The 55,959-nt window shown below is 69.2% G+C and carries 56 protein-coding genes, 1 tRNA gene and 1 riboswitch (2 of these 58 cut by a window edge); of the genes, 14 read left to right on the top strand and 43 right to left on the bottom strand.

All coding sequences use genetic code 11. The features are described 5' to 3' along the window. Together E0H50_RS43525 and E0H50_RS27575 are read right to left on the bottom strand one after the other, a co-directional pair. Positions 1-203: the start of a hypothetical protein gene (locus E0H50_RS43525; RefSeq protein ID WP_202868348.1), read on the bottom strand. It extends 433 nt beyond the left edge of the window; only the first 203 of its 636 coding nucleotides appear in the window; its start codon is at positions 201-203; its stop codon lies off the left edge, out of view. Positions 204-498: 295 nt separating this feature from the next. Next, positions 499-798 (bottom strand): RNA polymerase sigma factor, encoded by a 300-nt coding sequence (locus E0H50_RS27575; protein WP_238151254.1) that lies wholly within the window; start codon positions 796-798, stop codon positions 499-501. Between the two features lie 114 nt (positions 799-912). Between E0H50_RS27575 and E0H50_RS27570 the strand changes: the two genes are divergently transcribed. Continuing rightward, a complete protein-coding gene (locus E0H50_RS27570) occupies positions 913-2,424 on the top strand; it encodes a TldD/PmbA family protein (RefSeq protein WP_238151253.1) in 1,512 nt (503 codons plus the stop codon). Continuing rightward, positions 2,421-3,827, top strand: a complete 1,407-nt coding sequence (locus E0H50_RS27565) for a metallopeptidase TldD-related protein (RefSeq protein ID WP_131293418.1) — start codon at positions 2,421-2,423, stop codon at positions 3,825-3,827. The genes E0H50_RS27570 and E0H50_RS27565 overlap by 4 nt, the downstream gene beginning before the upstream one ends. Before the next feature lies 1 nt (position 3,828). Here E0H50_RS27565 and E0H50_RS27560 read toward each other — a convergent pair whose 3' ends face one another. Beyond that, positions 3,829-4,494 carry a class I SAM-dependent methyltransferase gene (locus E0H50_RS27560; protein ID WP_131293417.1) on the bottom strand — a complete coding sequence of 222 codons (666 nt, stop codon included), beginning with the start codon at positions 4,492-4,494 and terminating at the stop codon, positions 3,829-3,831. A gap of 135 nt (positions 4,495-4,629) precedes the next feature. Here E0H50_RS27560 and E0H50_RS27555 point away from each other — a divergent pair, with 135 nt between their 5' ends. Continuing rightward, the gene (locus tag E0H50_RS27555; protein ID WP_272948523.1) at positions 4,630-6,789 is read left to right on the top strand and encodes an SCO7613 C-terminal domain-containing membrane protein; all 2,160 of its coding nucleotides are present in this window, start codon (positions 4,630-4,632) and stop codon (positions 6,787-6,789) included. 92 nt (positions 6,790-6,881) lie between these two features. Then, entirely contained in the window at positions 6,882-8,393 is a 1,512-nt protein-coding gene (locus tag E0H50_RS27550; RefSeq protein WP_165547318.1) for a PfkB family carbohydrate kinase, read from the top strand. A 6-nt stretch (positions 8,394-8,399) separates the two neighbouring features. Here E0H50_RS27550 and E0H50_RS27545 read toward each other — a convergent pair whose 3' ends face one another. Continuing rightward, positions 8,400-9,356 (bottom strand): Mom family adenine methylcarbamoylation protein, encoded by a 957-nt coding sequence (locus E0H50_RS27545; protein ID WP_131293415.1) that lies wholly within the window; start codon positions 9,354-9,356, stop codon positions 8,400-8,402. Between the two features lie 269 nt (positions 9,357-9,625). On the opposite strand from E0H50_RS27545, the gene E0H50_RS43140 reads away from it, so the two are divergent. Continuing rightward, positions 9,626-9,772, top strand: coding sequence for a hypothetical protein (locus E0H50_RS43140; protein ID WP_165547317.1), 147 nt, complete (start codon positions 9,626-9,628; stop codon positions 9,770-9,772). A 67-nt stretch (positions 9,773-9,839) separates the two neighbouring features. Here E0H50_RS43140 and E0H50_RS27540 read toward each other — a convergent pair whose 3' ends face one another. From E0H50_RS27540 to E0H50_RS27515, 6 genes are read right to left on the bottom strand one after another with little or no spacing between them, the layout of a single operon-like run. Further along, entirely contained in the window at positions 9,840-10,367 is a 528-nt protein-coding gene (locus tag E0H50_RS27540; RefSeq protein WP_131293414.1) for a hypothetical protein, read from the bottom strand. 57 nt (positions 10,368-10,424) lie between these two features. Further along, the gene (locus tag E0H50_RS27535; protein ID WP_131293413.1) at positions 10,425-12,182 is read right to left on the bottom strand and encodes an IucA/IucC family protein; all 1,758 of its coding nucleotides are present in this window, start codon (positions 12,180-12,182) and stop codon (positions 10,425-10,427) included. Continuing rightward, complete coding sequence (locus tag E0H50_RS27530; RefSeq protein WP_131293412.1) at positions 12,179-13,426, bottom strand: lysine N(6)-hydroxylase/L-ornithine N(5)-oxygenase family protein; 1,248 nt, start codon at positions 13,424-13,426, stop codon at positions 12,179-12,181. The genes E0H50_RS27535 and E0H50_RS27530 overlap by 4 nt, the downstream gene beginning before the upstream one ends. Beyond that, positions 13,414-13,944, bottom strand: a complete 531-nt coding sequence (locus tag E0H50_RS27525) for a GNAT family N-acetyltransferase (protein WP_238151252.1) — start codon at positions 13,942-13,944, stop codon at positions 13,414-13,416. The genes E0H50_RS27530 and E0H50_RS27525 overlap by 13 nt, the downstream gene beginning before the upstream one ends. Continuing rightward, the gene (locus tag E0H50_RS27520) at positions 13,941-15,581 is read right to left on the bottom strand and encodes an IucA/IucC family protein (RefSeq protein ID WP_238151251.1); all 1,641 of its coding nucleotides are present in this window, start codon (positions 15,579-15,581) and stop codon (positions 13,941-13,943) included. The genes E0H50_RS27525 and E0H50_RS27520 overlap by 4 nt, the downstream gene beginning before the upstream one ends. Beyond that, positions 15,578-17,065 carry a pyridoxal phosphate-dependent decarboxylase family protein gene (locus E0H50_RS27515; protein WP_131293411.1) on the bottom strand — a complete coding sequence of 496 codons (1,488 nt, stop codon included), beginning with the start codon at positions 17,063-17,065 and terminating at the stop codon, positions 15,578-15,580. The genes E0H50_RS27520 and E0H50_RS27515 overlap by 4 nt, the downstream gene beginning before the upstream one ends. Before the next feature lie 168 nt (positions 17,066-17,233). On the opposite strand from E0H50_RS27515, the gene E0H50_RS27510 reads away from it, so the two are divergent. Further along, positions 17,234-18,418: a tetratricopeptide repeat protein gene (locus E0H50_RS27510; RefSeq protein ID WP_131293410.1), complete on the top strand. Its 1,185-nt coding sequence runs from the start codon at positions 17,234-17,236 to the stop codon at positions 18,416-18,418. On the opposite strand, the gene E0H50_RS27505 is transcribed toward E0H50_RS27510, so the two are convergent. The 15 genes from E0H50_RS27505 to clsA form a co-directional block, all read right to left on the bottom strand. After that, entirely contained in the window at positions 18,407-20,641 is a 2,235-nt protein-coding gene (locus tag E0H50_RS27505; RefSeq protein ID WP_131293409.1) for a hypothetical protein, read from the bottom strand. The genes E0H50_RS27510 and E0H50_RS27505 overlap by 12 nt on opposite strands. A gap of 36 nt (positions 20,642-20,677) precedes the next feature. Next, positions 20,678-20,749: transfer RNA gene (locus E0H50_RS27500), tRNA-Lys, on the bottom strand. A 53-nt stretch (positions 20,750-20,802) separates the two neighbouring features. Then, entirely contained in the window at positions 20,803-21,120 is a 318-nt protein-coding gene (locus E0H50_RS27495; protein WP_131293408.1) for a helix-turn-helix domain-containing protein, read from the bottom strand. Further along, on the bottom strand, positions 21,117-21,395 hold the full coding sequence (locus E0H50_RS27490) for a type II toxin-antitoxin system RelE/ParE family toxin (RefSeq protein WP_238151250.1): 279 nt from the start codon (positions 21,393-21,395) through the stop codon (positions 21,117-21,119). The genes E0H50_RS27495 and E0H50_RS27490 overlap by 4 nt, the downstream gene beginning before the upstream one ends. Positions 21,396-21,521: 126 nt before the next feature. Then, on the bottom strand, positions 21,522-22,823 hold the full coding sequence (locus E0H50_RS27485) for a serine hydrolase domain-containing protein (RefSeq protein ID WP_131293407.1): 1,302 nt from the start codon (positions 22,821-22,823) through the stop codon (positions 21,522-21,524). A gap of 41 nt (positions 22,824-22,864) precedes the next feature. Continuing rightward, positions 22,865-25,705: an aminomethyl-transferring glycine dehydrogenase gene (gcvP, locus tag E0H50_RS27480; protein WP_131293406.1), complete on the bottom strand. Its 2,841-nt coding sequence runs from the start codon at positions 25,703-25,705 to the stop codon at positions 22,865-22,867. 72 nt (positions 25,706-25,777) lie between these two features. Beyond that, a riboswitch (glycine riboswitch) is annotated at positions 25,778-25,867 on the bottom strand. Positions 25,868-25,924: 57 nt separating this feature from the next. Next, positions 25,925-26,431 (bottom strand): MerR family transcriptional regulator, encoded by a 507-nt coding sequence (locus E0H50_RS27475; RefSeq protein WP_238151262.1) that lies wholly within the window; start codon positions 26,429-26,431, stop codon positions 25,925-25,927. Positions 26,432-26,726: 295 nt separating this feature from the next. Then, on the bottom strand, positions 26,727-27,221 hold the full coding sequence (locus tag E0H50_RS27470; RefSeq protein WP_131293404.1) for a bifunctional nuclease family protein: 495 nt from the start codon (positions 27,219-27,221) through the stop codon (positions 26,727-26,729). Positions 27,222-27,283: 62 nt separating this feature from the next. Further along, positions 27,284-27,982: a transcriptional regulator FtsR gene (ftsR, locus tag E0H50_RS27465; protein WP_131293403.1), complete on the bottom strand. Its 699-nt coding sequence runs from the start codon at positions 27,980-27,982 to the stop codon at positions 27,284-27,286. Further along, positions 27,969-28,514, bottom strand: coding sequence for an FHA domain-containing protein (locus E0H50_RS27460; RefSeq protein WP_131293402.1), 546 nt, complete (start codon positions 28,512-28,514; stop codon positions 27,969-27,971). The genes ftsR and E0H50_RS27460 overlap by 14 nt, the downstream gene beginning before the upstream one ends. Positions 28,515-28,651: 137 nt before the next feature. After that, positions 28,652-29,035, bottom strand: coding sequence for a glycine cleavage system protein GcvH (gene gcvH, locus E0H50_RS27455; protein ID WP_131293401.1), 384 nt, complete (start codon positions 29,033-29,035; stop codon positions 28,652-28,654). 13 nt (positions 29,036-29,048) lie between these two features. Beyond that, positions 29,049-29,864, bottom strand: coding sequence for a DUF881 domain-containing protein (locus E0H50_RS27450; protein ID WP_238151249.1), 816 nt, complete (start codon positions 29,862-29,864; stop codon positions 29,049-29,051). Positions 29,865-29,866: 2 nt separating this feature from the next. After that, complete coding sequence (locus E0H50_RS27445) at positions 29,867-30,199, bottom strand: small basic family protein (RefSeq protein WP_130379362.1); 333 nt, start codon at positions 30,197-30,199, stop codon at positions 29,867-29,869. After that, positions 30,196-31,044 carry a DUF881 domain-containing protein gene (locus tag E0H50_RS27440; protein WP_238151248.1) on the bottom strand — a complete coding sequence of 283 codons (849 nt, stop codon included), beginning with the start codon at positions 31,042-31,044 and terminating at the stop codon, positions 30,196-30,198. The genes E0H50_RS27445 and E0H50_RS27440 overlap by 4 nt, the downstream gene beginning before the upstream one ends. Further along, a complete protein-coding gene (gene clsA, locus E0H50_RS27435; RefSeq protein WP_131293400.1) occupies positions 31,041-31,637 on the bottom strand; it encodes a cardiolipin synthase ClsA in 597 nt (198 codons plus the stop codon). Before clsA ends, E0H50_RS27440 begins: the two co-directional genes overlap by 4 nt. Positions 31,638-31,830: 193 nt before the next feature. On the opposite strand from clsA, the gene E0H50_RS27430 reads away from it, so the two are divergent. Continuing rightward, complete coding sequence (locus tag E0H50_RS27430; protein WP_131293399.1) at positions 31,831-32,199, top strand: YciI family protein; 369 nt, start codon at positions 31,831-31,833, stop codon at positions 32,197-32,199. Further along, entirely contained in the window at positions 32,199-33,380 is a 1,182-nt protein-coding gene (locus E0H50_RS27425; RefSeq protein ID WP_131293398.1) for an RNA polymerase sigma factor, read from the top strand. Before E0H50_RS27430 ends, E0H50_RS27425 begins: the two co-directional genes overlap by 1 nt. On the opposite strand, the gene E0H50_RS27420 is transcribed toward E0H50_RS27425, so the two are convergent. Together E0H50_RS27420 and E0H50_RS27415 are read right to left on the bottom strand one after the other, a co-directional pair. Beyond that, positions 33,377-34,984: an alkaline phosphatase D family protein gene (locus E0H50_RS27420; RefSeq protein ID WP_131293397.1), complete on the bottom strand. Its 1,608-nt coding sequence runs from the start codon at positions 34,982-34,984 to the stop codon at positions 33,377-33,379. The two genes, E0H50_RS27425 and E0H50_RS27420, sit on opposite strands and share 4 nt — an antisense overlap. 91 nt (positions 34,985-35,075) lie before the next feature. Next, complete coding sequence (locus E0H50_RS27415; RefSeq protein ID WP_131293396.1) at positions 35,076-35,843, bottom strand: class I SAM-dependent methyltransferase; 768 nt, start codon at positions 35,841-35,843, stop codon at positions 35,076-35,078. A gap of 156 nt (positions 35,844-35,999) precedes the next feature. Between E0H50_RS27415 and E0H50_RS27410 the strand changes: the two genes are divergently transcribed. Beyond that, the gene (locus E0H50_RS27410) at positions 36,000-38,210 is read left to right on the top strand and encodes a glycoside hydrolase domain-containing protein (RefSeq protein WP_131293395.1); all 2,211 of its coding nucleotides are present in this window, start codon (positions 36,000-36,002) and stop codon (positions 38,208-38,210) included. After that, positions 38,207-39,502, top strand: a complete 1,296-nt coding sequence (locus E0H50_RS27405) for a glycosyltransferase (RefSeq protein ID WP_131293394.1) — start codon at positions 38,207-38,209, stop codon at positions 39,500-39,502. Before E0H50_RS27410 ends, E0H50_RS27405 begins: the two co-directional genes overlap by 4 nt. 4 nt (positions 39,503-39,506) lie before the next feature. Here the strand turns inward: E0H50_RS27405 and E0H50_RS27400 are convergent, their stop codons facing one another. From E0H50_RS27400 to E0H50_RS27390, 3 genes are read right to left on the bottom strand one after another with little or no spacing between them, the layout of a single operon-like run. Further along, positions 39,507-39,887 carry a VOC family protein gene (locus tag E0H50_RS27400; protein WP_131293393.1) on the bottom strand — a complete coding sequence of 127 codons (381 nt, stop codon included), beginning with the start codon at positions 39,885-39,887 and terminating at the stop codon, positions 39,507-39,509. A 10-nt stretch (positions 39,888-39,897) separates the two neighbouring features. After that, complete coding sequence (locus E0H50_RS27395) at positions 39,898-41,475, bottom strand: DNA polymerase Y family protein (RefSeq protein WP_131293392.1); 1,578 nt, start codon at positions 41,473-41,475, stop codon at positions 39,898-39,900. Beyond that, positions 41,475-42,266 carry a hypothetical protein gene (locus E0H50_RS27390; protein WP_238151247.1) on the bottom strand — a complete coding sequence of 264 codons (792 nt, stop codon included), beginning with the start codon at positions 42,264-42,266 and terminating at the stop codon, positions 41,475-41,477. Before E0H50_RS27390 ends, E0H50_RS27395 begins: the two co-directional genes overlap by 1 nt. A 76-nt stretch (positions 42,267-42,342) precedes the next feature. On the opposite strand from E0H50_RS27390, the gene E0H50_RS27385 reads away from it, so the two are divergent. The 3 genes from E0H50_RS27385 to E0H50_RS27375 are packed head-to-tail and all read left to right on the top strand — an operon-like array spanning position 42,343 to position 44,076. Beyond that, positions 42,343-42,864 carry a hypothetical protein gene (locus tag E0H50_RS27385; protein ID WP_131293391.1) on the top strand — a complete coding sequence of 174 codons (522 nt, stop codon included), beginning with the start codon at positions 42,343-42,345 and terminating at the stop codon, positions 42,862-42,864. A 5-nt stretch (positions 42,865-42,869) separates the two neighbouring features. Then, entirely contained in the window at positions 42,870-43,334 is a 465-nt protein-coding gene (locus tag E0H50_RS27380) for a PPOX class F420-dependent oxidoreductase (RefSeq protein ID WP_131293390.1), read from the top strand. Positions 43,335-43,344: 10 nt separating this feature from the next. Next, a complete protein-coding gene (locus E0H50_RS27375; protein WP_131293389.1) occupies positions 43,345-44,076 on the top strand; it encodes a PIG-L family deacetylase in 732 nt (243 codons plus the stop codon). On the opposite strand, the gene E0H50_RS27370 is transcribed toward E0H50_RS27375, so the two are convergent. The 13 genes from E0H50_RS27370 to E0H50_RS27310 all read right to left on the bottom strand — a co-directional run bounded on the left by E0H50_RS27370 (position 44,042) and on the right by E0H50_RS27310 (position 55,262). Next, positions 44,042-44,731 (bottom strand): GntR family transcriptional regulator, encoded by a 690-nt coding sequence (locus E0H50_RS27370; RefSeq protein WP_131293388.1) that lies wholly within the window; start codon positions 44,729-44,731, stop codon positions 44,042-44,044. The genes E0H50_RS27375 and E0H50_RS27370 overlap by 35 nt on opposite strands. A 124-nt stretch (positions 44,732-44,855) precedes the next feature. Further along, on the bottom strand, positions 44,856-45,791 hold the full coding sequence (locus E0H50_RS27365; protein ID WP_131293387.1) for a quinone oxidoreductase family protein: 936 nt from the start codon (positions 45,789-45,791) through the stop codon (positions 44,856-44,858). A 64-nt stretch (positions 45,792-45,855) separates the two neighbouring features. Then, the gene (locus E0H50_RS27360; RefSeq protein ID WP_131293386.1) at positions 45,856-46,755 is read right to left on the bottom strand and encodes an amidohydrolase family protein; all 900 of its coding nucleotides are present in this window, start codon (positions 46,753-46,755) and stop codon (positions 45,856-45,858) included. Position 46,756: 1 nt separating this feature from the next. Then, positions 46,757-47,146, bottom strand: coding sequence for a cupin domain-containing protein (locus E0H50_RS27355; protein ID WP_131293385.1), 390 nt, complete (start codon positions 47,144-47,146; stop codon positions 46,757-46,759). Continuing rightward, the gene (locus E0H50_RS27350; protein ID WP_131293384.1) at positions 47,143-48,702 is read right to left on the bottom strand and encodes an FAD-dependent monooxygenase; all 1,560 of its coding nucleotides are present in this window, start codon (positions 48,700-48,702) and stop codon (positions 47,143-47,145) included. Before E0H50_RS27350 ends, E0H50_RS27355 begins: the two co-directional genes overlap by 4 nt. Positions 48,703-48,704: 2 nt before the next feature. Next, positions 48,705-49,430 carry an SDR family NAD(P)-dependent oxidoreductase gene (locus E0H50_RS27345; protein WP_131293383.1) on the bottom strand — a complete coding sequence of 242 codons (726 nt, stop codon included), beginning with the start codon at positions 49,428-49,430 and terminating at the stop codon, positions 48,705-48,707. Beyond that, on the bottom strand, positions 49,427-50,161 hold the full coding sequence (locus E0H50_RS27340; protein WP_131293382.1) for a GntR family transcriptional regulator: 735 nt from the start codon (positions 50,159-50,161) through the stop codon (positions 49,427-49,429). Before E0H50_RS27340 ends, E0H50_RS27345 begins: the two co-directional genes overlap by 4 nt. After that, positions 50,158-50,994, bottom strand: a complete 837-nt coding sequence (locus E0H50_RS27335) for a fumarylacetoacetate hydrolase family protein (protein WP_131293381.1) — start codon at positions 50,992-50,994, stop codon at positions 50,158-50,160. The genes E0H50_RS27340 and E0H50_RS27335 overlap by 4 nt, the downstream gene beginning before the upstream one ends. A 42-nt stretch (positions 50,995-51,036) precedes the next feature. Continuing rightward, the gene (locus E0H50_RS27330) at positions 51,037-51,432 is read right to left on the bottom strand and encodes a RidA family protein (RefSeq protein WP_131293380.1); all 396 of its coding nucleotides are present in this window, start codon (positions 51,430-51,432) and stop codon (positions 51,037-51,039) included. Then, positions 51,432-52,520, bottom strand: coding sequence for an Ldh family oxidoreductase (locus E0H50_RS27325; RefSeq protein WP_131293379.1), 1,089 nt, complete (start codon positions 52,518-52,520; stop codon positions 51,432-51,434). The genes E0H50_RS27330 and E0H50_RS27325 overlap by 1 nt, the downstream gene beginning before the upstream one ends. A 115-nt stretch (positions 52,521-52,635) precedes the next feature. Further along, positions 52,636-53,430: an ABC transporter permease gene (locus E0H50_RS27320; protein ID WP_238151246.1), complete on the bottom strand. Its 795-nt coding sequence runs from the start codon at positions 53,428-53,430 to the stop codon at positions 52,636-52,638. Beyond that, entirely contained in the window at positions 53,427-54,212 is a 786-nt protein-coding gene (locus E0H50_RS27315) for an ABC transporter ATP-binding protein (protein ID WP_131293378.1), read from the bottom strand. Before E0H50_RS27315 ends, E0H50_RS27320 begins: the two co-directional genes overlap by 4 nt. A 21-nt stretch (positions 54,213-54,233) precedes the next feature. Next, the gene (locus tag E0H50_RS27310) at positions 54,234-55,262 is read right to left on the bottom strand and encodes an ABC transporter substrate-binding protein (RefSeq protein ID WP_131293377.1); all 1,029 of its coding nucleotides are present in this window, start codon (positions 55,260-55,262) and stop codon (positions 54,234-54,236) included. Positions 55,263-55,641: 379 nt separating this feature from the next. Between E0H50_RS27310 and E0H50_RS27305 the strand changes: the two genes are divergently transcribed. Next, positions 55,642-55,959, top strand: the 5' end (the start) of a protein-coding gene (locus E0H50_RS27305; RefSeq protein WP_238151245.1) for a sensor histidine kinase. It continues 975 nt past the right edge of the window; 318 of the gene's 1,293 nt are visible here — the first part of the coding sequence; its start codon is at positions 55,642-55,644; its stop codon lies beyond the right edge, outside the window.

Below are 55,959 nucleotides of genomic sequence, written 5' to 3'. Positions count from 1 at the left end.
TGGTCGGCGTTCGGCTCGCTGCGCTTCCAGACCAGTGTGGGTCCGGCGATCCGTACGACGCGTTCGTCGACCAGGATCAACTGGTGCGGCGTACGGAACCAGAAGCCCGGGATCTCGGGGACATAGTCGAGTCCGCCGTAGTACTGCTTGATGTACCTGGGCTCGATCCCGACTGGAACTGCTCCAATCGCACACCGCCCCAACTGATCGCCAGGAAGCCTTTTGAGGCCTCTACACCCGTCGGCGCACCCAGTGCCCTGGGGAGCTGTGGCGTGAAGCCAGCGACGCGTGCAGCGCCCTCCGGGGACATGTGACCGCCCACCGTCGGAGGTGGTGGTGCAGTACTCGGCCCGGTGCCCACTGGCTCTGCCTGGACTCCCCCGATGTGCAGCCACTCCGCAACCGTCGCGCGTACCGGAGGGGTGAGTGCGGTCAGGCCGTCGTCTACGGGAGGTACGACGGCTGAGCGTCCGACGGACCGCAGTTCGTCCTCGAGACTCATCGCTGCACCTCCTTGTCGGGCAGAGCCTCACGCAGCCGGCGGGGCAGCGCGCGAACTGCGGTCAACAGCTCGGTACGGCGCTCCAACGACACAGCCGCGTCGGCTGGATCCAGTACGACGTCCAGCGGCGCCGCAAGCTCCTCCCGGCGTGCCCGGCGTCCACGAGCACGCAGAACGTTCCGGGTCTCGTTCGCCACGATCCGCAACAACCAGGGCCGGAACGCCGCGGTCCGCTTCGCCACGGAGGCGTGCCGATCCACCAACTCGCCGTACGCAGCAGACTCCCCACCACGCACCCGAGCCAAGATGCAGCTTCGTCACCCAGACTGATCCAGAGCCTCCTGTCTACTTCCGGACACTGGCACTACACCGCCGATCATCTCCAGGTTCCCGTGTATAGGGTCGGGGTCGTGCCTGATATCGACGCAAGCTTTCTCGCTCTTCCCCGGCAGGAGTTGGCGGCGGCCGCCCTGCAGCGGGCCCGTGACCTCGGGGCCACGTTCGCCGAGTTCCGGCTGGAGCGGATCCGGTCCGAGTCCATCTCCCTGCGCGACAGCGTGCTGGAGAGCGCGAAGGACGACGAGGACCTCGGTCTCGCCGTCCGCGTGATCCACGACGGCACCTGGGGTTTCGCCGCCGGCGTCGCGCTGACCACCGACGAAGCGGTCGGCCTGGCCGAGCAGGCCGTGAACATGGCCCAGGTGTCCCGGCCGATCAACGCCGAGACAATCGAGCTCGCCGACGAGCCGACGTACGACGACGTCACCTGGATCTCGTCGTACGAGATCGACCCGTTCAGCGTCCCGCGGGCCGAGAAGGTCGCGCTGCTCACCGACTACAGCGACCGCCTGCTCAAGGCCGACGGCGTCGCCCACGTGAGCGTCCACGTCGCCACCATCCACGAGTGCAAGTACTACGCGAACACCGCCGGTACGTCGTACACGCAGCAACGCGTCCGCATCGGCCCCGACATCACCGCGCACGCCGTCGCCGAGGACCGGTTCGACTCGATGTCCTCCACCGCCCCGCCGGCCGGTCGCGGCTGGGAGTACATGACCGGCACCGGCTGGAACTGGGACGAGGAACTCGCCCAGATCCCCGGCTGGCTGGCCGAGAAGATGGCCGCGCCGACCGTCGAGGCCGGTACGTACGACGTCGTCATCGACCCGTCCAACCTGTGGCTCACGATCCACGAGTCGATCGGCCACGCCACCGAGCTCGACCGCGCCCTCGGCTACGAGGCGAACTACGCGGGCACCAGCTTCGCCACCCTCGACCAGCTCGGCACCCTCAAGTACGGCTCGCCCGTCATGCACGTCACCGGCGACCGCACCGCGGAGAACGGCCTGTCCACGGTCGGGTACGACGACGAGGGCGTCGCGGGCCAGCAGTGGGACCTGGTCAAGGACGGCATCCTGGTCGGGTACCAGGTCGACCGCCGGATGGCGAAGAAGAACGAGGACGTGCTCGGCACGCCGCGCTCCAACGGGTGCGCGTACGCCGACTCGTCCGGCCACATCCCGATCCAGCGGATGGCCAACGTCTCGCTGCAGCCCGCCGCGGACGGCCCCTCCACCGAGGAACTGATCAGCCGGGTGCAGAACGGGATCTACATCGTCGGCGACAAGTCCTGGTCGATCGACATGCAGCGGTACAACTTCCAGTTCACCGGCCAGCGGTTCTACAAGATCACCGACGGCAAGCTCGAGGGTCAGCTCCGCGACGTCGCCTACCAGGCCACGACCACCGACTTCTGGGGATCGATGGAGGCCGTCGGCGGCCCGCAGACGTACGTCCTCGGCGGCGCCCTCAACTGCGGCAAGGCCGAGCCCGGCCAATCCGGCGCCGTCAGCCACGGTTGCCCGTCCGCACTGTTCCGCGGCGTCCGCATTCTCAACACCACTCAGGAGGCCGGCCGGTGACGGGCATTCAACTCACTCCGCAGGACACGATCGAGCGGGGCCTCGCCCTGGCCGCGGCCGAGGGCGCCGACGGTTGCGTCGTACTCGTCGCCGAGACGTCCAGCACCAATCTGCGCTGGGCGAACAACACCCTGACCACGAACGGCGCGATGCGCGGCTCGAGCGTGACCGTGATCGCCACGGTCGGCGCCGGCGAGGGTACGGCGGCCGGCATCGTCGGCCGCTCGTCGGTCACCGACGACTCGTTGCGCGAGATCGTGTCCGCCGCGATCGCGACCGCCCGCGCCGCGGGCCCGGCCGAGGACGCCCGCCCGCTCGTCGACGGTGCGGTGGGTGCGGACTGGGACCTCGAGCCGGAGGAGACAACCGTCGGCGTGTTCGAGAAGTTCGCGCCGTCGCTCGGGGAATCCCTCAAGCGCGCCACCGCTGAAGAGCGGCGGCTGTACGGCTTCGCGAACCACGAGGTCGTGACGCTGTACGTCGGTTCGTCGACGGGACTGCGGCTGCGCCAGGCGCTCCCCCGCGGCTACGTGTCGTCGACCGGCAAGAACACCGACCTGAGCCACTCGGCCTGGGTCGGCACCGCCACTCGCGACTTCACCGATGTCGACGCGCTCGCGCTCGACGCCGAGCTCACCCGCCGGCTCGGATGGGCGCAGCGGACCGTGCCGGTCGACGCCGGCCGGCACCCGACGATCCTGCCGCCGGCAGCGGTCGCGGACCTGATGACGTACCTGTTCTGGCAGCTCGACGGCCGGGACGCCTTCGAGGGCCGGACCGTGTTCTCCAAGGCCGGTGGCGGCACGCGGCTCGGTGACACGCTGTCGTCACAGCCGGTTTCACTGCACTCGGACCCGGCGCTGCCCGGCCTGGAGGCCTTCGCGTTCGCGGTGGCGCGTTCGTCCGGCGGCTCGTCGAGCGTCTTCGACAACGGGCTCACGCTCGCGGCGACGGACTGGATCCGCGGCGGCAAACTCGAGCACCTGATGACGAGCCGCTACACCGCCGACCTCATCGGCGCGCCCACGGCCACGCCGGACATCGAGAACTACGTGGTCTCGGTCGACGGGGCCACCGGTTCGACCGACGACCTGGTCGCCGGGCTCGACAACGGGCTGCTCGTGACCTGCCTGTGGTACATCAGGATGGTCGACCCGCAGACGCTGCTGCTCACCGGCCTCACCCGTGACGGCGTCTATCTGGTCGAGAACGGCGAGGTCACCGGGGCCGTCAACAACTTCCGCTTCAACGAAAGCCCGGTCGACCTGCTGGCCCGGTTCACCACGGCCGGCGCGACCGTTCCGTCGTACTCGCGGGAGTGGGGCGACTACTTCTCCCGCACCGCGACCCCGCCGCTGCTGGTCCCTGACTTCAACATGTCGAGCGTCAGCCAGGCGAACTGACCTACTGCTTGGTGAGTCCTACTCGCCACAGCACGCGGTCGCCTTCGTGGTACGGCGTGAGCTCGTCGAGCTGCCAGTGCTCGGCGAGCTCACGCACCAGGTCCTCGTCGAAGAACCGGCCGACGAAGCCGTCGTGCACCGACAATCCGTCACCGAGCTGCCGCCAGTCCCGGGCGCACGGGTCGCCGGTCGACCACACGGCGTACACGAAAACCCCGCCCGGGCTGAGCACCCGGCGGATCTCGGCGACGAGTGATCGCAGCTCGGACGGCGAGAACGCCATGTTCAGCAGGAGATTCGCGAACACCGCGTTCACCGCGCCGTCGGCCGGCGGCAGCGGGTCGCGGACATCGTGCAACGCGGCGGTGACGCGGTCGTCGAGCCCCTCGCGCTGCGCCTCGTGCCGCAACTGGTCGAGCGCCGTCTCGCTGAAGTCGGTGGCGTGCACGCTGAATCCCTGTCTGGCCAGGAAAAGCGCGTCCCGGCCGTGCCCGGCGCCGAGCTCCAGCACGTCATCGATGCCTGCGGCACCGAACCTCTCCACGGCCTGCCGCGCGGCGGCCGATGGCTCGAGTCCGTGCAGTTGCGGGCGTTTCGCGTACGCCGAGTCCCAACGTTCCTGCTGAGCTCTTGCGAGCTCGACATGCCCTGTTTGCCCTGTATGCATGGTGCTCCCCGTGTTCGTCACGCCGGTCTGGACGATCGGCAGACCGCGCCAGCCTACGTCAGAACTTTGAGTAGACGTACTCAAGCGGTGGGCCGTTCCTTCTCGGGACAGTGGACAAGACCCGAGGAGGACTCGATGCCGACCGCCGCCATCACCTGCCCCACCTGCCGCACCCAGCTCCACCTGACCCTCGAGCCGGCCCTTTATCCACAGCCTTACCCACACCCCGAACTCCCCCTCCCCACACCCCCACCCCACCTCGGCATCCACCCACCTCCTCCTCCTCCCGCACCCCCTACGGCACCCCCGGCCGCACCTGCCGCCGCACCGCCTGCCGCATCTCCTGCGCCGCCTGCCTCGGCGCCTGTTACGGCGCCTGTTGCGGCCCGTTCTGGCAGGCCTGCGTCCGGGACCCGCCCGCCGTACCCGACCACGTTCGGCGCCCCCCGCCCACTCCCCCAACCCCCGAGCACCCAACCCCCGAAACCCTCCAGGATCCGCCGCCTCAGCCCCCAGGCCACGCTCCTCACCCTCGGCGTACTCCTCCTCCTGGCAGCCGGCGTCACCTTCCTCGCCGTCAACTGGGACAGCCTCCCCGTCGCCGCCCAGGCCGCGATCATCGGCACCCTCGCCGCCCTCTCCTTCGCCGCCTCCGTCCCCGCGAGCCGCCGCGCCCTCGCCGGCACCGCCGAAGCCCTCGCGATCCTCGGCACCGGCCTGCTCACCGTCGACCTGTACGGCGCCCGCGCCCTCGGCCTGATCCCACCCACGGCCGTCGACGGCGTCACGTACAGCGCGATCGTCTTCGCAACCGTCGCCGTACTCGCCCTCCTGATGACCCGCCTCGCCCCCAAGGTCGTCACGTACGGCGTCACCACCGTCATCGCCGCCCAACTACCGATCCCGCTGATCCTGATCGACCGAACCAGCCTCCCGGTCCTCCTCGGCGCACTCCTGGCCCAGGTCGTCGGCACGCTGATCCTGTCCGCGAAGGGCACCGCGATCGTCCGCCGTACCGGCTCCGTCACCGCGACCGTCGTCTTCTGCGGCATCCTCGGAGCCGGCACGACCCGCACCCTCCTGGGACTCCTGACCACGACCACCCTGTCGATCACAATCGCCACCGCCGCAGTCGTCTGCCTCGCCGCCGCGACCGGCATCGCGATCCTCCACAAGCGCCCGCTCCCCGCAGCGTTTCCCTCCGGTTTCGGTGAACTCGTCTGCGCCGCGGCCGCCGCCTTCGCGGTCGCCACCACGCTCCCCCAGCTCCCCGGGCCGAGCCGCTGGTTCACCACCGCACTCGCCACGGCCCTCGCCATCACGGAACTCGTGGCGGTCCGCCGTACCGGCAAGCTCGCGATCGTCCTGCACACGGCAACCATCACGGTCGCCGCCGTCGACCTCACGTACTGCCTGGCCACGGACGACATCCGCCAACTCGGCTACCTGGCCGCGATCCTCGCCGTACTGGCCGTCCTCGCCGCCGTCCGCAAACTCACCGACCCGGTCCCCAGCGCCGCCGTCGCCAGCCTGAGCGCCCAGCTCGCGATCGTCCTGTTCGCCTTCGACGGGTACGTCGGCACGTGGCCGGCCGCCGTCGCGCTCGCCGCGGTCGCCGCCATCGGCATCGCCGTCACCTCCGGGTACGTCGGCAAGCCGCTCGAACCCGTCCTACTCGTCACCGCCGCCTGCGCCGCCGTACTGGCCGAGATCGCTGCCGTGTCGGCATCACCCTTCACAGCAACCGGTGTTGTCCTGACCATCGTCGCCGCCCCGCTGATTGCCTACGGCATGAACCCGCGCCGCCGCCCCACCCTGCTCCTGGCCGCGCTCCTGCTCGTTATCGCCAACACCACCTTCATGCTCGGCGCCGACAAGCACACCCTGGAGTGGTACACCGTCCCGCCCGCCCTGATCCTGCTCGCCGTCGGCATCGTTGCCTGGCGCAACCAACCCAGCTGGGTCTACCTAGGCCCGGGCCTGATGCTGGGCCTGGCCCCCTCCGCCCTGGCCGCCGACACCACCGACAACTGGCTCCGCGCCACCCTCGTCGTAGCCGCCGCAGTTCTCCTGATCCTCATCGGAGTCCGCCAATCCCTCCAATCCCCCTTCATCATCGGCTCCGCCGCAGTAGCCAAGATCGCCATAGCCCAGTTCCTGGAGATGGCCCCCCTGATCCCCCGCTGGATCACCCTCGCCACCGCCGGCCTGATCCTCCTGACCACCGGCGCCACCTACGAACGCCGCCTAACCCAAGCCAAACAAGCCACCCGCTGGATATCGAACCTCCGCTGACTCGAGCGCTTGCGACGCGCTGACCACTACCCATCGACACGGTTCGTCCCCGCATAATGAGAGCTTGCGGACGAAAGACGGGGTGGAGGCGGATGCTGGACAGCGGCGACAGTCAGCCGGAAAAGGTGCGGGTGCTCGCCAACTCGTTGGAGAAACTGCGCACCCATGGCGGTCTCACTGCCGACCGGCTGCGCGCGGATCGCACTGGGGTCTCCTCGCCACTGCTGAGCCTTGCCGCGACCCGCCGCTACGCGAACGTCCACGAACTCGATCTTCCTGACGCGGCAGTTGCCTTGGTCTGCGACTGTGTCCGCGACGATCTCTACGATTCCCAACGGATCGTCGCGGACGCGGTGCTCGGGCTCGGCGTTCTCGGGCAGCCGCTCACGGACGCCGGCATCGAGGCGCATGTTACCCGGGCGCTGTACGAGCTCGCCCTCGGCCGCCGCCGGGAGACGCTCCTGAGCCACTGGCACCCATTGCACGCAGCCCTGTCCGTAGCTCCGATCCCGGCGCCGAGCGACCGCTATCTGCGCGGTACGACGGAGTTGGCCGTACTGCGTGAGCTCGCGTACCAATTGGCCCGCCGGGACATCTACTCGGTCGGCGCGAAGAACGTCGTACGGACGGATACCGGACCCGCCTCGGACAACTCGGCGCGTGGCCGCGTCGTCGTTGTCGGCGGCGCGGTGATGGACGCCACCTTCCGGACCAAGCAGCTTCCGGCTCCCGAGACGTCGACCGAGGCGCTCGGCTTCAGCCTTTCCCCTGGTGGAAAAGGCCTGATGCAAGCAGTTGCCTCAGCGCGGCTCGGCCTGCACACCTCGCTCGTGGCCGCGGTAGCCACCGACCGGTTCGGCGACGCGATCGTGGACTACCTCGAGAGGGAGCACGTGGACACGTCGCTCCTCAAGCGGGTCCCGAACGCCGACACGCCCTTCACCGGGGTGTTCCAGCAACAGCTCGGCGACAGCATCGCCGTCAACTGGCGCAACGAGAAACAGATCCGCCTGGAGTCCAGGGACGTGTTCGACCGGCGCGAGGAGCTCGCCGGAAGCGACGTATTGCTGGTCACGTTCGAGGTGCCCCGCGACACGTTGGAGGACACGGTCGCGCTGGCGCACGATCGGTCCGACGACCGTCCGATCGTGATCGTCACCCCCGGCCAGCCGTACACCGACGACGAGGTCTCGGCCGACACGCTCGCGCAGATCGACTACCTCGTCGCACACGCCTGGGAGCTGGAACCGTTCGCGCGCCACTCCGCCTTCGACCCCGACTCCGTGGCACGCACGCTGCTTGCCTTCGGCGTCAAAACCCTCTGCCTGCTCGTCACCGGCGGCTGCAACGCGTACTCGCGCCCGATGCGCGACGTCCTGCGGGTCGCTGCGCCGCCGGCGATCTACAAGGAGTCGTCGGTCGCTCGCGACGCCTTCTGTGCCGCGCTGGCCGCCCAGCTGATCGACAACGAGAGCAAGTTCTCCGAGGACGTGGCCCGCTGGGCCACCGCAGCGATGTCCTGCGCGGCCTCCGACTTCCCGCGCCGGAACTCGCTACCGACCCGTCGACGCATCAACGACCTACTGGAAGCCAGCCAGCTGTAGGCCGGCTCAGCGGAGGATGCGTGCCTGGTTCTCGGGCGGCACAGCTTCCGTCGCACCACGGACACGGCAGCAGAAGATCAACGAGTCCTGCAGGGGCGCATAGCTCCGCGTCGCATGCCGCTCCGCCTTACAGAGTTCGTCGATGCTCCGGATCGTCGGAAAGCTCGCCCGCATCTCGCGGATACTCATGTAGCGGCCCTTGTAGTACAGGTACGGGCGGGCTTGCACGGTCATCCACTGCTGCCAGTTCGAGGCCAGGTAGCTCGAACCGGTGAAGCCCAGGTTCGGATCCACGGCGGTCGTCAGCAGTTCGACGTCGCTGCGCCTCTGAAAGTACTTGCGCACCTGGGCGAGCATGTACGACACCGCGTTCGGTGGTGCACCTGTGAACGAGTAGACGCGCGACAGGTCCCAGATCGCCTCCTGCGACACACCGGCCTGAAGCATCACTTGGTCGGCAACGCGCTTCCATTCGAGCGGCGACGCGCTGCACAACGTCAGCGGCGCACCGGTCTTCCTGTCGACGAGTGCGAAGTTGAGCGAGCCGCGCCGGGCGTTCCGAAGGTAGTGCAGGCTGTTGAACACTCTGTCGGCATCGGCGCCGATCTGCCGGAACTCGAGGTCCGACAGGGCGTACTCCCGGCGCGGAATCAGGTCGCGTACGGCCCGCTGGTCCTTGCGGAGGCGGGCCGCGTTGCGGATCACAACAGTCGCGGCCGCGCGGTAGCTCACCCGCCCGTCGTCGCCGGCGTAGCACGGCAGATGAAGGCGGGCCCGGACCGCGAGCGCACGCCGGTCCACGCCCCACAGCCGCGCCAGACCCAGCAGCCGGGGCGTGGATTCCGGGTGCTCATTTCGAAAAGCACCCGGCAGAAATCGGCGCCGGGAATCCGTAGGGACTTTCGCCTTCAGGTGTCCGTCGTCGGCCGGTACGGCGTTCGCGACGGCAGCAGTCGTCTGCACGAAGTGGATGCTAGCGGATCGTTGCCGCAGCGCCGCAACTCTCCACAACCGTGTCTTTTGGAGAGAGTTTCTGCCACCGCCGTGCCAATTGGCACGAGAGGTCTGCCAAATGGCGTCGAACGACCCGCGACGGCCGCCAAAATGCCGTGCATCAAAATACTCCGAAAGCCTTTTGGCATTAATGCGAGCGCCAATTTACGCATTGCCGGGCAGAATTGCCGTGAGGTGAAATAGAGCCTAGGAAACAACTCACCGGAAGGGGAACTGCCATGCAAATCCTCGCGACCCTGGTCGCGCTCTCGGGCGCGGTTCTGGTGACCTCACTGTGGAAGCAGCTGCTGAAACTGGTACTGACGGTGGCGGTGCTGATCTTCTGCTTCGGGCTCTACAACATCGCTGCAGTGGTCACGCGCTGATCCCACGGCGTCACGCCCACCCGGCTTCCCGGGCGGGCGTGACGTCACTTTTGCGCGCGGGGCATCCTCAGCGCCGGCTGCGGCGCTCGAACCATCGCGCCATCCCCGCTGCCAGCACCTGCGCGCGCCCCCAGACCGGATCGGACCTGAGCTGGCGCGCGGAGAGCCGCAGAACCGCGTTGTACTCGATCGAGAGTGCGCTGAGCCGGCAGTGCCGATCACACACGAAGGCGCGGTCCGCCAGCAGTTCGAACTGATCGCAGGTCACGTCGATGATCCACCGGTCCGCGGAGCGCCCGATCTCGATCCAGCAGTGGAACGGCAACGTCTGGTCCTCGACGACGATGTCGCCGACGCAGTACCTGGCCCGGATCCGCAGCACCCAGGGCAGTTGGTGCATCAGCCACGCCGAGGTCGCGCCGCACTGCCCGGCGGAGAGCGGCCGGTCCGGGTCCGATCTGAAGTCCGGATGCACGGTCGAGTCCGACCACTCGAGGGACAGCGCTGCTCGGTAGGCGTGGAGTTGGCGGCGGAAGCGGGTGGAGAAACGCGGGCCGGATTCCGGGCCGGCGGCTGCCAGGGCGCACTGAGGCACGATGGTCCTCCCCAAGATCTGCTCGCCCGGGCGCGCCCCCTGCGCGGCGGAAACGAGTTATTGGGTATTGTCCGCGGACCCGGATTCCGTTGGCAAGATCATTTCTAAATACACCGGTTCGACGGTGTGCAAGGGATTGGGAATGGTGCCGGTCACCGGTATCGGTGGACGCGTGTCCAGGTCGGTGTAACCGAGTGTCAGGCGGTATCCGTTCAACGGATAACGCAAGAACGATTCTGCCGTCAGCGCTGTGGCCGCCAGGCGGTCGGTGTATTCGGGGTGTTTTTCGGTGTAGCGGTGTACTTCGCCCCGAACTACACCCCAGAAGGTTTCTTCCGGGATCAGGTGGTGGGCGGACAGGGGGTTGAGGACGCCCAGGAGGAGGGCGTCTACGACGTACTGGCGGAGGATTGGCCAGGGTTTTCTGGGGAGGACTCGGGTGTGGGAGTCGGGTTCGGGGCCTCGGGCAACGATGGGGTCGGTGGAGAGGTTGATGTCGTCGACCAGGTCCTTGATGACGAGGCGGGTGGGGAGGCCGGTGGGCGAGCAGATGATTGCGAGGTTTTCACCGTGTGGGTTGACTGTGATGCCGTAGTGGTGGAGTAGGTGGAGGAGGGGGCGTAGGAGGGTGGAGAGGAGGTGGGCGAGCCAGGTCTCGGCGTCGGTGCCGGAGCGGGCGATCGCGGCTGGTGCGAAGCCGGGATGGAGTACGGCGGCCAGCGGCCACACGGTCTCACCGTCCTGGAGGCGGGGGTCGACGGGGTCGCGCCAGATGCAGCCGAGGGTTTCGGTCCACTGGTAGGGGATGCCGGGGTGGGTCGAGAGTTCGGGGTGGGGGACGGTGACGGAGGCGACCTCGCCGAGGAGTTCGGTGCCTAGTTGCTGGAAGGTCTCGTCGCGGGACCAGAGGCCGCGGAGCCATTGGGTGATCATCGGGGCCGCGAGTGTGCAATGCGACGGGATACCGCGGTAGACCGAGGTGTTGAGGATCTTCAGGGGCAGTTTGACCTGGTAGCGGTCGGGGCGGGTGCTGTTCACCATCGTGCGGATCGACTGGGTCGGGAGGTACTCGTCGGGGCTCTCCCCCAGCACCACGATCTCCCCCGTGGCGAGTTCGCGGGCCCACTGGGTGCGGACGACGTGGTCCAGTTGCCACGGGTGGCACGGGAGCCAGACGTACGCGTCCGGGTCGTCCAGCTGCGCGCGGAACGCCTCGACAACAGGTGGGTCCAGTTCACGGGCAATGACGGCGTGCTCGGACAAGTCCGGCGTACCGCGGAACTCGGCGAGACCTCGTCGTACGGCGAGCCAGACCAGGCGCAGCGGAGTACGGGCTTCTGGGGCGTACCGCTCGCTGTCGGCGGCTGAGAAGCCCAGGCGGCCCTTGTTGGCGACCAGGAGCGGGTGCCCGGTCAGGTGTCCTTCCAGACGCGTGTGGTGCAGCTCCAGCAACTCAGCAGCGGGCACCGCCGTAGAGGCCATCCGTACGTCGGCCGCGAGCGTGCTCGTCAGCTCGGCGACGTACCCGGCCACGGTGGACCCGTCGACCCCTAGTACGTCGGCAGCGTCGACGAAGAACCGGATCGGGTCGGTGGCGATCTCACTCTCGTCGTTGCCGAGAATGCCGGCCGTGGTACGCCGGATCGACGCCGGATCGACCCGCCAGCTGCCGAAGCCGCCACGCGTCGCCTCGAACACGTAGGAGACCGCCCCGAGCTCCAGACGGTTGTCGACGGGCTCCAGCAGCCCTTCCGTGCAGAACTGTGAGATCAGCTTCGCCAGCAACTCCGACGAGCACTGGGTCCAGACACTCATCCAGGGATCGCAAACGTCGTGTACGCGGTGGACTTGGGCAGCCTGAACACCTCTCGGCCGGCGACGCTGTTCAGGATGGTCGCGTTGCGGATCGCTCCGATGCCGAGGTCCGGTGCGGCCACGCCGTGGCTGTGCAGGTCGGCGTTCGCGACGAAGATGCGCCCCTCCAACGCCCCTCGCACGCTGTGGTCGCGGTTGATGATCCAGCGCCCGGCAGCGTCGTGATCGATCTGCGACTGCAGGGACTCCAAGAACGGCAGTGGACGGTTCCGGTAGCCGGTTGCTGCGACGACAGCGCCTGTCATGTGCTGGAACGTCTTCCCGCTGTCCGCGTGCAGCATGGTGAGCTCTAGCCCGTCAGCACGTGCTACCGCGGACACGACTGCCACACCACACTGCAGCTCAACCGGCAGGTCCCGCGAGTACAGGACGTCGTGGATGTCGTCCAGAGTCTCTGAGGAGATGCCCTTGTAGTGCCGCCACTGCTCCTTCACCAGCCTGTCGCGTACCGGCTCGTCCAGTCCGTGGAAGTAGTCGACGTACGACGGTGTCGTCATCTCCAGCACCAACTTGGAGTAGTCCAGCGGCGCGAACGACGGCGTACGCGTCAACCAGGACACAGCCGGACCGTTGGCTCGCAGCAGGTCCAGAGCGCACTCGGCACCCGACTGTCCTGAGCCAACCACGGTCACCCGACCTGTGCGCAGCAGATCGTCCCTGCGGAACAGGTAGTCCGCAGAGTGTGCGAATCGCTCCGCGGGAAGCCCTGCCAGCGCAGCAGGTACGAACGGCTCGGTGCCGACGCCGACCACCAGGTGCCGAGCCTCGAACTGCTCGACGCTGTCACCGCGCTCCACTGTCAGCTCGAACGACGTACCGTTCCACACCGCTTCCCGCACGTGGTGACCGAAGTGCAGTGAGTCCAGCTGTGCCGCACACCACCGCAGGTACGTTTCGTACTCCCGCCGCGTCGGGTGGAACTTCTCCCGCACGTAGAACTGGTACAGCCGGTCGTTGTCCTTCAAGTACGACAGGAACGACAGGTGATGCGCCGGCTCGACCAACGACACCAGATCCGCCAGGAACGACACCTGCAGCATCGCGTCCTCGAACATCAGCCCGCGATGCCAGGTGAACTCCGGCCGGCTGTCGAGCACAGCCAGCTGTACGTCGTCCACACCGTCCGCCAGTGCGGCCAGTCCGAGGTTGAACGGCCCGCAGCCAATCGCAATCACGTCGTACATGTCATGCCTCCCTGCACGGCCCGGGTACGGACCATCAGTAGTGCTGTCTTCTCGGGCAGCTGTAGCTCCCCGTGCTGGACGAATCCGGCCGCGGCGAACGCGCGGACCGAAGGGGTGTTCTCGATATCCGGTTCGGCGACCACCTGCGCACAGGCCGGCTCCGCGCGCAGCACCTCGTCGACGAGCCACCGCAGGAGCCGCCGCCCGAGGCCCTGGCCGACGCGCGCGACGTCACCGATCGCCACGTGCACACCCCGGTCCTCCTCGCCGTACGCGTAGTACTCCGCAAGGCGGTCGTGCCGGACCCGGTACAACTCGACGTACGCGAACTCCTCCGCGTCCGCCGCGACCACGTACGGCGTGGAGTGCTCCCCTGCCGCCTGTTGCTCGATCTCCTGCACCCAGCGCTCCACCGACCAGCCCTGATGCCACCAGCGCCGGATGTGCGGCTGCGCCATCCACAGGGCGATACGTGGGGCGTCGGACGGGCCTGCCGGACGCAGGTCGAATGAGGTCACAACAGCGGGTTAGGGATGTCGAGGTAGACGGACTGTGCGTCCAGTGGCGCCACTACCTCGTCAATGCCCCGCAGCCGGGTCAGCATGTTCGCCTTGCACGGCAGCGTCTTCGCTTCGAGCCAGCGCCGCGCCAGCCGATCCCCAGAAGGTCCAGCAGCCTTGAGCAGCGGCAGAGCGAGTGTCAGCCGTTCCCGCACCACCCCGAGCAGCTCGCCCTCGTCCGCGATCCCGTCCGCCGCCAGGCAGCCCACCACGGCCAGCGCCTGGTTGTGCAGCAGGTAGTAGGTCAGTCGATCGTCGACAATCGGGTCGTCGACAACCGCCAGCGTCGAGTCGCGCAGGCCGGTGATTGTCAACAATCCACGCAGGTACGACGAGGCGAGGTAGTACCCCTGGTTGTCCCGGTACGCACCGCCCTTGATTCGTCCCGCCCCGTCCAGCCGCACCAGGGTGTTCTGCTGATGCGCCTCGAGTCCGATGCCCGTCTCGGCGTACAGGTGCAGCATCGGGATCAGCACGTTGTCGATGTACGCCGCCGTCCAACCCAACGGATCCTCGGCCGCAAAGGCGCTGAGCCGACTCACACCACCGGGTCGTGGCGCGACGAGGCCTGCCAGGCAGGCGTAGCTGTTGACGTCTGCCGGAACCTCTCGAACGGCGACGTCCAGACCGGTCAGCAAAGGTCCACCCTCGTCAAGAGCAACCCAGGCCGGGTCGCGAACGATGGTGAAGCGCGGGTGCGCGGTCGCCGTCCCCGCGTTGTACGCCGCGTCGAGCAATCGATTGATCTCCAGCCCGCGCCGCAGCTCGGTCGGTGTCGACTCCCGCCGCGAGTTCGTGATCCGCAGGCCGAGCGACAGTTTCAGCATCACCGGCAGATCCGGGTGGAAAACGGTCCGCAAGCTGGACGTCGGGTACCACTGAGCACCGCCTGGCCCCAGTGCCTTCACGCGACCGGCTGAGATCAGCGAGGCGACGCGCGGACGCTGCGCCACCGCTGCCGCCTGCCACGGATGGGCCGGGATCAGCACCCGGCCCGGCGACGGGGTGATACCGGCCAGCGCGCCCATCAGCTGCACAGCGTCCAGTCCCTGCAGCGAGGGCGCGCCGGCCACCTGGTCCGACGACACCAGTTCGGCGTCGGCTTCGAACCAGTGCACTGCGAAACGGCCACCGAGCTCCGGCGAGTACGCCGCCAGCTCGTCACCGCTCAGTCCGTCCCGGCTCTTCGGCGCCGGGTGGTTCAGGTGCCCGAACAGCAGCGCCTGTTCGAGTTCGAGGAAACGCCCCGGGCCCCGCTGACCGTCGGCCAGCTCGACGAAGAGCGCGACGTTGCGCACCGACTCCGCCGTCCGCGCCGCGAGGTCGTCGATCTCGGCCGGATCCGCGTCCGCGGACAGCAACCGCACCAGTTCCTCGGGCACGGCGGGTACGCCGTCCACCTGGACGTCGGTGAACTGGTGCAGCCCGGTCCGCGACGCATGCTCCACCCGCGCCGTCACGGTCGAGCCGCCGGCCTCCAGGGTCAGCGCCCCGACCGCGACCGGCACGGACGACTCCCGGGTGTAGCACCGCAGGATCGCGTTCAGATGCGCGTCTGCCGCAGTATCAGCCGCCCTATCAGCCGCAATGGTCACGCCGCTCCTTCGCCGGTCAGGACGTCGAGGCCGGTGGCCACGACCTGGTCGAGCAGGTCCTCGATGTCCGTCGCGGTGGCGTTCGGGTTCAGCAGCGTCAGCTTCAACGCGACCGCCGCCGGGCGGCCGCCGCGGGCCGGCAGCTTGGTCCGGCCGATCAGCACCCTCCCGGAGGTCAGCAACCGGCGCCGGACCTCGCCCTGGAGCGCGTCCAGTCCGGTCGCGTCCAGGCCCTGCCCCGCGACCCGGAACAGCACCGTGGTCAGGGTCACCGGCGCCAGCAACTCGAGGTTGCTGTCGGCAACGACCCGGGCCGCGGCGGCGTGCGCGAGCTCGTGACAGGTGTCGACCATCGTTCCCAGTCCGGCCCGTCCGTATGCCGTCAGCGTGGTGGCAACCTTCACCGCGTCCGGCCGGCGCGTGGTCTGCAGGCTGCGGCCGAGCAGCCCGTCCAGCCCGGAGTCGATGTCGTCGGCCGGGTTCAGGTAGTCCACCGAGCGGTCGAACGCCGCGAACCGGCTCCGGTCCGCCACCAGCAGCACGCTGGTCGCGGCCGGCTGCCAGCCGATCTTGTGCAGGTCCAGCGTCACCGAGTCCGCCAGCGGCACGTCGGCGAGCAGCGGCGCCAGCCGCTCCGAGAACAGCGCCCCGAACCCGTACGCCGCGTCGACGTGCAGCCAGGCGCCGTACTGCCGGGCCAGCGCGGCGATCGGCGCGATCGGGTCCACCGATCCGAAGTCCGTCGTACCGGCGGTCGCGATCACCGCCACGGGCGTCCGGCCGGGTTTCGCCAACTCCTCGGCCAGGACATCGACCCGCAGACGGAAGTCGAAGTCCGAGGGGATCGTGATCGCGGCCTGCTCACCGAGCCCGAGGGCGGCGCAGGCTCGCTGGACCGAGAAGTGGGCGAGCTCGGAGCAGAACACGACCGGCCGGTCGAAGCCCTGCAGGCCGTGCCGCCGGACGTCGATCCCCGCGGCGGCGGCCGCGCTGTCGCGGGCGATCAGGATCGCGAGCAGGTTCGAGATCGAGCCGCCGGGGGTCAGAACGCCGTCCGCCTGCGGGCCGAAACCGGCCAGCGACGCCAGCGCCCGCACGACCCACTGCTCGATCGCGAGCGTCGCGGGACCGGAATCGTAGGTGTCCATCGAGGCGTTCGAGGCCGACGCCAGTGCGTCCGCGTCGACCGCGACCTGCAGGACCGGCGGCTGCAGGTGCGCCGCGGCGTGCGGGTGGCTCAGGTCGATTCCGTGCTCGTCGAGCAGACCCGCGATCAGGTCGAGGGCGGCAGACTCCCCGACCCCGGTCGACGGGATCCGCGGCTCCCCCAGGACCTCGGCGGTGCGCCGCAGGACCGCTCCCGGCGAACCGTGCGGCAACGGTCCGCGCTCACGGTCCGAGACCGTCGAGGCCAGCGGCCAGCGAACGGCGAACGGATCGCGAACAGGTGCGGGCAGCGCGGTGAGACGCGCGGGCTGCGACATCCAGATCTCCCGGGAAGTTGTCGAGTAAGGCAACCCTTACTAAGGCAGACCTAACCTTTGTCCCACGCACCCACGGTGTCAACTCGACCACAACCGAAGTGGCGATCCTCACGATCCGATGCAACCGCCACGGCCCTTCGGTGCATCAAACCCCCAAGGGGGTAGGTCATGACAGGTGAACGTGCGGTGTACGTCCGCGGGGCGATCCAGTCGGTCGCGACCGTCGCTGTGGTTGGAGGCGTCATCGGCTGGATCGCCGGCTGGCAGTACGGGCACGCTCTGGTCACCGCCGGGCTCGCCGGGTTCCTGGCCACACTGTTGCGCGGGCAGATGCGCAGGTCGTGGTACCTCGGAGTGGCCTACGTGCCGGGCACAGCGGCCGTGAAGAGCCTCCAGGAGGAACGCTTCGAGGACGCGGTCGCCGAACGGGCCGAGCAGGCCGGATATCTGCGAAAGCTGGCGTTCGCCGAGCCGAGCGAGACGCATCACCTACCGCCGGCCCTGATGGCGCAGTGGCGGGCGCTGACGAGCTTGGACCGGCACAGCGACGCACTGGTAGTCGCCGAGGAGGTCGTCGCCGTCGGCCGGATCGTGGACGCCGTGCGCAACGAGGGGCGGCCCGTCGTCGATCTAGCGCTCGAGCTCCTCGAGTTCAGCCTGTCCGAACTTCCTCCCGTGCGAGTCGGCGCCGAAGCGGACGAACTGCTGATGATGCGCGCCGAACGAGCCCGCTCCGCCAACCGGCAGCACGCGCAGGCGCTCGGGATCGTCGCAGACCGGCATCTGGCGCTCAATGAGTACGACGCAGCGCGGCCCCTGCTCGAGGAGCGGACGCGGGTCCGCCGGCACCTCGCGGCAGACGAGCGGCTCGTGAACGCACTGACCGCACTCGGGCACTGCCTGACCGAGCTCGGTGAACACGAGGCCGCCCGGACCGCGCACGCCGAGGCGCTCGAGATCGCGCAATCGATCGACCTGGATGACGCGTTCGCCATCGGGGCCAACCTGGCAGCCAGCCTGCGCGAGCTCCAGCGGTACGACGAAGCGGTCTCGCTCTCCCGCAGTGTGGTGACGACCCTCCGGGCGGACCACTTCTCGGAGGACCGCCATGAGACGTCCGCCGCGCGACTCACCTGGGCGCTCGATCTCCTCGGCGACGACCTGCGGGCTCTGCACCGGTTGGACGAGGCACTAGAGGCGTACGAGGAGGCACTGACGGTCCAGCGGAGTACAGGGCAGCCCGAGGACGCGCTGCCGCCGGTTATCCGCACCCTGCGCGCACTGGGCCGTGCCGATGAGGCTCACGCGCTGGAGGAAGAGCTCTCCGCGCTGCGGAAACCGTCAGGCCGGTGAGCACCAGTGGGGGCCGGTGGTCCAGCCGAGGAGGCGGCGGCCGCCTCGGGGGGTGCGGCCGGTTGTGTCGAAGCGGTGGCCCGCGGCTATGTCTATGAGGCCGGTGACGGCTGGTGCGAAGCGTGGGCCGAGGACGCCGGCCTGCTCGCGCAGCTTGGCCAGGACGGCAGTGGGGTCGGTGTAGCTGAGGAAGAAGATGCCCTGACGCCAGGCGTACGCCGTGTTCTTCAGGGCGGCGAGTGAGACCGGCTGGGTCTGGCGCTGGATCGCCCAGGTGAACGAGCGGTCCGCGAGTTCGGGGGCGACCTCGCGGAGCCAGTCGCTCAGGTCGAGCGCCTCGACGAGTACGGCGAGGTTGTGCGATGTCAGGATCTGGCTCTGCTCCAGTACGGTCCCGTTCTGAGCGACGTACCCGGGCGTCTGTGCGGTGTGCGCCTCCTGCGCGCGGTGGCGGCACAGGTCCGCGAAGTCGTCGGACGTCAGTTTGCGCCAGCGGATCCGCGAACGCTGCTCCGCGGCCGGCCAGGCGGCGGGCAGGTCGTAGTAGCGCGCGTACAGCGTCCCGGACAGCACCCGGCTCGCGACCGACGCCGCCTCCCGCCACTTCGCGGTGAACGTGCCCATGAAGATGTCGGCAGCGACCTCCTCGACGAGGGGCAGTCCGAGACCGGCCTGGCTGACCAGCGCGCGGAACTCGCGGACGAGCGGGTTCGGCAGGATCGTCTGCGGGAACGCGCCGAGCGCGACCGCGGCGGTCTCCCGCAGCGTCTGCGCGGCGGCGCGCGTCGCCTTCTGCGAGCGGTCGCGGTACGGCGCAACCGCGGAGATCCACGGGAGCTCGTCGAACCGCACCTGGTGTTCGAGGTTCTGCAGCAGCAGACTGCGCCGCCGGCGGAAGGCCGCGTACGTCTGCGCGTACACCGAGGCGAGTGCCGGGTCCGCGATATTCGCCGCCAGCAACTGTGACGTGACCTGAGGCAGAACCTCCGCGAGCACCTCACCCGAGCCGATGACGCCGCGGTCCACCAGCTCCCCTATCGGCGCCTCGAGCGCCCGGGCGGCCTTCGCCAGCAGGTGCGGCGGCATCGCCACGCCGGCGGCCGCCGGAAGCTCCGCGCCGTCGACGTCCCCAGCGATCGGGTCGAGCGCGGGCAGTCCTCCGTCCCGCGGGAAGCGGTCCAGCCGCGTACTCAGCACGTGCGCCAACGTCGCGTACGTCGGGCGCGCCGCCACCCCGTACTGCGCCGTACGCAAGACCGCGCGGGTCTCGGACCCAGGCGCGCCGTGGGCGCTGACCGTGTTGGCCAGCGCGCGCCGGATCCACCCGACCTCACGGCCGGTCAGAGCCGAGCTGTCCACGGGACAGCGCTCCAGCGCCGACTGCAGCCGGGCGAAGTTGCTCTTCGGCTGCCGTGCGTGGTGCAGCTCGGCCGCGGTGGCGTAGTCGTCCAGCCACTGGCGACGCCGCTCCACCCAGTCGTCCGGCCACACCCGGCACGGCCAGCCACCGCTCACCCTGCCTGAAACCAGCTCCGGGAGGTCACCGTCGACCGTGTCGCACCACAGCGCGACCAGCCGGTCGTAGAGCGGGTTCCAGACCTTGAGGGTCTCCTGCATCGCGGCGATCTGCGGCGGCACCTTCGCCTGCCGCAACTGCGCACGGACCTGATCCACCGACTGCCGCCGTACCACTGCGCCGACCGGAGCCGACGACGGACCGAACGTCGGAGTGAGACGGAGCCGGTGCATCAACGGGCGCAGCTCGGCCACCAGGTCGAGCGCCGCGGCGAAGTGCCCGTGTTCGAGCAGCCAGGCAACCACCAGCAGCGCCGACTCCTCCGGTAGGTCGACGCGGCAACGCCCGGTGCGCATGGCCTGCCCGAGCTCCGCGAGCCCTTCGTCACCGAGGTACCAGAGATTGACTCGCTCCCGGTCCGTCTCCCCCGGCGCGTTCTCCGGCAGCCGGGCGAGCTCGTCGGCGCTCGGGGGCGACTCCGCGACGTAGCGGCCGGTCGCGAACCCTCCGGTCACCACCTCGAGCGTGACCCACACCGGCGTGTCGGCGACCGGCGTTCGCGACCCGATCGTCAGCCGGCCGGACGCCATCCCCTCGAGAACGTTGCGCCAGGCATCGACGCGGACCGCGGCGCGCCGGCGTACCGCTGGATCGTCCGCCACCAGCGCCCGTTCGAGCGCGTGCTGGAGCCGGCCCGTCGCGTACATCCGGAACCCCCGTTCTCTGGATGGAACAGCGCTTCGACATGGAGGCAGGACTCGAACCTGCGCCCTCCCGGTGAAGAGCCGGGCGATCTACCCCTGATCTACTCCATGCAGTGCGTTACAGGCTAGCTGCACAGCATCTGCTCCCGTGGGAGCTGATGCGGTCAGGCGATTGCCGAGATGTCACCGTCATCGAAGTAGATCGCCTGATGAAGGCGGCCGCCGAGCGCCGCCGCATAGCGGAGCAGAACCTCTTGCCCTGAGATCTTGCCTTGCTCGATCTGGGAAACCCTGCCCTTGGTGACACCCATGCGCTCGGCAACCTGAACTTGAGTCAGACCACGAGCGCGACGGATCTCCGCCAAACGGTGGCCTTGGACCTCCGCCAGGAGTTCCTGCTTGCCTGCCGCGACGCTCTCCTCGCCGCCGGCCCGCGCGACCTCCTGATCGCGGATGTCCCGCCACCTCACGTATCCGCTCATCGATCGCCCTCCTCTTCAGCCTGTCGTTCCTTCACATAGATCTCGTAACGGTGCTCGGCGAGCGGGATCGCCTCGTCGTACCACGCCTTCCATCGGCCCGCCTTGTCCCCGGCGACCAAGAGGATGCTCGATCGCCACGGGTCGAACGCGAACAAGATCCGCACCGTTCCCGGCCTCAGCTCCTTGAGGTTCGGCAAGCGCGATCCCGTGATCGTGTCAACAAGCGGCCGCCCGAGCCCAGGTCCCACCTCAGCCAGCGCATCGATCGCCTGCACGATTCACCGATGCGTAGCGTCGTCCAGTCCGTCGATCCACACCCGCACCTCGTCGACGATGTAGACATCCCACTCCTGCATCGCCATGCCGGGAGTATAGCAAATAGTAAACCTGCTGGCTTGGCGTCAGGCGCCGTACGGGGTTCTGGTGAGGATGAAGGTGGCGACATTCAGGTGGGTGATGGTTTCGCCGTTGCGGATCACGTGGAGTTTCTCGCCGGCCAGGTAGCCGTCGCGGCCCTGGTAGAGGTCGGGGCCAAGGGGTGACAGACGGGTCGTGAGACCCCCGGAGAGCTGCAGAATTCCCGCGCGGACGGAGATCGTCAGCGGCGTGTTGCCCCAGTACCAGTGGCCGAGCAGGTCGGCGCCCTGGGCCAGCGGCGGCTCCGGCACCCACTCCTGCGTGATCGGCGGCTCGTACCGGGCCAGAACGCGGACCAGGTCAGGAGCCAGCGAGGCAACCCGGCCGTACGTCGCGTTGCCCAGCGTCACCGCGCCGACCCGGCGGACCCGGTCGACGAACAGCCCGGCCAGGAACCCCGGCATCGAACCGGTATGACCGATCAGCAGGTGCGGATCGTCCGCGATCAGCCGCAGACCGAGCCCGTACGACGCGTTCAGCCCCTCGCCCGGATCCGACGCCACCGGCGCCGCCATCTCGTCGACCGAGTCCCGGCTCAGCACCTCCTGCACCGGGTCGATCCAGAACGCCGCGTACCGCGCCAGGTCCTCGATCGTGCTCCACAGCTGCCCCGCCGGCGACATCGCGCCCGAGTCGTGCGTCGGCTCCGGGTCCAGCTGCCCGCTGAACGGGTGCACCGAGAAACCGTCGGCGGCCGGGGCGGCCGGGAAGTACGTCGTACGCCGCATCTCGAGCGGGTCCAGGATCCGGGCCTGGACGAGCTCCATCCACGGCTGGTCCCGCAGCCGCGCGACGATCTCGCCGAGCAGGCCGTACCCGAGGTTCGAGTAGTGGTGCCGCCGGTCCGCCGGGCCGGCCGCCTGCGCGTCGTTCATCGCCGCGGTCAGCTCGTCGAACGTGACGCCCGGATTCCGTTCCCACCAAGGGCCTTCGGGCTCCGCGTTCATCCCGCCGCTGTGCGCGAGCAGGTGCCGAACGGTCAGGTCCCCGAACGCGATCCCCGGCAGGTGCTTGCCGATGGCATCGTTCAGTGACAGCAGCCCGTCGTCGCGGCACTGCATGATCAGGATCGCCGTCATCGTCTTCGTGATCGACCCGATCCGGTACTGCACATCGGACCCCGGCAACGCCCCGCCGGCCGTCGCGAACCGCCCTCGCGCCCCGGTCCACACCAGCTCCCCGTCCCGCAGCACCCCGGCATTCACCGACGGCAACTTCCACTCCCCCTGCGCTGTCGCGATCTCGGCGAACAGAGCAGCGGCGGTGTCCGGGCGTACGTCAGTCAACTGAGGCTCCAGGCAGGTCGGGGACGGACCAGTATGCCTGCTTACTCGAAGGCCTCCGGTGCAGGGCAGGAGCAGATCAGGTTGCGGTCGCCGTACGCGCCGTCGATGCGGCGGACCGGCGGCCAGTACTTCGAGGCGCGGTCGACCGAGCGCGGGAACGCGGCCTCCTCGCGGGTGTACGCGTGCTCCCACTTGTCGTTGATCACCGACTCCGCGGTGTGCGGCGCGTTCACCAGCGGGTTGTCGGCGGCCGGCCACTCGCCCGCGGCGACCCGGTCGATCTCGTGCCGGATCGCGATCATCGCGTCGCAGAAGCGGTCGAGTTCACCCAGGTCCTCGGACTCGGTCGGCTCGACCATCAGCGTGCCGGCGACCGGGAACGACATGGTCGGCGCGTGGAAGCCGTAGTCGATCAGCCGCTTCGCGACGTCGTCGACGCTGATCCCGGTCTCCTTGGTCATCGGCCGCAGGTCCAGGATGCACTCGTGCGCGACCAGGCCGTTCTCGCCGGTGTAGAGCACCGGGAAGGCGTCCTCGAGCCGCTTCGCCACGTAGTTCGCGGTCAGCACGGCGGCCTTCGTCGCCGCGGTCAGCCCCTCGGCGCCCATCATCCGGATGTAGGCCCACGAGATCGCCAGCACGCCCGCCGAGCCGAACGGCGCGGCGCTGATCGGGCCGACACCGGACTCCGGACCGGCCTGGTCGAGCAGCGGGTGGTTCGGCAGGTACGGCGCCAGGTGCGCGGCGACCGCCACCGGGCCGACACCCGGACCACCGCCGCCGTGCGGGATGCAGAACGTCTTGTGCAGGTTCAGGTGGCTGACGTCGCCGCCGAACTCGCCCGGCTGCGCGAGCCCGAGCAGAGCGTTCAGGTTCGCGCCGTCGACGTACACCTGACCGCCGTGGTCGTGGACGATCTGGCAGACCTCGCGGACGCTCTCCTCGTACACACCGTGCGTGGACGGGTACGTGATCATGATCGCCGCGAGCTTCGCCGCGTGCTCGGAAGCCTTCGCCCGCAGGTCGTCCAGGTCGATCGTGCCGTCGTCGTTGCCCTTGACAACCACGACCTTCATCCCGGCCATCACCGCGGACGCGGCGTTCGTGCCGTGCGCCGACGCCGGGATCAGGCAGACGTTGCGGTCCGCGGAGCCCTGCGCGCGGTGGTACCCGCGGATCGCGAGCAGACCGGCGAGCTCACCCTGGGAGCCCGCGTTCGGCTGGATCGAGACCTTCGCGTACCCGGTGACCTCGGCCAGCCAGCGCTCCAGCTGACCGATCAGCTTCACGTAACCGGCCGCGTCCTCGATCGGCGCGAACGGGTGCACGTCGGCGAACTCCGGCCAGGTGACCGGCTCCATCTCGGTGGTCGCGTTCAGCTTCATCGTGCAGGACCCGAGCGGGATCATCCCGCGGTCCAGCGCGTAGTCCATGTCGGACAGCTTGCGCAGGTACCGCAGCATCGCCGTCTCGGACCGGTGCGTGTTGAACACCGGGTGCGTCAGGTACTCGGTGGTCCGCGGTACGGCGACCCCGGCCGCCGCAAGTGTGTCGTCGTACTGGACGCCGAAGGACTGGCAGACCCGGGTCAGCGTCGCGACGTCGGTCTTCTCGTCGCAGGAGATGCCGACGTGGTCCGCGTCGACGAGCCGCAACCAGATCCCGTTCTGCCGGGCGGCGTCCACCACGTCGGCGGCGCGGCCCGGGACGCGGGCGAGGACGGTGTCGAAGAAGTCGTCGTGCACGACCTCGACCCCACCCGCACGCAGCGACGCGGCCAGTTTGCCCGCGTAGTTGTGCACCCGCTCGGCGATCGCACGAAGGCCGTCCGGACCGTGGTAGACGGCGTACATCGACGCGACGACCGCGAGCAGGACCTGCGCCGTACAGATGTTCGACGTCGCCTTCTCGCGACGGATGTGCTGCTCGCGCGTCTGCAGCGCCAGCCGGTACGCCGGGGCGCCGTCCGCGTCGACCGAGACACCGACGAGGCGACCGGGCAACGACCGCTCCAGGCCGGAACGGACCGACATGAAGCCGGCGTGCGGGCCGCCGTAGAACAGCGGTACGCCGAAGCGCTGCGAGGAACCGATGACGATGTCGGCGCCCGCCTCCCCCGGCGCCTCGAGCACCGTCAGCGCGAGCAGATCGGAGGCGACGGCAACCAGCGTGTCGCGCCCGTGCGCCGCCTCGATCAGGGGCTTCAGGTCGCGGACGACGCCGTTGGACCCCGGGTACTGGACGAGAAGGCCGAAGAAGTCGCCCTCGGGCAGACCGTCGGTGGTGTCCGCGACGACGACCTCGATCCCGAGCGCCTCGGCGCGGGTCTGCACGACCGCGATCGTCTGCGCGAAGGTGTCGGCGTCGACCAGGAAGCGGTCGGACTTGTTCTTCTTGTTCGACCGGTGCGCCAGCGTCATCGCCTCAGCGGCCGCGGTGCCCTCGTCGAGCAGCGACGCGTTCGCCGTCGGCAGGCCGGTCAGGTCGGAGACCACGGTCTGGAAGTTCAGCAGCGCCTCGAGCCGGCCCTGGGAAATCTCCGGCTGGTACGGCGTGTACGCGGTGTACCAGGCCGGGTTCTCGACCAGGCGGCGGACGATCACCGACGGGGTGAACGTGCCGTAGTACCCCTGGCCGATCATCGAGGTCGCGACGGTGTTGCGGGCCGCGAGCTGACGGAGCTCGGTCAGCGCGTCGACCTCGGAGGCCGGCTCGGGCAGCCGCAGCGCCTCGGCGGACCGGATCGACGCCGGGACCGCGTCGTCGACCAGCGCGTCGACGTCGTCGTACCCGAGAAGCTGGACCATCCGGGCGATCTCGTCCGGGCGCGGACCGATGTGCCGGTCGGCGAAGGTCGCCGAAAGCTGAGGGGTGTCGTTCACTAGAGGCTCCGATGCTGACTGTCGCTGCCGGTGGCCTCCCCCTCTGTCACGCGCGCTGCGCTCCAGAGTCGCCTGCGACACTCGGTCCATGGGCCTGAGAGGTTCCGGGGAGGAATTGCCCCTTCGGCGCCCGATGACACGGGTCTCTCCCGAGTGCTGTGAACGGCTGAACCGAGGCTACCAGGAAACTCGGAACAGTTCGGACGGTGTCAGTCGGTGTCAGCCGGTCATCCGGGCGCGGCGGCGGGCGGCGAGTTCGTCGCCGGTGTGGCCGTCGGAGTCGCCTTCGTCGTGGCCGTCCGCGCGCTCGGTCGGCAGCTCGGACAGTGAACCCTCGACCTCGCGCCAGACACCGCCGAGCGCGATCCCGAACACACCCTGGCCGCCGGCCAGCAGGTCGATGACCTCGTCGGGCGACGTGCACATGTAGACCGACGCGCCGTCGCTCATCAGCGTGATCTGGGTCAGGTCGTCGAAACCGCGCTTGCTGAGGTGCGCGATCGCGGTCCGGATCTGCTGCAGCGAGATCCCGGCGTCGAGCAGCCGCTTGATCACTTTCAGCAACAGAACGTCACGGAAGCCGTACAACCGTTGCGTCCCCGAGCCGGTCGCCGGGCGGACGGACGGGGAGACCAGGCCGGTCCGGGCCCAGTAGTCGAGCTGCCGGTACGTGATCCCGGCCGCGGCGCAGGCCGTCGGACCCCGGAACCCGACGTCCTCCGGCATCGGCCGCAGGTCGTCGTCGAACAGCAGACCCTGAACGCCGGCGGTGGCAGTAGCGGCTGCCACAGCCTCTGCGTGCGCGTCGGACGTCGACTGCGCCGTCAGATCCGTGTCCCCGGTGCGTGTCACGCCTGAGCCTCCCTGGATACCGACTGGAACGAGCCATCTCCGTGGAGTGACACCACCCCACGACTTCTTCACGGTAAGCCGCCGCCCGAACCGGGTCAACGACAACCGCATCGAGCCGAGAGCGTGTCGCGACCGTCGTACGAATCGTTACCTAGGGTCTCTAGGCTGTTCAGCTCTTGTCGAAGTCCTCCGGGGTGACCTGGTCGAGGAACTCCCGGAACCGCTCGACCTCCTCTTCCTCCTGTACTTCGTCGGCGCCGTTCGTCTCACTCTCCGGGACCGGGATGCCGGCCTCGGCGAGGATCTCGTCGGCGCAGAACACCGGCGTACCGGTCCGCAGCGCGATCGCGATCGAGTCCGACGGCCGGGCCGAGATCTCGGTCTTGTCGTCGAACACCAGGATCGCCTCGAAGATGCCGTCGGTCAGGTTCACGATCCGGACCTGGCTGAGGGTGTGCCCGAGGACGCGGATGGTTTCCGCGAACAGGTCGTGGGTCAGCGGCCGGGGCGGCTCCATACCCTGCTGCGCGAAGGCGATCGCGCTCGCCTCGGCAGCACCGATCCAGATCGGCAGGTATCGCTCACCTCCGACCTCTTTCAGCAGCACGATCGGCTGACTCGAGGGCATCTCCACCCGGACTCCGACCACGTCGACTTCGCGCACACGTTCAGCCTACTCCGAGCCGAAGCCCCGGGCAGGCCCGCGGGGGTTCGCTGTGGACAGCCCTACGGACGCGGGAGGCGGGAGCGGACCAGCGCGGTGTGCAGACGGACGGTGAGGGCGGCCAGCTCACCGGTCTGTTCGGTACGGCGCGGGCCGGTGACCTGTTCGATCAGGCCGACCTCGCGGTCCGCCGCCGTACGGAACGCGCGCAGGTGCCGCGGCTCGAGGCCGTACGCCGCCAACTCGGCCGCGACCTGCGCGATCACGATCGCGTCCCCGCCGTAGTGGTTGCCGCCGGCCACGACCAGGCCGTGGTTCTCCAATTCGGCGAGCAGTTCGGGCGGTACGCCGGCAGCGGCCAGCAACTCGTCCCGGGTCAGCCGTAGCTCGGTGCTCGCGGCACCGAAGTCCTCGGCGACGGGTTGGCCCGGTGTCTGCGGCAACGAACTCGGTGCGACCGGCGGACCCGCAGCGGCCGGCTGCAGGCCGCGGTCGATCGCACCGAGGTGTTCCTTGATCACTTTCAGCGGCAGGTACTGGTCGCGTTGCGCGGTCAGCACGTACCGCAGCCGGTCGAGGTCGGCGGCGCTGAACTTGCGATAGCCGGACGCCGTCCGGGCAGGCGTCACCAGCCCCTCCGCCTCCAGGAAGCGGATCTTGGAGATCGTGACGTCGGCGAACTCGGCCTGCAGGAGCTGCAGCACCTCTCCGATGCCGCGGCCGCCAACAGGCCCCTCCTCGCTGGGCTCAGGCTTGGCCACTGGCGTAGTACACCAGCCGGTACTTGCCGATCTGGACCTCGTCCCCGTTGGTCAGCTGGACCTCGTCGATCCGGTCGCGGTTGACGTACGTGCCGTTCAGGCTGCCGACGTCGCGGACCTTCACGCCGTACGCGTCCCGGCGGAACTCGGCGTGCCGGCGCGACACCGTCACGTCGTCGAGGAAGATGTCGCTGTCCGGGTGCCGGCCGGCGGTGACCACGTCGACGTCGAGCAGGAAGCGGCTGCCCGCGTTCGGCCCGCGCTGGACGATCAGCAGAGCGGACCCGGCCGGGAGCGCGCCGACGGCGGCCGCGTCGTCCGCGGACAGCGGCTCACCGGTGCGCTCGGGCTCCGGCTCGGCGCCGATCGGGGTCAGCATCGCCGTGTCGGTGACACCCGGTGTCGGCTGCTGCGTCTGGGGCGTCGCCGGGGCTGCCGCCGGGCGGTCCGCGCCAGGCAGCATCGCTCCGCACTGCGAGCAGAACCTGCTGCCCTCGGAGTTCTCGTGCCCGCACTGGTTGCAGAACGGCATGCTGTGATCCTCCCGATCGCCGGTGGTCCGGCGACGTTTTCGATAGACCCCGTGGTAACAGTGTGACTTTCCGGAACAAACAGAGTGGACCTCAACCCTCGACCAGCGGTTGAGGTCCGTAACTTATCAGCCCTGGTTCAGCCTTGGTCGAGCTGGCCCTGGTAGGCCTCGGCGTCCATCAGCGCGGCCACCTCGGCGGTGTCCTCGACCTCGATGTCGAGCAGCCAGCCCTCGCCGTACGGGTCGCTGTTCACCAGGTCCGGCTGGTCGGCGAGCGACTCGTTGACGGCGGTCACCGTGCCGTTCACCGGCGCGTACAGGTCGCTCACGCTCTTGGTCGACTCCAGCTCGCCGCAGGCGTCGCCGGCCCGCACCACGCTGCCGACGTCCGGCAGCTGCACGTACACGATGTCACCGAGCTGGTCCTGCGCGAAGTCGGTGATGCCGACCCGCACCGGGCCTTCCTCGCCGGCCTTCAGCCACTCGTGCTCGGCCGTGTACTTCAGGTCTTCGGGGTACACCTTGTCCTCGTTTCTACTTCGTAGGGCTGGGCGCCGGGCGAGCGTAACGATGCTCCTCCGGCGCGTGCAAGGCAGTGATGGCGACGTTCTCGAGCTCGTTGACCTCGGCGGTTCCACCCACCTGCGGACCGGTCACCTCGCTGACCAGACCGCCGGGGAAGTTGGCCGCCTCGGCCAGGTTGTGGGACTCGCCGATCGCCTCGATGACGTACGGCGAGTTCACCTTCTGGCCGTCGATCCCGATCCCGGGGGCGTCGTCGACGAAGTCGGTGCTGGCCACCACCCGGACCTGTCCGTTGATCTGGATGGCCTCGGCGCCGGCGTCCCGCAGTTCCTCGATCGCGTCCAGCAGGTTGCTCGACGTCATCTTGCCCTGCGGGTCGTTCAGCGTGATCCGGACCCCCGGTCCCTGGGCGGGCAGCGTGCCGGCCAGGATGCCGAGGGTGCGGACCTGCGCCTCGGCCTGCTCGCGGGCGGTCTGCGCCTTGTCCGCGCTGGAGGACAGCGAGTTCTTCCGCTCCTCCAGGTCGGCGATCTCGCTCTCCAGCCGCCGGGTGTTCTGCCCGAGGCCGTCGAGGATCGCGATCAGGTCCTCGCGGCGGGCGTTCTGGTAGCCGTCGTCGGCCCGGTTCACCCGGACCTGCACGACCGCGACACAGGCCACCAGGGCGAGGACGACGGCGACGATCGCCTGACCGCGGGACGGCTTGAACCCGGCCCGCAACCGGCGCAGCGCCAGGTTCGGCGTCCGCGGCTTCGGCATCGGCGTCGGGGTCTGCGGCTGCGGCTGCTCCGGTTTGGCCGGCGTCACCGGCTTCTCGTCGCTCATGGTCAGGCCCGGAAGATGTGCCGGCGGATCGCGGCCATGTTGGTGAAGATGCGGATGCCGAGGACGACGACCACACCGGTGGACAGTTGCGAGCCGACGCCGAGCTGGTCGCCCAGGTACACGATCAGCGCCGCGATCAGCACGTTGGACACGAACGACACCACGAACACCTTGTCGTCGAAGATCCCGTCCAGGAACGCCCGCAGCGCCCCGAAGACCGCGTCCAGCGCGGCCACCACCGCGATCGGCAGGTACGGCTGCGCCCAGTCCGGTACGTCGGGCGCCACCAGCAGACCGACGACGACACCGATCACCAGCCCGAGTACGGCGATCATCTCGTTCTCACCTTCGCGTAGCGCAACGCGATGGTCGCATCGGCCGGCACCAGCAAGGAGTCCTCCGTCGTGATCGTCATCCGGACATCGAAGTTGCTCACCAGGTACTGCACCCACTGCCCGCCCGAGCTCTGCGCGAACCGGGCCGGCATGGTCGCGGTGTCCCCGATCGCGAGCACCGTGTACGGCGGGGTCAGCGAACTGTAGTCAACGGTGATCGCACTGCCCGCGCCGCGGATCGCGGTCAGTGACGTGATCCGGTGACCGTTCACCGAGATCGCCTCCGCGCCGGACGTCCACAGGCCGTTGACCAGCTGTTGCAGGTCCACGTCGAGCAGCCGGCCTTCCTTCGCGTCGGCGTCCTTGGCGTCGTCGATCACCGCTTTGAGCCCGGGGCCGGTGGCCGCGATCGCTCCGGTCTGCAACTCCAGGTCGTCGAGTTTCTGCTGCAGCGCGGCGCCCGTACTGTCGTTGCTCAGTCCGCTCGCCTGCAACCGGCGTACCTCGTCGGCGAGCCGGGACTGGTTGTTGCGCAGCTCGGTCAGCCGGTTGTCGGCCTGGTCGATGCGCGTGATCAGCTCCTTGCGCTGCTTCTCCGCCTCCGGTGCGCTGCGGTAGTTCTGCGCGGCGGCGACCGCGAGCAGGAAGCCGAGGACCGCGGCGGCCACCACCAGCATCACCCGGTGCCGGGACCGGGTCTGCTTGCCGGCGGAGCCGGTCCGGGCGGCGACGGCGTACCCCTCGTCGATGGGGTGCGCCATCAGGTTGTTCAGCAGCGACATCGACGCGTCGACGCGCCGAGGAGGTGTTTGCTGAGTCGGTTGCTCGGGAGCTTGCTGGGTCACCCGGCCGAGTCCTTGATCGGTTTGACCGTCTGGATCAGGTGCCGCAGCTGGGCGAAGTACAGCGCGCCGGCCCAGTAGTACAGACCGGTCCCCCAGATCGCGAACGCCCAGCCGAACACCCGGGCGAGCAGGTTGAGGGTGCTGTCGCCGTCGCCGAGCAGGAGCAGCGGGAACGCGTACAGCAGGCAGAACGTCGCGGACTTGCCGAGGAAGTGCACGGGCAGCGCGTTGAACCCGCGGCGGTGCAGCGCGGGCAGCGTGAAGGTGAGCAGCAGGTCGCGCAGCGGCAGCGCGATCGCCAGCCACCAGGGGATGATGTCGCGCAGCGCCAGGCCGATGACGGTCGCGAAGATGTACAGCCGGTCGGCGACCGGGTCGAGCATCTGACCCAGGCGACTGGTCTGGTTCATCCGCCGGGCGATCTGGCCGTCGGCCCAGTCGGTGAACCCGGACACCGCCAGCACGAGCAGCGCCCAGCCGTCTTCCTTGGGTCCGAGGACCAGCCACAGGAACAGCGGCACCCCCAGCAACCTCAGGAAGCTGAGTGCGTTCGGGATCGTCCACACCCGGTCGGACACTTCCAAGTCCGGCACGCGACCCCTCCCTCTCTCCACCCTGGATTCCCGTCCGTAACTGTACTGGGGCGGCCCGACAGGTTTACGCCCGGCGTCCCGGGGCAGGCCCCGACTTTCCCCTGATACCAGAACGCGCCCGCTCGCCGGCCGCTACGCCTGCTGCGAACCGGTGACCCGATCGAGACCCCCCGGTGATGCTTACCCTGTGCAGATGAGGTTCCTGGTACTGATCTACGGCAACCCGGAGTCCCGTGCGGTCTGGGACTCGATGACGGACGAGCAGAAGAAGGAAGGCATGGCGGGGTACGCCGCGCTGCACGAAGCCCTCGCCGTCCAGAACGAGCTGATTGCGTCCGAATCGCTCGACGCCCCGGAGCTGACCAAACAGGTCCTGGTCCGCGACGGCAAGCCGATGACGACGGACGGTCCGTTCGCCGAGGTGAAGGAGCAGTTGGCCGGCTTCTACCTGCTGGACTGCGACTCGATGGACCGCGCGGTGGAGATCGTCGCGCAGATCCCGGAGGCGCCGTTCAGCGTCGTGGAAGTGCGTCCCGTCCGTGACCTCAGCGCGTTCAGCTGATGCTCGAGGAGCTGCTCCGGGAGCAGGCGCCGCAGGTGCTCGGCGCGCTGGTCCGGCGGTACGGCGACTTCGACGCGTGCGAGGACGCCGTACAAGAGGCTCTGCTGGCCGCGTCGCTGCAGTGGCCTGGTGAGGGTGTTCCGGCCAACCCGCGGAGCTGGCTGATCACGGTCGCTTCGCGGCGGCGGATCGAAGTACTGCGGAACGAGGCGGCCCGGACCCGGCGCGAGGAGACCGTCGCGTCGTGGAGTCCCCCGGAGCCCGTGTCGTCGGAAGACGACTCGCTGACGCTCCTGATGCTGTGCTGCCATCCGGCGCTGACGCCGCAGTCCCAGGTGGCGCTCACGCTGCGCGCCGTCGGCGGGTTGACGACCGGTGAGATCGCCCGCGCGTTTCTGGTGCCGGAGGCAACGATCGGGCAGCGGATCAGCCGGGCGAAGGCGAAGCTCCAGGGCGCGCGGTTCGCGATGCCCCCGGCGGCCGAGCAGCCCGAGCGGCTGGCCGCCGTACTGCATGTGCTCTATCTCGTCTTCAACGAGGGCTACACGGCCTCGTCCGGTACGTCGCTGCACCGGGTCGAGCTGAGTGCGGAAGCGATCCGGCTGACGCGCCAGCTGCAGGCTTCGCTGCCGGCCGAGGGCGAGGTGGCCGGGCTGCTCGCGCTGATGCTGCTGACCGACGCGCGCCGGCCCGCCCGGACGACCGCCGACGGCGCGCTGGTGCCGTTGCCCGAGCAGGACCGGTCGTTGTGGGACGCGGCGGCGATTGCCGAGGGCACGTCGTTGATCGAGGCAACGTTGCGGTCCGCGCCGGTCGGGCCGTACCAGCTGCAGGCGGCGATCGCCGCGGTCCACGACGCGGCGGCCGACGCCGACGAGACCGACTGGCGCGAGATCCTGATGCTGTACGAACTGCTCGAGACGACCGCACCGGGCCCGATGGTGACGCTGAACCGGATCGTCGCGGTCGCGATGGTGCACGGCCCCGCCGCCGGATTGAAGCTGCTCGACGACGTCGACCCGGCGCTGCGCGACCATCACCGGCTGGCCGCCGTCCGCGCGCATCTGCTCGAACTGTCCGGTGACGGCGCGGGTGCCCGGGACGCGTACCAGCTCGCTGCCCGGCTGACCCAGAGCACACCCGAGCAGCGCTACCTGCAGTCCCGCGCCGACGCCCTCTAGGCCGGGACGACTCCCGGTTTGCCGGCCTCCACGACCCAGCGCGCAGTGGTCGACGACGGAGCATCGGGTACGGCGACCGACGACACCGATCGCTCCTCCGTCAGCCAGCGGTCCCGGTCGACGTCCATCCGCAGCCAGCCGTGGGTGCGGCCGTTGAAGTAGCGCACCCACGGGTTGAAGGCGGCGTTGGACTGCTCGGCGATCGGCACGAACGCGGCCGGGAAGTCCGAGGTGATCGACGTCGAGACGAACTCGCTGGCCACCACCGGCGCCGACGGGTCGTCCACGGTGAGCCGCAGGTCGTTGATCCAGGTCGAATGGATGTCGCCGGCGATCACCACCGGGTTCGCGACCTTGCTCGCGGAGATCTGGGCCAGCAGCCGCCGGCGCTGCGGCGTGTATCCGTCCCACTGGTCCAGGTTGACCACCGACGCCGGCGGCGGGGTGACGAACCGGGTCGGCGCCATCATCACCTGCTGCCCCAGCACGTTCCACCGGCTGCGCGATGTCCGCAGACCGTCCAGCAGCCACGCCTCCTGCACCGGACCGGTCAGCGTGCCCGTCACGTTCGTGTCGCCGAGTACCTGCGACCCGAAGTCGGACGGCAGACCTCCGGTCGGCACACCGCCACCGGGCTGATCAGTGCGGTACTGCCGGGTGTCGAGCACGTTCAGCCGCAGCAGTGTGCCGAAGTCGAAGCGGCGGTAGATCCGCAGGTCGGACCATCCACTCCGGTTGGTCGCCCGTACCGGGGTGTGCTCGTACCAGGCCTGGTACGCCGCGGCGCGTTGGAGCTTGAACTGCTCGGGGGTCTGGTGCCACGGCGGGTCGTCCTGCTCGTCGACGAGACCCGCGTAGTTGTTCTCGGTCTCGTGGTCGTCCCACGTCGAGATGAAGGGCAGTGCGGCATGAGCCGCCTGCAACGCCAGGTCGGACTTGTACAGCGCGTGCCGGTTCCGGTAGTCGGCAAGCGTGATCAGCTGATCGGCGCCCTGGGCGGTCCCGGACGACGGGTTGTGCTGCCGTACGGCGTTCTGCTGCGGGTCGTACTCGTAGATGTAGTCGCCGACGTGCAGCACCAGATCGAGATCGGCCGCGGCGATGTCCCGGTACGCCCCGAAGTACCCGTTCTGCCAGTCCTGGCAGTTGGCGACGGCGAACCGCAGCCGCGCGGCGGCGCTTCCGGGAGCCGGCGCCGTACGGGTGTGTCCGATCGGGCTGATGAATCTGCCGGTACGGAATCTGTAGAAGTAGTCACGCCCCGGCCGCAGCCCCGCGGCGTCCACGTGGATCGAGTGGGCCAGGTTCGGGCGCGCTGTCGCCGATCCGGCCCGGACGACGTGCCGGAAGCGCTCGTCGGTCGCAATCTGCCAGCCGACCTGTACGGCGTGATCGCCGAGCAGATCGCCCTGCAGATCGCCCAGCAGGCGAGTCCACAGGATCACGCGGTCCGGCAGCGGATCGCCGCTGGCGACACCGAGACCGAACGGGTCGCCGCGCAGCGGGTTCGCGTGCGCCCGCCGTACGTCGACGACTCCACCCAGCGCGACTGCCGCACCCGCGGCACCCAGCAACGTCCGCCGCCCTACCATCTGTTCGCTCATCCTTGCCCCTCCCACGATGGCTGTCCGGTCACGAACCTTTGCCGCATCGTCGGACTTGGTCAACAGCAGGTGAGCGTCGAGTAGCTGAACGCTAGGCAGCGAGTGGTCTGCCCCAGCTGAGTTCGGCCTGGATCGTCAGCTCGAGCAGGCCGTCCTTCGCGTACGGCCGTACTGCTTCCTCGACGATCGTGTCGAAGTCCGCGGCCTCCTCGGATGTCATCAGGTCGCGTGCCAGGCTCGACGTCGAGTGGAACTGTTCGACGTAGTCCGCGACCTTCTGGTGGTAGGTGACGGGCGCGGTCCGCGCCGTACCTGTTTGATCCAGCAGTCCGCGGTCCCGGATCGCGTCGACGACGTTGTAGTTCGTGTCGTGGTTCTTCTTGCGTGAGTGCTTCTTGATCGCCTGGACGACGCCGTCCCACCAGGGCATGTCCACCGGGCCGTGCTCGATCACGACGAGCTGGGCGCTCGGGGTCAGGTGCGGGACGATCCGCGCGAACGTCTCCTCCCACGGCATCCAGTGGATGCTGGCGCCGGCCGTCACCAGCGCGTACGGGCCGTCGAGGTCGGCGCTCTCGATCGGGTTGACCTGCCAGCTGAGGTTCGGGTGATCGCCGCCCGGGCGCCGCCGGCCCGCCGCGACCATCGGCTCCGAGAAGTCGATCGCGTCGACGTGCTCGACCCGCGGCGCGAGCGGTCGCGCGAGCGCCCCTTCCCCGGCGCCGATATCGAGTACCCGCCGCGGCTCGTCGACGATCAGCTCCAGGAGCCGATCGAACACCTCGTCCGGGTACGGCGGCCGATGCTGATAGGCCTCCGCCACCGCCGGCTGCTGGAACGTCACCGCGAGTTCAGTCATGTGTCGGAGCGTAGACCGGGCCTGCGGCCCGCTCACCGAATTCTGCTGCCGGCCGACGGACCGGTCGTAACCTGCGCGTCTCGTGCGGTCATGCGGCTGAAACACATGCTTCTTACCTTGAGGATCCACGTCAGCCGCGCGAGGGGGTGGGCCCTCATGTACGAGCACGTCGACCCGTTCATCGGGACCGGCGCCACCGACCTGCCCACGCCCAAGGGCCTGGCCGCGACCTGGTGGTGGCCCAAACCGCAGGTCGGCAACACCCACCCGGGCGCCCTGCATCCGTTCGGGATGGTGTCGGCCTGCCCGTACTCCGGGGCCTACCCGACCGGCTACGGGTTGTACGACTTCAACACCGAGGGCGTGCCCAACCTGTTGTACGACCGCCCGGTCGCCTCCGGCTTCACCCATTTCCAGCAGTCCGGTACCGGCGCGATCCGCAAGTACTACAACTACTTCCGGGTCACGCCGATGCTCGGCCCGCTCGACGACCTGGGCACCACGTGGGACCTGCTGGACGAGGTGGCGGAGCCCGGCTACTACGCGGCGACGCTGAGCTCGGGGGTGCGCTGTGAGGTGACGGTCGGCCCCAAGTCGGCCGTCCACCGCTACACCTTCCCGGCGCATGACGCCGCCCGGATCGTCATCGACGCCTCGACCGGCGGCCTGGCCATCCCGCACAGCCAGACGGTGCCGCTGAAGGCGCATCTGGCGATGCTGGAGCCGGGCGTGGCGCAGGGAGAGATCCACGTCGAGGGGGTGCCGCTGGCCGTGCACATGGAGGTCGACGCTCCCGGCTGGCGGCAGCTGCTGTGGTACGACCGGCGCCTGATGCCCGGCGGCACCCGCCTCGACTTCGACTACATCCGGCCGACCACACTGCGGCCGTTCGGACTGATGTTCATGGGCCCCTCGCGCGCCGAGCAGACCGTCGAGGTGCGGCTGGGATTCTCCCTGCGCGGATGTGAGACGGCCCGCGACAACCTGCACACGGACGTCGGCCGCGAGCAGATCACCTTCGCCGGGCGGCGCGACCGTACGGCGGCCACCTGGCGCGACCACCTCGGCAAGATCGCGATCAACGCCGAGTCCGGTGACCAGGCGACGGTCTTCGGCACGGCCCTGTACCACTCGCTGGTCAAGCCGTGCTTCGCCCCGGACGAGAGCCCGTCGTGGACGACCGACGGCCCGTACGCGTTCGACATCTGCACCATGTGGGACATCTACCGCACTCAGCTGCCGCTGATGACCACACTGTTCCCGCAGCGTTCGGTCGCGCTGGCCGGCGCGATGCTGTCGATCTGCGAGCAGGAGGGCAACCTGCCGATCGGCTACCGGATGGCCAAGGGCGCCGACCGGTTCTCCCGGCAGGGCAGCGCGCTCGCGCACACCTTCCTGGCCGACCTGTGCCAGCTGGATCTGCCCGGTATCGACTGGGACTGGGCCATGGTGCACCTGGAGATGGACCTCCGCCGGACGTACGGCGAGGACTACCTGGTGCACGGTGTGGCGCATCCGATCAGCCACACCCTGGACCTGGCGTACGCGTACCACTGCACGTCGGCGATCGCGGCCAAGGTGCGCGACCGGCCGCTGGCCCAGCAGATGCGCGACCTCGCCCAAGGCTGGAGGGCGGCGTACGACCCGAACACGGGCCTGCTGCGCGACTCGACGTTCTACGAGGGCGGCCGGTGGAACTACTCGTTCCGGCTGCTGCACGACATGCGCGCCCGGATCGCGCTCGCCGGCGGCGACGAGGCGTTCGTCGGGCTGCTCGACCGGTTCTTCGGGTACGACGCCGTACCGGTCACCCAGCCGGGTGTGGCACCGAGTGTGGCCGAGATGGACGCCGGGTACGACCTGTGCCGGTTCGAAGGGCTGAACAACGAACCGGACTACGAGGCGCCGTGGTCGTACCACTACGCGGGACGGCCGGACCGGACCGCCGAGGTGGTGCATGCCGCGATCGCCAACCAGTTCGGCACCGGCCGGGGCGGGCTGCCCGGTAACGACGACTCCGGCGGGCTGTCCGCGTGGTACGTGTGGGCGACGCTCGGACTGTTCCCGGTGGCTGGGCAGAACCTGTTCCTGGTGAGCGCGCCGGCCGTGGCGGAGTCCACGATCCGGCTGCCGGAGAGCGAACTGTCCATCACCACAAGGGGATTCGAGCCGGTCGAGGCCGGCGGACCGGTCTCCTACGTCCAATCCATCGCGGTCGACGGCAAGACCCTCGAGCGTCCCTGGATCTCCGGCCGGGAACTGCGGCGCGTCCGCGCCCTGCACATCGAGTTCGGCCCACAGCCCTCTGCCTGGGGCACCCGGATCAGGCCGCCGTCCACATCCGATCCCACTGGAGGTGAACCATGAGCATCGCCGACTCCGCACCCACCCGCCGCCTGGTCCTTGTCGTCCGCGCCGACCCGGTGATCTGCGGTCACTCCGGTGAGGCACGCTGCCTGGCAGAGGTAGCACTCACTCGCGGGTTCGACGACGTACGGATCGTGACCTGGCCGCTGGACGCGCTGGAGGCGGCCGGGTTGCCGATGAAACCGCTCGATCGCGTGCTGCCGTACAGCCCTGGTATCACCGTGGAGCGGCCCGATCCCGTCGGCGACTACCGGGTTCCGGATGGGCGCTACCTGTCGGGGCTGATCGGGCGGCTGGTCGAGCTGTTCAGCGACGGGGTGCCGACGGTGGCGATGTCGCTGTACCTGAGCCCGCACGCCATCGCCGTACAGGAGGCCGTCCAGGTGGCGCGCCAACTCGGGCCTGCACGGATCACCACGGTGGCCGAGGCAGTCGGCTCCGACATCACCAACGTGGTGCGCGACTGTGTGAACACCGGCCGGTTCGGGGCGGCCGCGCACATCCTGTCGGTCTACCTGGCGGCCGACCACTGCGTGGCGGTGTCGGAGTACACCAGGGACCTGATCGTGGCCTCGGCGGCGACCCTCGACGGCATGGCCGGTACGACGTTCGCGCAGCGGTGCCGGGAGCGGATCGCCATCTCCTACCCGGCGGTCGACTCCTGGCCGTACCTGTCGCTCACCGATGACAGGATCGCCGAAACGCTTGCCCGGCGCGGCCTCGCGCGGGACGGGTACGTGTTGTTCCTGTCCCGGATCGCCTCCGCGAAGGGCGTCGACGACCTGATCGACGCGTACGCCGGATCGCGGTCGGCCTCGCGGGTCGAGTTGGTGCTCGCTGGGCGCGGCCCGCAGGAAGACGAGGTGGTGGCGCGGGTTGCGGCCGCCGGTCTGGGCGAGCGGGTGCGGGTGCTGACCGATGTGGACGACGCGGAGAAGCCGGCGCTGATGGCCGGGAGCGCGGCGTTCGTGCTGCCGACCCGCGAGCAGCCGGAGTTCGTGGAGACGTTCGGGATCGCGCTGGTCGAGAAGGCGCTCGCCGGTGGCGGGCCGATCATCACCTGCGCGACCGGCGGCGTACCCGAGGCGGTCGGTGACACGGCCCTGCTGGTACCGCAGCGAGACCCGGCCACGCTGCGGACCGTGCTGGACGAGGTCGTGTGCGACTGGACCCGCGAGCAGCGGGCAGAGGCCGAGCAGCGCGCGCGGGCGCACGCGTTGCAGTTCGATCGGGTCGCGGTGTTCGACCGCCTGTTCGCGCTGGCCGAACCGCCTGCCATTCAACTCGCCTGACGGCTTACTCCCAGACGGTCGCCTGCTGCTCGAAGTACGTCGGGTCGCTGTGGACCGGGATGACGCAGAGCAGGTGACCGCCCGGAGCGCGGAGCGTGTGGCAGCCTTGCCAGCTGGCGATCTCGACCGCGCCGATCCCGGTCAGGCGCGCGACCTCCGCGGGGACGTCGTCGGTTTCGATGTCCAGGTGGTAGCGGGGCTCGTCGTCGACGGACTGGATCGCGGTCACGTACCCGGGCACGGCGTCATGCAGGCTCACGAACTGCGGCTCCCCCTCCGGCGAGGAAGTCCGGACACCGAGCGCGGCAGACCAGAACGCCGTGGCGTCGTCCACCTCGTCCCGCCGGACGTCGATCAGAAACGTGGACACCCGACTCCGATGCATGCCGACCAACTTAGTCATAGGTCGCTTGGGCCTGCCAGGTGGTTTGGTGGAGGGTGAAGAGCCAGGCTCGGGTGTCGGTGGTCTGGAACTGGAAGCGGGCCTGGCGGGACTCGGTGCTGGGGTCCCACCAGCGTTCCGTGGTGAGCCAGGGGCCGGCCCAGGCGGTGATCGGGTGGATCTTGTTGCTGTCGGCAAGTTGAAGGCCGGTGGGGGTGGCGGACAGCTCGCCGCGGGCACTGACCGACACCTGGGTGCCGTCGGCGGCGAACACCTTCGCGGGGATCGGCTCCGGGAAGACCGTGGTCGGCGCCAGTGCCGGCCAGCGCTTCGGGTCCGCGCCGGTGATCGCGCCGGGCCACGGCTGGTCCGGTGGGCGGGCCGGCACCGGCGGATCGCCCCACGGGACCAGCGTCTGCCGCTCCGCGAAGCCGCGACCGCCGCCGATCACCACCGACACCACCGCGCCGTGACCGAGCATGCTCTGCACCCGCGACAACGCCCGGTGGATCCGCTCGTCGGGGCCGCCGCCCCACAACCCGTCGACATGCGCGCCGACCGGATCCGCCTGGTCCGGGATCAGCCGGATCCGGACGACCGGTGACGTCAGCTCGCTGGTCGCCGTACCGCTCCCCTGCAGTTGCCAGCGCACCCGGTCCACCACGTCCGCCGCGGTGAACCAGCGCGGGTGCAGCCACTCCCGCTCGTGGATCCGCCCGGACTCGGTGCCGACCTCGACCCGCAGCGTCGTACACACCAGTCCGAGCTCGGTCAGCCGGGCGATCAGTTCGTCGGCGATCGCCCGGACCGCGAACGCGACCTGGTCGACCCGGTCCACGGGCGGCTCGAAGTCGAGCGTCCGGGTGAGCTCCGGCGGGATCTCCCGGCCGGTCACCGGGCGATCGTCGGACCCCCGGGCGAGCCGATGGGCGAAGGCGCCGTCCGGGCCGAACCGGGTCAGCACCTCGGTCCGGGGCAACTGCGCGAACGCCCCCAGCGACCGCAACCCCAGCCGGCGCAGCAGATCGGTGAGCGCCGGCTGCTCGAGGACGTCGACCGACAGCGGCGCGAGGAACTCCGGTGAACCGTCCGGCGGCACCACGTGCACCCGGGTCCGCGCGGAACTCACCCGGGCCGCCTGCTCCGCGGCGAACGGGCCGTCGGCGATCCCGATCCGGCTGCCGTGCACGTCGAACGTCTCGAGCCGGTCGAGCAGCTTCTCCGCGGCCGCCTCCTCAGTGCCGTAGAACCGCGCCGGGCCGCGTGCCTTCAACGCGCACATCCCCGGACGGATCACCTGCACCCCCGGCGTGATCGCCTCCAGGCACGAGATCACCGGGTCGAACGCCCGCGCGTCGATCACCGGGTCGTACTTCAGCACGACCAGCTCCGGGCACCGCGACTGCGCGTCCCGGGCCCGCTGCCCGCGCCGCACCCCTTCGGCGCGTGCGGTGGCGGAGGTGGCGAGCACCTTCCCCTTCTCCAGGACGGCGATCGGCTCGTCCGGTGATCGCCCGGTCGCCACCGCGGCCGCGGCCACCGGCCAGTCCGGCACCCAGATCACCATCGTCCGGGTCAGCCCGCCGCCCATCAGCCCACCGCCTCGATCTGCTCGGCCCACTCCCGCGACCGGTCTTCAGCGGTCCCGGTGGAGCGGATCTCTCCGTCGGCGGCAGGCAGCCAGAGCTCGTGACGAGCACGTACGGCGGCGCGCCGGCCGGTCACCGCGACGGTCGCGCGGCGGGCGGCGAGCAGGCCTTCGCCGTCGCCGAGACCGGTCCAGGTGTTGCTCTCGATCTCGAACCGGGCCTCGCTGCCGGGCCAGGACCCATACGCGATCAGCATCGCGCCGCGGGTCCGGAGCCGCGCGGCCAGCCGGGACGCCTCGCCCGGTGTCACCTCGCCGGGCGGGCGGACGACCACCACGGTCAGCGCGTCGACCAGCGCGGCGACGACGCTCAGCCACTCCGGTCCCGGATCCGGAACGAGCACGAGACGCTCCAGGTCCACCCCGAGCCCGCGCGCCGCCTCGGCCCCGAACGACGGCACGCCGACCACGCCGCACCAGGCCCCTTCCGCGGACGGCCCGGCCATCAGCGCCATCACCAGCGCGGCACTCCCGCGCACCGAGTACACCGAACCGCCGCGCAGGCTGGCTCCCGCCAGCAACTCACCCACCGCCGGATGCGTCGGCAGCTCCCGATCCACCCCCGCCGTGTCCAAAGCCTGCTGCACCCGGGCCACCGAGGGCACCCGGGTCGTCCTCGCCTCAGGCCCCGGATCGGCTTCGGCGGCGCCCTTCTGCGCCTTCGCCCTGGCGAGGAGCAGGCGCGCGTGATCGAGCGCCGTGACCCGACCTCCCACTGCCTCGCTCCCCGTCATGACTCCATGTTCGAACACCTGTTCGAACAAGTCAATCCGGTCGTCCACAGGCCCAGGGCTGGCTAGAGTCCGGGGCATGCGACGCGTCGATCACCCTCGGTTCACCACCGCCTTGCGGCAGGTCGAGGACAGTATCGACGCCGCCTGGGACAGTTTCTGCGCGGAGTTCGGAGGAGATACCGCGCAAGCGCACGAGCTGGCCGAGGTCGTGCTGCAGGACACCTCCGAGTTCGACTGGCGGGTCGTGGACGGCGCGCTGAACCAGCTGAGCTGCCCGGACTGCGGTGCCACCCTCGGCGCCGGCGACTCCGGGTGCCCGAGCTGCGACAAGGCGAACGGCTTCCGGTTCGCGGCGCAGGAGACCGACCGACCCGGCGTACCTCCCGGCAACGAGCACGCGATCCGCGTGTCCTCGGCAGTGGCCCGCACCCGCCACCGCTACTCGCCCCGCGCCCGGGCCGGCTACGAGCTCTTCCTTCCCGACCTGCTCGACGGCGCCTTGCCCACCACCGCACAGGCACAACGCGCCAAACACCTCATCAACCAGCTCACCGACGACGAACTGGAGCGCCTCATCACCCCGGCAGACATAGGGTGAGTGCCATGCCAAGAACTATTGCCACCAACACCAAGGTCGAGCTGGACGGGTTGCTGGAGTTTGTGCGGCCGCGTCATCACATGCTGCTGATGACGACCCGGGCCGACGGGACAGTGCAGGCGTCGCCGGTGTCGGGTGGGGTGGACACCGAGGGACGGATCGTCATCTCGTCGTACCCGGAGCGGGCGAAGAGCACGAATGTGAAGCGCGCCGGCAAGGCCAGCGTGGTCGTGCTGTCGGACAAGTGGAACGGCGCATGGGTACAGGTAGACGGCAGCGGTGAAGTGATCGAGCTGCCGGACGCAGTGGAGGCGCTGGTCGACTACTACCGCTCCATCTCCGGTGAGCACCCGGACTGGGACGAGTACCGCGAGGCGATGGTGAAGCAGGGCAAGTGCCTCATCCGCATCACCCCGGAGCGCTGGAGCCCGATCGCCACCGGCGGCTTCCCGGCGCACCTAGCTGACTGATGGCTGACTGATGCGGACGGCACTGGTCGTCCACGCGCATCCGGACGACGAGGTCTTCGCCACAGGCGCCGCCACGTCTGTGCTGAGCGAGCAGGGCTGGCACGTCGTACTGCGAGTCGCTACCGCCGGCATGCGCGGAGCCCTCGATCACCTCGGCGCCTCCTGCTCGCTGCTCGGAATCAGCGAATGGGACTGGCTGGGAGCCGTGGACCAGTGGATCGACGACGGCGGTCGCAGTGGACCAAGGTCGCTGGCCACGGCGTCGCCGGACGACCTGGCGGAAGCGATCGAGGTCGCGGCTGCTGTGGTCGAGCCGGAGCTCATCCTCACCGTCGGCAGTGACGGACTGACTGGTCACCCGGACCACATCGCCATCTCACAAGGAGTCCAGCGAGCACGCGTCAACTGCCGCGTCCTGGGTGCACGTGTCAGAGCGCAGGACGTGCGTGCGGGCGAGCAGCTGATCCAGCAGCTCGCCCCAGGTGAGCAGGTCGGGTCAGGCCACGTCAAAGGATGCGATACGCCGCTGGAAGTGATCGGCGGAGCATCCGAGCAGCGACGGCGGCAGGCACTGGACGAGTACTACGACGGCCTGGGCAGCAAGCCGCTCGACGAACTCCTGGGAGTACACCGGTCGAGCAGTGACGGTCTGCTGCTGCGTGCGGTGTTCGACGCGACGGGCTGGCAGCAGGACCGGTTCGAAGAGCTCACTTCTTGGAACGGCGCTCCATCGTCTCGGTGATGCGCTGCATGGCGCCTTCCAGGTGCTCGCGCAGCGCTGCCTCCGCGCCCTCCTCGTCGTGCGCCAGGCACGCGTCGAGAATCGCCTGGTGCTCGCGCCGGGTCTGCTCGATCCGGGCCTTGGTCTGCCGCGAACCGAACCGGTAGCGCTCGCTGTTCTGCCAGACGGGCTCGATCGCCCGCGGCAGCCACCGCGAGCCGCCGGAGCGGTAGATCGCGAAGTGGAACTCGGTGTGCGCCTGCCGGGACGCGATGTTGTCGCCCAGCTTCGACAGCCGGACATGCTCGGCCAAGGCGGTCCGGGCGGCCGCCGCGTCCGATTCCGAGAACCGCGTCGCGGCCGCACGAACGGCCAGCGACTCCAGCGCCAGCCGGGTCTCGTGGGTGTCGCGCAGGTCCTCCATCGACAGCTCACGCACCCAGGCGCCCTTGTGCGGGACGATCTCGACCAGTCCGAGCGCCGCCATCCGCCGGAGCCCTTCCCGGATCGGCATCTGGCTCATGTCCAGTCGCTTGGCGAGCTCCTCCAGCCGGAGCGCCGTACCGCTGGGAAGTTCGCCGGACAGGATGAGCTCGTGCAGCTCGGCCGCGGCCTCCTCGGCGAGCGTACGACGCCCTGTCGGCCCCCCAGGTGTGAGCTCGAGTCGTCGGATCATCAGTAGCGGGCTGCCTCTCTCCTCTTCGGCTCTGGAGGTACCGTAGCCGCCGACCGGGTATCTGGCGGCCTTCGTCCACAGATTGCCCAGTAAATACAAGTGGTCTAGGCCACCGGCCGCTCGCTCAGAGAGTCGTCAGATCCAGCAGAACCCGGCCCGCCGGCCGGTCCAGCACCTCGCCGATCCGGTCCGCCGGTACGACGTCGTAGTCAGCTCGCCAGGTCACCGATGCGATATCGGCCAGCGCCTGACCGACCGCATCCGGTGCCAACGTGGTCCGCTGCAGGTTGACCGGCAGCACCCGCAGGTCCCGACCGATCAGCTGGTGCAGATCGATCGTGGTGAACTCACCGGCCTTGTAGCCCAGTACGGCGATCCGTCCGCCCGGAGAGATATGTCCGAGCACCCCACCGGCCACCGGACCACCCATGGTGTCGATGACCGCGTCGCACCACGGCAGCTCCCGACCCACCTGGCCCAGACCGTCTACACGGACCAGTTGATCCACCAGCCCGGTCGCACCGTCGGCGCGGTCGTCCAGCGACACCAGACCGATCACCCGGGACGCGCCGGCCGACCGTGCGATCGCAGCACACAGGTGCCCGACCAGACCGGTGACGCCGGTGACCACGACCGTCTCGCCCTCCTGTACGTCGGCGACTCGTCGTACGGCGGTGTGCGCCGTCAACGCCGGTGTCATCAACGCGAGCGCCGTAGCCGGCTCCAGCGACGACGGCAGCCGATGTACGGCGGTATTCGGGACAACGGCGTACCGGCCCCAGACTCCGTCGCGGGTCACACCGACGCCCTCGCCGCGGACCACCACCGGCGTACCCGCCTCGGCGACGTCCGAGCTCACCACGATGCCGGTGCCTTCGGCGCCAGGCACAAATGGCCCGGCCGGTTGCTTTCCGCCCAGGGTCGACCGGTCCAACGGCGTCACCGCGGCCAGCCGCATCTCCACCAACGTCTCACCGGGACCGGCGGTCAGCTCGACCTCTTCGGCCTTCAGCTGCTCCCCTGGTCCATGACTGCGCAGGACAGTCCCCCGTGTACTCACGCCTCTACCCCGTTCCCCACGATTTGATATCTGATCACAACCTCGATCAGACCGAAAACACGTCTCACCACTCGGCAACCTCCTTCGCCAGCGGCCGGGTCAGCACCTCGGCCGCCGCCGACCGCGCGGCGGACACCTCGTCGCTGCCCATCGGGAACGGCCAGTCACTCCCGGCCAGTACCCGCTCGGGCCCGAACGTCTTCGTCAGCAACTCCAGTACGGCGTCGTCGTGGACCAGATCGTCGACGTAGAAGCGGCGCAGCGCCTCGGCCACCGGCAAGGACACCGGCTCGATCCCGGGGCGTTCCTGGTCGATCCCGCGCTGCCACCGTCCGGCGACGGCCGCCGTCACACCACCCCCATGGCACAAACAGAACCGGATTCCCGGGAACCGCCCCGGCACGTCCGCGAAGACGAGCGAAGCCGCCGCCAGTCCGGTCTCGTACGGATTCCCCAACAGGTTCGACAGGTAAAACGAATCAAGCCGCTTGTCGTCACTGTGTCCCGGGTGAATCAGCGTGAACGCCTCCAGCGCGTCCAGCACTCGCCACACCGGATCCAGCCCGGCGTAACTCGGCGTACCGAGGGCAAAACCGCTGAAGACACCCTCACTGGCCAGTGCGGCGGCTACGGAGGGTGCCGCCGGGTCGAGCAGCGGCAGGTGCGCCAGCACGCGCAGCTGCGGTGTGGCGAGCTCCCGGAGACCCTGGTTCACCAGCTCGGTCCACTCGAGGCTTGCGTCGTACCGGAACAGGGCCGGCGGCACTGACACCACGGCACCGTCCAGGTCCTGTGACGAGATCCAGTGCAGCAGTGCGGCCGGGTCGGCGAGCCGGCGCAGCGGCAGCCGCTCCCCGTCGACGACCAGCGAACCGTTGTCGACGGACAGCCCGAACTCACCCCGGTGCGCCGCCGCCAGCACGGTCGGCGGGATCAGGTGCGTGTGGACGTCCCAGCCGGCCATGTCAGCGGGCGTCCTCGTCGTTGTCGTAGAAGGCCGGACGCTCCGGGTAGTGCGGACCGTCGTACACCTCCAGCAGGACAGAGGTCTCCTCTGCCCGCGTAGGACCGTGGACGGCGCCCTTCGGGTTCCAGTAGAAGCTGCCCTTGGTCAGCGTCGTCCCGGTCGGCAGGTACACGTACCGGCCGGACAGGCAGAACATGAACTGGTTCGAGGCGTGCTTGTGCTCCGACGGGATGCCAGACCCCTTCTCGAACCGCACCAGCGCGATCGACGCCTCGGTCACCGGGTCCCGCCACAGCATCTTGTGGGACAGGCCGTCCAGCGACTTCTCCACCCACTCCAGGTCGTCCGTCTGCAGCAAGATCTCTTGCAACGGCACCTCGAAACTCATGGCACCTCCCGACCGGTGACCCGCGTGTACAGCTCCTCGGCCACACCAGTACCCATCGGAGCCACCGCAGCGATGTGGCCGTCCGGCCGGATCAGTACGACGCTGTCCGCCGGTACGCCGTACCTCTTGGTGGCGACACTGCCCGGATCGAACAGGGCCCTGTCTCGCAGACCGGAGTCGTGCGGCGCGTCCCACCGGGACACCGCGTAGTGCCGCAACGCCGGTGACTCGTTCACCGGTATCTCCGGCCGGCGCCGTACGTCGGTGAAGTAGAGCGCTACGAACGCGTCACGGCACAGGTCGTGGATCGTCGTACGACCGGTAGGACTCTGCAGTACGAGGTCCGGCGCCCGGTCACCCGCCCGGACGGCAGGCGGCGTGGCGGACGTCGCCACCATCGACCAGTCGCCCACACCGTCGACGTCCAGCCGCACACTCAGCAGCGTCCGGTTGTACGCCGTCGCCCACGCGCCGGTGTCCTCGGTGACCGCACCGCGCTGGAAGGACATGTACTTGCGGGCCGCCTCCGCCATCTCACCGGAGCCCTCGATCGCCACCGGCCGCTGCTCCCGCTCATAGCCATCCAGCAACGACGCCTCGGCCCAGCCACGCAGCACCCAGGCCAGTCGCCACGGCAGGTTGGACGCGTCCAGCGCACCCGTGTTCAGACCGAGCGCCCACATCGGGGTGATCAGGTGCGCCGCATCGCCCATCAGGAAGACCTTGCGATCGACGGTCCACTGCTCGGCCACCCGGTGGTGCACGTTGTAGACGACCGAGCCCATCAGCTCGATCCGGTCCACTTCGCCGATGAACTGCTTCACCTTCACCAGGAGGTCCTCGTCACCCGGTGCGTCGGCACCGGGCGCCAGCGGGAACAGGAACCGCCAGTTGTCCGGCTGCCGGATCAGCACCATCCACTCGGACTTGTCCGCGAAGTAGGCGAGGTACGGGTAGTCCCTGGCGTTGTCGACGTCCAGGTCCACCACGACATCGATCAGCATGTACCGCTCCGGCAGGGTCTCCCCCACCACCTTCACACCGAGCGCGTCGCGGATCCGCGAACGCCCGCCGTCACAGGCCAGCAGGTACGACGCTTCCAGCTCCTGCGGACCGTCTGGAGTCTCCAGCTGCAGTACGACGCGATCGTCGCGGACCTCGAACGACGTCATCCGGTGCTGCGTGCGCACCGGCTCCGGAAGAGCTGCCGCCAGCAGCGGCTCCATCTTCTGCTGCGGCAGGTTGATGACGAACGGGAACTGGGTGTCGTTGACCAGCTCGGCCAGCTGCACCGAAGCCCGCGGGGTGTTGGTGGCCCGGTCGATGTCGCCGATCTCGTCGATCCGCAGCGCAGCGCCGAGGATGCCGTCCACCGCGCCGTACCGGTTCCAGATCTCCAGCGTCCGGCTGAGCGTCGTACCGGCCTTGGTGTCGGACGACAGGACCGCGTCCTCCTCCAGCAGCACGTACGGGATGCCGTAGTGCGCGAGACCGAGCGCGGTGGTCAGGCCGATCGGTCCGGCACCTACGACCGCTACAGGCAGCTGTTCAGTCAACTTCACTCCACAAAGCTTGTGAGCTTGGCAAAGGCACGTTCCCTGGTCAGGAGCGACCCGGTCATCGCGGCCGCGTCGGACAGCAGGAACAGCAACGGGCCGACCACGTCCTCGGGGTCGCCGATACCTATGGTGTCCTGCCAGTGCTCCCGGTCCGCACCGGCGTTCGCACCTCGGAACTGCTCGGTGTCGATCACCCCCGGCGCGACCACGTTCACCCGGACCCGATCGTCGGCCACCTCCACGGCCAGCGTCTTGGCGAAGGCCACCAGCGCCGCCTTGCTCGCCGCGTACGCCGCAGCGCCCGCGAACCCGGTCGCCGCCATCCCGGACGTGAACACCACCACCGAACCGGACTGCCGCGCCACCATGTGCGGTACGACGGCCTGACACGCCCAGACCACACCGTCCAGGTTCACCTGCAACGTGCGGGTCCACTCGGCCGCATCCATCTCGAGCACCGGCGATCGCGGTTGCACTGCCGCACCGGCGACCAGACCGTCGATACGTCCGTGCCGCTCCAGGACACCCGCAACAGCGCGCTCCACGGACCCGCGGTCCGCTACGTCGACCTCGACGTACTCAAAAGCACCAGCCGGCTTCGTGACGTCAAAGACAACCGCCGTACCGCCGGCAGCGTTCACAGCAGCAGCCAGTGCCGCACCGATGCCCTGCGCGCCACCGGTGATCACGACGACCTCACCGGTCGCGTCGAAGCGCACCTTCATGACGTCTCCTTCGGCCCCGACGACTGCCCCGACGACTGCTCAGACGTCTGCTTCGAGGTCATCGTCTCGGTGATCCGCTGGAACGCGCCGGCCAGATGACTGCGCAGCGCCTGCTCAGCCGCGTCCGGGTCCCGTGCCACGCACGCGTCCAGGATCGCCTGGTGCTCCTGCCGGCTCCGCTCGATCAGGAACGCGGTGGGACGGCTGCCGAACCGGTACCGCTCACTGTTCTGCCAGACCGGCTCGATTGCCCGCGGCAACCACTGCGAACCACTGGCCCGGTAGATCGCGAAGTGGAAGTCCGCATGGGCCTCACGGGCGCCCGCGGAGTCCTCTGCTCGTGACAACCGGAGGTGCTCGGCCAGTGCGGCCGCTGCCTTCGTCAGGTCCTCTTCGGTGAAGTGGGCCGCAGCCGCGCGTACGGCGAGGCTCTCCAACGCCAGCCGCGTCTCATGCGTGTCTCGCAGGTCCGACAGCGACAGGTCCCGTACCCACGCGCCACGATGCGGGATGATCTCGACCAGCCCCAGGGCCTCCAGCCGACGGAGGCCTTCGCGCACGGGCATCTGGCTCATCTCGAGGCGGCTGGCCAGCTCCACAAGGCGAAGAGGCGTACCACTGGGTAACTCACCGGACAGGATCAGCTGATGCAGCTCCGCGGCCGCGTGCTCGGCGAGAGTACGGCGACCGCCCTTTCCGCCCCCTGGCAACAGCTCCAGTGGCCCGCTCATGCGCGGACCACCTTGTTGCGCAAGGTGCCGAGCTTGTCGGACCGGGTGACCACCACATCGCCGTCCTGCAGGAACACCTGAGGCTCACGGGCGTTCCCGATGCCGGCCGGCGTACCGGTGAGCAGCAGGTCGCCCGGGCGCAACGTCATACCGAACGACAGCTCACTGATCAACGTGGCGACGTCGAACGCCATCTGCCGGGTCGACGCGTCCTGGCGTACGTCGTCGTTCACCAGGCACTGCAGGTGGATGTCCTGCGGGTCGACCACCTCGTCGGCGGTGACGATCCACGGACCCAGCGGCATGGTGTCGTCGATGCTCTTGCCCTTGAGCCACTGCCCGCCGTGCGCGCGCTGCAGGTCCCGCTGCGACACGTCGTTGGCGAGCATGTAGCCCCAGACGTGGTCGAGTGCCTCGTCGACGGCGATGTTCTTGCCGGACCTGCCGATCACCAGCGCGACCTCGGCCTCGTAGTCCCACTTGGCCGAGATCGCCGGGTCCCAGGCGATGTCGTCGTACGGGCCGATCACCACGTCCGGACCCTTGGTGAAGAACGTCGGGTGCTCGGGCCGGTCCACGTCCTGGCCCTCCCGTCTACCCTTGCTCTCCTCGAAGTGGTCCCAGTAGTTCCACCCGGTGCACAGGATGTCGCGCCGGAACCGCCGCAGGGGTGCGCGCAGCAGCTCCTCGGCGAACGGCACCTTCACCCCCGTCGGCGCCGCGCCGGACTCGATCACCTCGGTCAGGTCCGTTGCGTCGAGCAACAGCACCGAATCGCCGTCGAGTACGCCGGGCCGCTCGCTCCCGGCGTGCTCCACCATCACGTACTTCATCTCAGGTCCACTCGACGCCACGCATCACAGGTCACCCCCTGGTCAGGCGATCACGGCGATCGCGTTGATCTCGATCAGATAGTCCGGGTGCGCGAGCTTGCTGACCTCGACCATCGTCGAGGCCGGGAGCGGCTCGGTGAAGTACTGCGCGCGGATCTCGTGGATCTTGGCGAAGTCCTCCATGTTGCGCACGTACACATCCACTCGGCAGACGTCCGCGAGCGTCCCGCCGGCCGCCGCGACCGCCGACTTCACGTTCTCGCAGACCTGCCGGGTCTGCTCCCGGACGTCACCGACACCGGCGATGCCGCCGTCCGGCCGGCGGGCGGTCATCCCGGACACGAACACCAGCCGCCCGGTCGCCTCGATCGTGGTCGCCTGCGAGAACACCCCGTTTGGGCTCCGCAGCGCGTCCGTCGACACCTGTGTCTTCGGCATCAGCTCAACACCCCTCCCGACGGGATGACAGCGCCGACCGCGCGTGCGGCCGCCAGCAGCCCGTCCAGTCCCGACCTCTCGATCCGTACGCCGTTACGCCGCTGCTGCGCCGCACGCTCGGCCTCGATCTCCCCCGGCAGGTACAACCGGTTCACGCCCGGCGCCGTCGCACTCCCCCGCACCCGGGCTGCCAGCCCCGACGAGCGGCGTTTGAAGTCCTCCACGCCGCCCATCAATTCCGGGTCGATCGCCAGGAACAGGTGCGCGCAGTCGTTCGGCCGGTCCGGCTCGCGGTACAGCGGGCGCACCTGGTCGCCCCACCCGCCGCCGCTCAGCACGCCGGTGAGCACGTCGATCATCAACGCCAGCCCGAAGCCCTTGTGACCCGCGGCCGGCAGCAGCATGCCGAGCACCGCCTCGTCCGGATCCGTGGTCGGCGTCCCCGAGGGGTCGGTGGCCCAGGTGTCCGGGATCGGCCGCCCGGCCGAGGCCGCGAGCCGGATCTTGCCCAGGGCAACAGCCGACAACGCCATGTCCAGAACGATTTCCACACCCGCGGTGGTCGGCACCGCGATGGCGAGCGGGTTGTTGCCGACCAGCCGTTCCGCGCCGCCCGGGGCGGGCATCAGCGGCGTGGTGTTCGACATCGCGATACCGATACACCCCGCCTGGCCGGCCTGCATCGCCCAGCGGCTGGCCGCGCCGAAGTGGTGAGCGTTGCGGACCGAGACGATGCCGATCCCGTACCGGCCGGCGCGCTCGATCGCGTGCCGCATCGCCTGCGGGCTGGACAGCTGGCCCATCCCACCGCGGGCGTCCACCACCATCGCGGCACCGGCGTCGAACAGGACGTCGAGCTCGCGTTCCCGGGTCACACCGCCGGCGTTCAGGCGTTCGACGTACATCGGGACCAGCATCACGCCGTGCGAGCTGACGCCGCGCAGGTCGGCCTCGACGAGCGCGGTCGCGATCTCGGTCGCGTCCGCGGATTCGAACCCGAGCGCCGTGAACACCCCCGCCACGGTCGCCTCCAGCCACTCCGGCCGAACCAGCACCCGCCGATCCGCATCAGAAGCCTGTGCGGTCATCGGGCCTCCCGTCCTGGACTGAGGAGCGCAGGGAGCGCAGCGACCGGAGCGACGAGGGAAGGACGGGAGTCACAGCCCGATGACCCGCCGCGCCGGAGGCGTGGCATCAGTACCGTCATCGCTTCTCCTGCGCCCACGGCAGGAGCCAGTGCTCCAGCAGGACCAGGGCGTAGAACAAGACGATGCTCATCACGCTCAGCAGGGTGATGGCGGCGAAGGCCAACGTGGTGTCGGCGCTCGCGCCGGACTGCTGGATGACGTACCCGAGGCCCTTGGTGGCGCCAACGAACTCGGAGATGACCGAACCGATCACCGCCAGCGAGATCGCCACCTTGAACCCGGTGAAGATCTGCGGCATCGCGTACCGCAGCCGGAGCTTGAAGAACTCCTGCGCCCGGCTCGCGTTCAGCGACCGCATCAGCTCGACCAGCTCGGTCGGCGTCGACTTCATCCCCTGCGCGGTCGAGATGACGATCGGGAAGAAGCACATCAGCAGCACCATCACGACCTTCGGCCACTGCCCGAAGCCCATCCAGATCACCAGCAGCGGCGCGATCGCCACCTTCGGGATCGAGTTGACCATCAGCAGCAGCGGGTACACCAGTCGTTCCAGCACCACCGAGCGGACGATCACCAGCGCGATCGGTACGCCGATCACGATCGCGAGACCGAAGCCCTCGACCGTCTCGAGCATCGACGTACCGGTCTCCTGGAGCAGGTAGGCGGGCTGGTCGAAGAACTTGACCACCACGTCCCACGGACTCGGCAACAGGTACGGCTCGATCGAGAACGCGATCGTCGCGCCCCACCACAACCCGATCGCGACCGCCAGGCCGACGATCGGGAGGAGCACTGCGGCGACCGGGGAATCGGTCAGCCAGGTCCGCTTCGGCATCGTCCGTCGGCTCATCGCGGCCGCACCTCGTCGACCGGCTCTTTTTCGGACAGCAGGGCGTGCAGCCGGCCGCTGATCGCGGCGACCTCGGTGAGGTGCGCGTTCTGGCCGAGGCTGCGCGGCCGCGGGATGTCGATGTCGACGACCTCTCGCATCCGGCCCGGTCGCGGGGTCAGCACGACCACCCGGTCGGCCAGGACGACGGCCTCCTCGATCGAGTGCGTGACGAACACGATCGTGGTGGACAGCTCCATCTTGATCCGCTGCAACTCCTCGGACAGCTCGGTCCGGGTCAGTGCGTCGAGGGCGGAGAACGGCTCGTCCATCAGCATCACCTGCGGGTCGCGGATCAGCGACCGGCACAGGGACACCCGCTGCTGCATACCGCCGGACAGCTCGTGCGGCAGCCGCCGCTCGAACCCCTGCAACCCGACCAGCTCGAGCAGCTGATGGGCCCTTTCCTTGTACTCCGCCTTGTTCCGGTCGCCCTTGTCGATCTCGACCGGCAGGAGCACGTTCGACAGCACCGAACGCCACGGCAGCAGCGCCGGCCGCTGGAACATGAACGAGACGTCCCGGCGCGGTCCGGTGACGGGTTTCCCCGCCACCTGAACCGCACCGGACGTCGGAGGCAGCAGCCCCGCGATCAGCCGGAGCAGCGTGGACTTGCCACAGCCGGACCGGCCGATCAGCGTGACGAACTCACCGCCACGGACGTGCAGGTCGATCTTCTCCAGGGCGGTCACCTGGCCCTCGCGTCCGTCGAAGACCTGCCCCACGCCGTCCAGGCGAATCATCCGGTTCCTGTACTCCTACCGTCAGCTCTTCGGAGCCAGGTTCAGCGTCACGACGTCCTCGGGCTTGATCGCGCCCTTGCCGATCGCCTGCGACTCCTCGAGCAGCGAGATGACCTTCTGCACCCGCTCCTGCGTGACCTCGCCCAGCGGACCCTTGAAGTCCTCCGGCTTGATGTACTCCTTCATGATCTCGAGTTCCTTGGTGGCCACCGCGAGATCCGTGTTGGGTACGTACTTCTTCAGGATCGCGGCCGCCGCGGCCGGGTCGGCGTACGTGTCCTGCAGACCCTTGAGCAGGGCGTTGGAGAACTTCTTCACCTGGTCCGGGTGGTCCTTCGCGAGGTCCGACCGGGTGATGATCGCGTTCCCGTACAGGTCCGGCAGCACCTTGCCGTACGGCAGCGTGATGACCTTGCGGTGCTTCTCCTTGTCGGCGTTCGCGATCAGCGGCTCGCCGACCATGAACTGGCCGATGCCCTGCACCTTGCCGGACGCCAGCAGAGCCGGCAGCCCCGGTGGCGGCGACGGCAGGAAGGTGACGGTCTTCGGGTCGATCCCGACCGCCTTGGCGTAGACCGGGAACATCACCGTGTTGGTGGACCCCGGCTGGTCGCCGATCGTCTTGCCGGGCAGGTCCTTCGGACCGTTGATCCCGAGGCCCTCCAGGGACATGATCCCGGCCATCGAGCGCTGGTGGATCATGCCGACGGTGGTGACCGGGAGCTTCTGCTTGGCGAGCGTGATCGCGATGGCGGTGAAGTCGCCGATGCCGTAGTCGGCCTGACCGCCGGCCACCAGCTTCATCACGTCGACGGTGCCGGAACCAGGCGTGATCTTGACGTCGAAGCCCGCGTCCTTGAAGTAGCCCTTCTCCAGCGCGACGTACGCGTACGCCTCCCGGCCGAAGGTGTTGAACGACGTCAGGTAGCTCACCTTCTGCAGTCCGTCACCGGCTGCCGCGCCGTCCTTGTTGTCGTCACCGTTGCACGCACTCACCAGGGCGAGCCCCAGGACCGCCATCAGGGCGATGACGGAACGCCTCAACCTCATATCGACCTCTCTCGTCCCGATATTTGATCAAACATCAAATACAGAAGGGTGGGCAATTTCTCCGCGGGGTCTTCACGGTGACTTAACATCCGCCACGTCCTCGCAGTGCCTAGCCGTCACCCGTCCTGGAGCCGTTCCCCATACCCGTCCGTATACATCCTGTAACCAGACAGGCACCCGCCCCGACCACAGACCGTACCTGCCGGAGCAGCAGATCGCGACGCCCGCGAGGGCCGAACTCGGCCGCGCACCGTCAAATTTGCGTAAACCTCAACTTCTTCGGTGACCCAGCCCACGCCGGTCCGCCGGATTCACGGGTTTCCCTCCGCTCACTCCGGGGAGGGAGGTGCCGCCCGCCCGGGTTTGACAGGATATGGGCGTGCGCGAGGTGACCCGACAGGTGTGGCAGGCGATCGGTTGCCTGTGGCGTCCGTCGACGTACCTGCGCTGGGTGTACCTGCTGCTCGGCGCGGCGCTGGTCCTCGCGTTCATCCTGGTCGACAGCGCGCTCGGCGCGGTGGTCAACGGTCTCGGCCTGCCGAAAGTTGCCACCGGCATCATCTGGGTCGTGATCGGTCTGGTGCCGCCGATCGTGCTCGGCCTGCTGCCCGCCGTCCGCGAGGTCGAGGGCATCGCGGTCGAGTCGCTGCTCGCGGTGCGGTTCGAGGAGCGGCCGCTCGGTCCGGCGCGGACCTGG

It is taken from the genome of Kribbella sindirgiensis, from assembly GCF_004331435.1.
Taxonomy (GTDB): Bacteria; Actinomycetota; Actinomycetes; order Propionibacteriales; family Kribbellaceae; genus Kribbella; species Kribbella sindirgiensis.
This window is presented reverse-complemented; position numbering and strand designations above follow the sequence as displayed.

Bases quoted from the DNA above. Each gene is read 5' to 3' on its own strand.
- E0H50_RS27560 (WP_131293417.1), bottom strand. From the start codon at position 4,494: ATGCATACAGGGCAAACAGGGCATGTCGAGCTCGCAAGAGCTCAGCAG.
- E0H50_RS27555 (WP_272948523.1), top strand. From the start codon at position 4,630: ATGCCGACCGCCGCCATCACCTGCCCCACCTGCCGCACCCAGCTCCAC.
- E0H50_RS27550 (WP_165547318.1), top strand. From the start codon at position 6,882: ATGCTGGACAGCGGCGACAGTCAGCCGGAAAAGGTGCGGGTGCTCGCC.
- E0H50_RS43140 (WP_165547317.1), top strand. From the start codon at position 9,626: ATGCAAATCCTCGCGACCCTGGTCGCGCTCTCGGGCGCGGTTCTGGTG.
- E0H50_RS27535 (WP_131293413.1), bottom strand. From the start codon at position 12,182: ATGAGTGTCTGGACCCAGTGCTCGTCGGAGTTGCTGGCGAAGCTGATC.
- E0H50_RS27530 (WP_131293412.1), bottom strand. From the start codon at position 13,426: ATGTACGACGTGATTGCGATTGGCTGCGGGCCGTTCAACCTCGGACTG.
- E0H50_RS27515 (WP_131293411.1), bottom strand. From the start codon at position 17,065: ATGTCGCAGCCCGCGCGTCTCACCGCGCTGCCCGCACCTGTTCGCGAT.
- E0H50_RS27510 (WP_131293410.1), top strand. From the start codon at position 17,234: ATGACAGGTGAACGTGCGGTGTACGTCCGCGGGGCGATCCAGTCGGTC.
- E0H50_RS27505 (WP_131293409.1), bottom strand. From the start codon at position 20,641: ATGTACGCGACGGGCCGGCTCCAGCACGCGCTCGAACGGGCGCTGGTG.
- E0H50_RS27495 (WP_131293408.1), bottom strand. From the start codon at position 21,120: ATGAGCGGATACGTGAGGTGGCGGGACATCCGCGATCAGGAGGTCGCG.
- E0H50_RS27475 (WP_238151262.1), bottom strand. From the start codon at position 26,431: ATGCCGGAGGACGTCGGGTTCCGGGGTCCGACGGCCTGCGCCGCGGCC.
- E0H50_RS27460 (WP_131293402.1), bottom strand. From the start codon at position 28,514: ATGCCGTTCTGCAACCAGTGCGGGCACGAGAACTCCGAGGGCAGCAGG.
- E0H50_RS27450 (WP_238151249.1), bottom strand. From the start codon at position 29,864: ATGAGCGACGAGAAGCCGGTGACGCCGGCCAAACCGGAGCAGCCGCAG.
- E0H50_RS27445 (WP_130379362.1), bottom strand. From the start codon at position 30,199: ATGATCGCCGTACTCGGGCTGGTGATCGGTGTCGTCGTCGGTCTGCTG.
- E0H50_RS27430 (WP_131293399.1), top strand. From the start codon at position 31,831: ATGAGGTTCCTGGTACTGATCTACGGCAACCCGGAGTCCCGTGCGGTC.
- E0H50_RS27425 (WP_131293398.1), top strand. From the start codon at position 32,199: ATGCTCGAGGAGCTGCTCCGGGAGCAGGCGCCGCAGGTGCTCGGCGCG.
- E0H50_RS27420 (WP_131293397.1), bottom strand. From the start codon at position 34,984: ATGAGCGAACAGATGGTAGGGCGGCGGACGTTGCTGGGTGCCGCGGGT.
- E0H50_RS27415 (WP_131293396.1), bottom strand. From the start codon at position 35,843: ATGACTGAACTCGCGGTGACGTTCCAGCAGCCGGCGGTGGCGGAGGCC.
- E0H50_RS27410 (WP_131293395.1), top strand. From the start codon at position 36,000: ATGTACGAGCACGTCGACCCGTTCATCGGGACCGGCGCCACCGACCTG.
- E0H50_RS27405 (WP_131293394.1), top strand. From the start codon at position 38,207: ATGAGCATCGCCGACTCCGCACCCACCCGCCGCCTGGTCCTTGTCGTC.
- E0H50_RS27400 (WP_131293393.1), bottom strand. From the start codon at position 39,887: ATGCATCGGAGTCGGGTGTCCACGTTTCTGATCGACGTCCGGCGGGAC.
- E0H50_RS27395 (WP_131293392.1), bottom strand. From the start codon at position 41,475: ATGGGCGGCGGGCTGACCCGGACGATGGTGATCTGGGTGCCGGACTGG.
- E0H50_RS27390 (WP_238151247.1), bottom strand. From the start codon at position 42,266: ATGACGGGGAGCGAGGCAGTGGGAGGTCGGGTCACGGCGCTCGATCAC.
- E0H50_RS27385 (WP_131293391.1), top strand. From the start codon at position 42,343: ATGCGACGCGTCGATCACCCTCGGTTCACCACCGCCTTGCGGCAGGTC.
- E0H50_RS27380 (WP_131293390.1), top strand. From the start codon at position 42,870: ATGCCAAGAACTATTGCCACCAACACCAAGGTCGAGCTGGACGGGTTG.
- E0H50_RS27375 (WP_131293389.1), top strand. From the start codon at position 43,345: ATGCGGACGGCACTGGTCGTCCACGCGCATCCGGACGACGAGGTCTTC.
- E0H50_RS27370 (WP_131293388.1), bottom strand. From the start codon at position 44,731: ATGATCCGACGACTCGAGCTCACACCTGGGGGGCCGACAGGGCGTCGT.
- E0H50_RS27360 (WP_131293386.1), bottom strand. From the start codon at position 46,755: ATGGCCGGCTGGGACGTCCACACGCACCTGATCCCGCCGACCGTGCTG.
- E0H50_RS27355 (WP_131293385.1), bottom strand. From the start codon at position 47,146: ATGAGTTTCGAGGTGCCGTTGCAAGAGATCTTGCTGCAGACGGACGAC.
- E0H50_RS27345 (WP_131293383.1), bottom strand. From the start codon at position 49,430: ATGAAGGTGCGCTTCGACGCGACCGGTGAGGTCGTCGTGATCACCGGT.
- E0H50_RS27340 (WP_131293382.1), bottom strand. From the start codon at position 50,161: ATGAGCGGGCCACTGGAGCTGTTGCCAGGGGGCGGAAAGGGCGGTCGC.
- E0H50_RS27335 (WP_131293381.1), bottom strand. From the start codon at position 50,994: ATGAAGTACGTGATGGTGGAGCACGCCGGGAGCGAGCGGCCCGGCGTA.
- E0H50_RS27330 (WP_131293380.1), bottom strand. From the start codon at position 51,432: ATGCCGAAGACACAGGTGTCGACGGACGCGCTGCGGAGCCCAAACGGG.
- E0H50_RS27325 (WP_131293379.1), bottom strand. From the start codon at position 52,520: ATGACCGCACAGGCTTCTGATGCGGATCGGCGGGTGCTGGTTCGGCCG.
- E0H50_RS27320 (WP_238151246.1), bottom strand. From the start codon at position 53,430: ATGAGCCGACGGACGATGCCGAAGCGGACCTGGCTGACCGATTCCCCG.
- E0H50_RS27315 (WP_131293378.1), bottom strand. From the start codon at position 54,212: ATGATTCGCCTGGACGGCGTGGGGCAGGTCTTCGACGGACGCGAGGGC.
- E0H50_RS27310 (WP_131293377.1), bottom strand. From the start codon at position 55,262: ATGAGGTTGAGGCGTTCCGTCATCGCCCTGATGGCGGTCCTGGGGCTC.